General features: G+C 56.7%; 62 protein-coding genes and 1 pseudogene (1 of these 63 running past the window's edge). 44 read left to right on the forward strand and 19 right to left on the reverse strand.

Going from position 1 to position 55979, the window contains the following annotated elements; genetic code table 11:
* Positions 1 to 81 precede the first annotated feature (81 nt).
* The 13 genes from GJV78_RS13400 to GJV78_RS13460 all read left to right on the forward strand — a co-directional run bounded on the left by GJV78_RS13400 (position 82) and on the right by GJV78_RS13460 (position 8720).
* Positions 82 to 1431 carry an anti-CBASS protein Acb1 family protein gene (locus tag GJV78_RS13400; RefSeq protein ID WP_155108842.1) on the forward strand — a complete coding sequence of 450 codons (1350 nt, stop codon included), beginning with the start codon at positions 82 to 84 and terminating at the stop codon, positions 1429 to 1431.
* A complete protein-coding gene (locus GJV78_RS13405; protein WP_155108843.1) occupies positions 1391 to 2317 on the forward strand; it encodes a phage minor head protein in 927 nt (308 codons plus the stop codon). Before GJV78_RS13400 ends, GJV78_RS13405 begins: the two co-directional genes overlap by 41 nt.
* Positions 2318 to 2319: 2 nt before the next feature.
* Positions 2320 to 3585, forward strand: a complete 1266-nt coding sequence (locus GJV78_RS13410) for a hypothetical protein (protein ID WP_155108844.1) — start codon at positions 2320 to 2322, stop codon at positions 3583 to 3585.
* Between the two features lie 12 nt (positions 3586 to 3597).
* On the forward strand, positions 3598 to 4047 hold the full coding sequence (locus tag GJV78_RS13415; protein ID WP_155108845.1) for a gp53 minor capsid family protein: 450 nt from the start codon (positions 3598 to 3600) through the stop codon (positions 4045 to 4047).
* 17 nt (positions 4048 to 4064) lie between these two features.
* Positions 4065 to 5141 carry a major capsid protein gene (locus tag GJV78_RS13420; RefSeq protein ID WP_155108846.1) on the forward strand — a complete coding sequence of 359 codons (1077 nt, stop codon included), beginning with the start codon at positions 4065 to 4067 and terminating at the stop codon, positions 5139 to 5141.
* A 9-nt stretch (positions 5142 to 5150) separates the two neighbouring features.
* Complete coding sequence (locus GJV78_RS13425) at positions 5151 to 5444, forward strand: hypothetical protein (protein ID WP_155108847.1); 294 nt, start codon at positions 5151 to 5153, stop codon at positions 5442 to 5444.
* A gap of 59 nt (positions 5445 to 5503) precedes the next feature.
* On the forward strand, positions 5504 to 5908 hold the full coding sequence (locus tag GJV78_RS13430) for a DUF7370 family protein (protein ID WP_155108848.1): 405 nt from the start codon (positions 5504 to 5506) through the stop codon (positions 5906 to 5908).
* Between the two features lie 14 nt (positions 5909 to 5922).
* On the forward strand, positions 5923 to 6081 hold the full coding sequence (locus GJV78_RS13435; protein WP_230979142.1) for a hypothetical protein: 159 nt from the start codon (positions 5923 to 5925) through the stop codon (positions 6079 to 6081).
* Positions 6081 to 6431: a hypothetical protein gene (locus GJV78_RS13440; protein ID WP_155108850.1), complete on the forward strand. Its 351-nt coding sequence runs from the start codon at positions 6081 to 6083 to the stop codon at positions 6429 to 6431. The genes GJV78_RS13435 and GJV78_RS13440 overlap by 1 nt, the downstream gene beginning before the upstream one ends.
* 2 nt (positions 6432 to 6433) lie before the next feature.
* Positions 6434 to 6802: an HK97 gp10 family phage protein gene (locus tag GJV78_RS13445; RefSeq protein ID WP_155108851.1), complete on the forward strand. Its 369-nt coding sequence runs from the start codon at positions 6434 to 6436 to the stop codon at positions 6800 to 6802.
* A complete protein-coding gene (locus GJV78_RS13450; RefSeq protein WP_155108852.1) occupies positions 6799 to 7182 on the forward strand; it encodes a phage tail termination protein in 384 nt (127 codons plus the stop codon). Before GJV78_RS13445 ends, GJV78_RS13450 begins: the two co-directional genes overlap by 4 nt.
* 63 nt (positions 7183 to 7245) lie before the next feature.
* Complete coding sequence (locus GJV78_RS13455; protein WP_155108853.1) at positions 7246 to 7992, forward strand: Ig-like domain-containing protein; 747 nt, start codon at positions 7246 to 7248, stop codon at positions 7990 to 7992.
* 47 nt (positions 7993 to 8039) lie between these two features.
* Complete coding sequence (locus GJV78_RS13460) at positions 8040 to 8720, forward strand: DUF6246 family protein (protein WP_155108854.1); 681 nt, start codon at positions 8040 to 8042, stop codon at positions 8718 to 8720.
* Positions 8721 to 8725: 5 nt separating this feature from the next.
* Here GJV78_RS13460 and GJV78_RS24015 read toward each other — a convergent pair whose 3' ends face one another.
* Positions 8726 to 9100 (reverse strand): Arc family DNA-binding protein, encoded by a 375-nt coding sequence (locus tag GJV78_RS24015; RefSeq protein WP_330998809.1) that lies wholly within the window; start codon positions 9098 to 9100, stop codon positions 8726 to 8728.
* Between the two features lie 101 nt (positions 9101 to 9201).
* Here GJV78_RS24015 and GJV78_RS22985 point away from each other — a divergent pair, with 101 nt between their 5' ends.
* The 16 genes and pseudogenes from GJV78_RS22985 to GJV78_RS13540 all read left to right on the forward strand — a co-directional run bounded on the left by GJV78_RS22985 (position 9202) and on the right by GJV78_RS13540 (position 23792).
* Positions 9202 to 9360: a hypothetical protein gene (locus GJV78_RS22985; RefSeq protein ID WP_167519568.1), complete on the forward strand. Its 159-nt coding sequence runs from the start codon at positions 9202 to 9204 to the stop codon at positions 9358 to 9360.
* 73 nt (positions 9361 to 9433) lie between these two features.
* Positions 9434 to 10030, forward strand: coding sequence for a BRO-N domain-containing protein (locus GJV78_RS13470; RefSeq protein WP_230979139.1), 597 nt, complete (start codon positions 9434 to 9436; stop codon positions 10028 to 10030).
* 61 nt (positions 10031 to 10091) lie between these two features.
* The gene (locus GJV78_RS13475; protein WP_155108856.1) at positions 10092 to 10796 is read left to right on the forward strand and encodes a Rha family transcriptional regulator; all 705 of its coding nucleotides are present in this window, start codon (positions 10092 to 10094) and stop codon (positions 10794 to 10796) included.
* Between the two features lie 106 nt (positions 10797 to 10902).
* The gene (locus GJV78_RS13480; RefSeq protein ID WP_017384095.1) at positions 10903 to 11256 is read left to right on the forward strand and encodes a hypothetical protein; all 354 of its coding nucleotides are present in this window, start codon (positions 10903 to 10905) and stop codon (positions 11254 to 11256) included.
* A gap of 139 nt (positions 11257 to 11395) precedes the next feature.
* The gene (locus GJV78_RS13485; protein ID WP_155108857.1) at positions 11396 to 11662 is read left to right on the forward strand and encodes a YebO family protein; all 267 of its coding nucleotides are present in this window, start codon (positions 11396 to 11398) and stop codon (positions 11660 to 11662) included.
* A gap of 87 nt (positions 11663 to 11749) precedes the next feature.
* A complete protein-coding gene (locus tag GJV78_RS13490) occupies positions 11750 to 14200 on the forward strand; it encodes a phage tail length tape measure family protein (protein ID WP_155108858.1) in 2451 nt (816 codons plus the stop codon).
* A gap of 69 nt (positions 14201 to 14269) precedes the next feature.
* Entirely contained in the window at positions 14270 to 14623 is a 354-nt protein-coding gene (locus tag GJV78_RS13495; protein ID WP_155108859.1) for a phage tail protein, read from the forward strand.
* A 35-nt stretch (positions 14624 to 14658) separates the two neighbouring features.
* The gene (locus tag GJV78_RS13500) at positions 14659 to 15363 is read left to right on the forward strand and encodes a phage minor tail protein L (protein ID WP_167519569.1); all 705 of its coding nucleotides are present in this window, start codon (positions 14659 to 14661) and stop codon (positions 15361 to 15363) included.
* Positions 15363 to 16082, forward strand: coding sequence for a C40 family peptidase (locus GJV78_RS13505; protein ID WP_155108860.1), 720 nt, complete (start codon positions 15363 to 15365; stop codon positions 16080 to 16082). The genes GJV78_RS13500 and GJV78_RS13505 overlap by 1 nt, the downstream gene beginning before the upstream one ends.
* Positions 16025 to 16552, forward strand: coding sequence for a tail assembly protein (locus GJV78_RS13510; protein ID WP_167519570.1), 528 nt, complete (start codon positions 16025 to 16027; stop codon positions 16550 to 16552). The genes GJV78_RS13505 and GJV78_RS13510 overlap by 58 nt, the downstream gene beginning before the upstream one ends.
* An 11-nt stretch (positions 16553 to 16563) precedes the next feature.
* Positions 16564 to 19746 carry a host specificity protein J gene (locus GJV78_RS13515; RefSeq protein WP_155108862.1) on the forward strand — a complete coding sequence of 1061 codons (3183 nt, stop codon included), beginning with the start codon at positions 16564 to 16566 and terminating at the stop codon, positions 19744 to 19746.
* 7 nt (positions 19747 to 19753) lie between these two features.
* Positions 19754 to 20713 (forward strand): DUF6453 family protein, encoded by a 960-nt coding sequence (locus tag GJV78_RS13520; RefSeq protein WP_155108863.1) that lies wholly within the window; start codon positions 19754 to 19756, stop codon positions 20711 to 20713.
* Between the two features lie 10 nt (positions 20714 to 20723).
* The gene (locus tag GJV78_RS13525) at positions 20724 to 21992 is read left to right on the forward strand and encodes a phage tail fiber protein (protein ID WP_155108864.1); all 1269 of its coding nucleotides are present in this window, start codon (positions 20724 to 20726) and stop codon (positions 21990 to 21992) included.
* A pseudogene (locus GJV78_RS13530) lies at positions 21980 to 22168 on the forward strand (helix-turn-helix domain-containing protein); the annotation flags it as partial. The gene GJV78_RS13525 and the pseudogene GJV78_RS13530, both read left to right, overlap by 13 nt.
* Positions 22169 to 22410: 242 nt before the next feature.
* Positions 22411 to 23172, forward strand: coding sequence for a 5'/3'-nucleotidase SurE (gene surE / locus GJV78_RS13535; protein WP_155108865.1), 762 nt, complete (start codon positions 22411 to 22413; stop codon positions 23170 to 23172).
* On the forward strand, positions 23166 to 23792 hold the full coding sequence (locus tag GJV78_RS13540) for a protein-L-isoaspartate(D-aspartate) O-methyltransferase (RefSeq protein ID WP_155108866.1): 627 nt from the start codon (positions 23166 to 23168) through the stop codon (positions 23790 to 23792). Before surE ends, GJV78_RS13540 begins: the two co-directional genes overlap by 7 nt.
* Before the next feature lie 205 nt (positions 23793 to 23997).
* On the opposite strand, the gene GJV78_RS24020 is transcribed toward GJV78_RS13540, so the two are convergent.
* Complete coding sequence (locus tag GJV78_RS24020) at positions 23998 to 24126, reverse strand: peptidase (protein WP_330998811.1); 129 nt, start codon at positions 24124 to 24126, stop codon at positions 23998 to 24000.
* On the opposite strand from GJV78_RS24020, the gene nlpD reads away from it, so the two are divergent.
* Positions 24071 to 25129: a murein hydrolase activator NlpD gene (nlpD, locus tag GJV78_RS13545; RefSeq protein ID WP_330998812.1), complete on the forward strand. Its 1059-nt coding sequence runs from the start codon at positions 24071 to 24073 to the stop codon at positions 25127 to 25129. The two genes, GJV78_RS24020 and nlpD, sit on opposite strands and share 56 nt — an antisense overlap.
* Positions 25130 to 25193: 64 nt before the next feature.
* Positions 25194 to 26186, forward strand: coding sequence for an RNA polymerase sigma factor RpoS (gene rpoS / locus GJV78_RS13550; protein ID WP_155108868.1), 993 nt, complete (start codon positions 25194 to 25196; stop codon positions 26184 to 26186).
* 87 nt (positions 26187 to 26273) lie between these two features.
* On the opposite strand, the gene GJV78_RS13555 is transcribed toward rpoS, so the two are convergent.
* The 7 genes from GJV78_RS13555 to GJV78_RS13585 all read right to left on the reverse strand — a co-directional run bounded on the left by GJV78_RS13555 (position 26274) and on the right by GJV78_RS13585 (position 34492).
* The gene (locus GJV78_RS13555) at positions 26274 to 26666 is read right to left on the reverse strand and encodes a DUF1090 domain-containing protein (protein WP_155108869.1); all 393 of its coding nucleotides are present in this window, start codon (positions 26664 to 26666) and stop codon (positions 26274 to 26276) included.
* 138 nt (positions 26667 to 26804) lie between these two features.
* Positions 26805 to 29372: a DNA mismatch repair protein MutS gene (mutS, locus tag GJV78_RS13560; protein WP_155108870.1), complete on the reverse strand. Its 2568-nt coding sequence runs from the start codon at positions 29370 to 29372 to the stop codon at positions 26805 to 26807.
* Between the two features lie 662 nt (positions 29373 to 30034).
* Complete coding sequence (locus GJV78_RS13565) at positions 30035 to 30739, reverse strand: hypothetical protein (protein WP_155108871.1); 705 nt, start codon at positions 30737 to 30739, stop codon at positions 30035 to 30037.
* Between the two features lie 9 nt (positions 30740 to 30748).
* A complete protein-coding gene (locus GJV78_RS13570) occupies positions 30749 to 31453 on the reverse strand; it encodes a DUF5058 family protein (protein WP_167519571.1) in 705 nt (234 codons plus the stop codon).
* Positions 31446 to 31961 carry an L-2-amino-thiazoline-4-carboxylic acid hydrolase gene (locus GJV78_RS13575; RefSeq protein ID WP_155108873.1) on the reverse strand — a complete coding sequence of 172 codons (516 nt, stop codon included), beginning with the start codon at positions 31959 to 31961 and terminating at the stop codon, positions 31446 to 31448. Before GJV78_RS13575 ends, GJV78_RS13570 begins: the two co-directional genes overlap by 8 nt.
* Positions 31962 to 31990: 29 nt before the next feature.
* Positions 31991 to 33223 carry a Zn-dependent hydrolase gene (locus GJV78_RS13580; RefSeq protein WP_155108874.1) on the reverse strand — a complete coding sequence of 411 codons (1233 nt, stop codon included), beginning with the start codon at positions 33221 to 33223 and terminating at the stop codon, positions 31991 to 31993.
* A 9-nt stretch (positions 33224 to 33232) separates the two neighbouring features.
* The gene (locus tag GJV78_RS13585) at positions 33233 to 34492 is read right to left on the reverse strand and encodes an L-cysteine desulfidase family protein (protein WP_155108875.1); all 1260 of its coding nucleotides are present in this window, start codon (positions 34490 to 34492) and stop codon (positions 33233 to 33235) included.
* A 928-nt stretch (positions 34493 to 35420) separates the two neighbouring features.
* Between GJV78_RS13585 and GJV78_RS13590 the strand changes: the two genes are divergently transcribed.
* The gene (locus tag GJV78_RS13590) at positions 35421 to 35771 is read left to right on the forward strand and encodes a nitrous oxide-stimulated promoter family protein (RefSeq protein WP_155108876.1); all 351 of its coding nucleotides are present in this window, start codon (positions 35421 to 35423) and stop codon (positions 35769 to 35771) included.
* A gap of 267 nt (positions 35772 to 36038) precedes the next feature.
* On the opposite strand, the gene flhA is transcribed toward GJV78_RS13590, so the two are convergent.
* The 6 genes from flhA to hypA all read right to left on the reverse strand — a co-directional run bounded on the left by flhA (position 36039) and on the right by hypA (position 42121).
* A complete protein-coding gene (gene flhA / locus GJV78_RS13595) occupies positions 36039 to 38114 on the reverse strand; it encodes a formate hydrogenlyase transcriptional activator FlhA (protein WP_155108877.1) in 2076 nt (691 codons plus the stop codon).
* Between the two features lie 347 nt (positions 38115 to 38461).
* Positions 38462 to 39472 carry a hydrogenase expression/formation protein HypE gene (gene hypE, locus GJV78_RS13600; RefSeq protein WP_155108878.1) on the reverse strand — a complete coding sequence of 337 codons (1011 nt, stop codon included), beginning with the start codon at positions 39470 to 39472 and terminating at the stop codon, positions 38462 to 38464.
* Positions 39469 to 40590: a hydrogenase formation protein HypD gene (gene hypD, locus GJV78_RS13605; protein WP_155108879.1), complete on the reverse strand. Its 1122-nt coding sequence runs from the start codon at positions 40588 to 40590 to the stop codon at positions 39469 to 39471. Before hypD ends, hypE begins: the two co-directional genes overlap by 4 nt.
* Positions 40590 to 40862 (reverse strand): hydrogenase 3 maturation protein HypC, encoded by a 273-nt coding sequence (gene hypC, locus GJV78_RS13610; RefSeq protein WP_155108937.1) that lies wholly within the window; start codon positions 40860 to 40862, stop codon positions 40590 to 40592. Before hypC ends, hypD begins: the two co-directional genes overlap by 1 nt.
* Positions 40853 to 41725: a hydrogenase nickel incorporation protein HypB gene (gene hypB / locus GJV78_RS13615; RefSeq protein ID WP_155108880.1), complete on the reverse strand. Its 873-nt coding sequence runs from the start codon at positions 41723 to 41725 to the stop codon at positions 40853 to 40855. Before hypB ends, hypC begins: the two co-directional genes overlap by 10 nt.
* A gap of 51 nt (positions 41726 to 41776) precedes the next feature.
* Entirely contained in the window at positions 41777 to 42121 is a 345-nt protein-coding gene (gene hypA / locus GJV78_RS13620; protein WP_155108881.1) for a hydrogenase maturation nickel metallochaperone HypA, read from the reverse strand.
* Between hypA and GJV78_RS13625 the strand changes: the two genes are divergently transcribed.
* The 10 genes from GJV78_RS13625 to hycI all read left to right on the forward strand — a co-directional run bounded on the left by GJV78_RS13625 (position 42116) and on the right by hycI (position 50626).
* Entirely contained in the window at positions 42116 to 42325 is a 210-nt protein-coding gene (locus GJV78_RS13625) for a hypothetical protein (RefSeq protein WP_155108882.1), read from the forward strand. The two genes, hypA and GJV78_RS13625, sit on opposite strands and share 6 nt — an antisense overlap.
* A 6-nt stretch (positions 42326 to 42331) precedes the next feature.
* Positions 42332 to 42793 (forward strand): formate hydrogenlyase regulator HycA, encoded by a 462-nt coding sequence (gene hycA / locus GJV78_RS13630; RefSeq protein ID WP_155108883.1) that lies wholly within the window; start codon positions 42332 to 42334, stop codon positions 42791 to 42793.
* Between the two features lie 133 nt (positions 42794 to 42926).
* Complete coding sequence (locus GJV78_RS13635) at positions 42927 to 43541, forward strand: 4Fe-4S dicluster domain-containing protein (RefSeq protein WP_167519572.1); 615 nt, start codon at positions 42927 to 42929, stop codon at positions 43539 to 43541.
* Complete coding sequence (gene hycC / locus GJV78_RS13640) at positions 43538 to 45364, forward strand: formate hydrogenlyase subunit 3 (RefSeq protein ID WP_155108885.1); 1827 nt, start codon at positions 43538 to 43540, stop codon at positions 45362 to 45364. The genes GJV78_RS13635 and hycC overlap by 4 nt, the downstream gene beginning before the upstream one ends.
* A 2-nt stretch (positions 45365 to 45366) precedes the next feature.
* The gene (locus GJV78_RS13645) at positions 45367 to 46290 is read left to right on the forward strand and encodes a respiratory chain complex I subunit 1 family protein (RefSeq protein ID WP_155108886.1); all 924 of its coding nucleotides are present in this window, start codon (positions 45367 to 45369) and stop codon (positions 46288 to 46290) included.
* 17 nt (positions 46291 to 46307) lie between these two features.
* A complete protein-coding gene (hycE, locus tag GJV78_RS13650; RefSeq protein WP_155108887.1) occupies positions 46308 to 48017 on the forward strand; it encodes a formate hydrogenlyase subunit HycE in 1710 nt (569 codons plus the stop codon).
* 100 nt (positions 48018 to 48117) lie between these two features.
* The gene (locus tag GJV78_RS13655; protein WP_155108888.1) at positions 48118 to 48660 is read left to right on the forward strand and encodes a formate hydrogenlyase complex iron-sulfur subunit; all 543 of its coding nucleotides are present in this window, start codon (positions 48118 to 48120) and stop codon (positions 48658 to 48660) included.
* Entirely contained in the window at positions 48660 to 49427 is a 768-nt protein-coding gene (hycG, locus tag GJV78_RS13660; protein WP_155108889.1) for a formate hydrogenlyase subunit HycG, read from the forward strand. Before GJV78_RS13655 ends, hycG begins: the two co-directional genes overlap by 1 nt.
* Positions 49424 to 49834: a formate hydrogenlyase maturation HycH family protein gene (locus tag GJV78_RS13665; RefSeq protein WP_155108890.1), complete on the forward strand. Its 411-nt coding sequence runs from the start codon at positions 49424 to 49426 to the stop codon at positions 49832 to 49834. The genes hycG and GJV78_RS13665 overlap by 4 nt, the downstream gene beginning before the upstream one ends.
* Positions 49835 to 50155: 321 nt before the next feature.
* Positions 50156 to 50626, forward strand: a complete 471-nt coding sequence (gene hycI, locus GJV78_RS13670; RefSeq protein WP_167519573.1) for a hydrogenase maturation peptidase HycI — start codon at positions 50156 to 50158, stop codon at positions 50624 to 50626.
* Positions 50627 to 50725: 99 nt separating this feature from the next.
* Here the strand turns inward: hycI and GJV78_RS13675 are convergent, their stop codons facing one another.
* Together GJV78_RS13675 and GJV78_RS13680 are read right to left on the reverse strand one after the other, a co-directional pair.
* Positions 50726 to 51040, reverse strand: a complete 315-nt coding sequence (locus GJV78_RS13675; RefSeq protein WP_155108891.1) for a SymE family type I addiction module toxin — start codon at positions 51038 to 51040, stop codon at positions 50726 to 50728.
* A 170-nt stretch (positions 51041 to 51210) separates the two neighbouring features.
* Positions 51211 to 51414 (reverse strand): hypothetical protein, encoded by a 204-nt coding sequence (locus tag GJV78_RS13680; RefSeq protein WP_155108892.1) that lies wholly within the window; start codon positions 51412 to 51414, stop codon positions 51211 to 51213.
* Positions 51415 to 51550: 136 nt separating this feature from the next.
* Between GJV78_RS13680 and hydN the strand changes: the two genes are divergently transcribed.
* Both hydN and hypF read left to right on the forward strand, forming a co-directional pair.
* Positions 51551 to 52096 carry an electron transport protein HydN gene (gene hydN, locus GJV78_RS13685; RefSeq protein ID WP_155108893.1) on the forward strand — a complete coding sequence of 182 codons (546 nt, stop codon included), beginning with the start codon at positions 51551 to 51553 and terminating at the stop codon, positions 52094 to 52096.
* Positions 52097 to 52288: 192 nt separating this feature from the next.
* Entirely contained in the window at positions 52289 to 54529 is a 2241-nt protein-coding gene (hypF, locus tag GJV78_RS13690; protein ID WP_155108894.1) for a carbamoyltransferase HypF, read from the forward strand.
* 101 nt (positions 54530 to 54630) lie between these two features.
* Here hypF and norW read toward each other — a convergent pair whose 3' ends face one another.
* Together norW and norV are read right to left on the reverse strand one after the other, a co-directional pair.
* Positions 54631 to 55764, reverse strand: a complete 1134-nt coding sequence (norW, locus tag GJV78_RS13695; RefSeq protein WP_155108895.1) for an NADH:flavorubredoxin reductase NorW — start codon at positions 55762 to 55764, stop codon at positions 54631 to 54633.
* Positions 55761 to 55979: the end of an anaerobic nitric oxide reductase flavorubredoxin gene (gene norV, locus GJV78_RS13700; protein ID WP_155108896.1), read on the reverse strand. It continues 1233 nt past the right edge of the window; only the last 219 of its 1452 coding nucleotides appear in the window; the start codon falls outside the window, past its right edge; it ends in the stop codon at positions 55761 to 55763. Before norV ends, norW begins: the two co-directional genes overlap by 4 nt.

Raw genomic sequence — 55979 nt, forward strand, 5'->3', positions numbered from 1 at the left:
CTGGATTCGGGACCAGACGGTACTCAGACGACGCTTACAAAGGACCAAAAATCCCGCCGATGAAACGCTGACGGACAAATCATGACTGACAAATTAACACTAGCCGTCAATCACGCGCTGAACGACGCCAGGCTTGCTCGCGCCCGTATGGGGCTGATGGCACCGACGATGGGGCTGGACAATAAGCGCCATTCAGCATGGTGCGAGTATGGTTTCCCTGAGCAGGTAACCTACGAAAACCTCTACGCTCTGTACCGGCGCGGCGGTATCGCTCACGGTGCTGTTGAGAAGCTTGTGGGCAAGTGCTGGCAGACGAACCCGGAAATCATCGAGGGTGATGACGCCGACGAGAGCGAAGACGAAACCACTTGGGAGAAAAAGTCCAAACAGGTATTCACCAACCGATTCTGGCGCTTGTTTGCCGATGCTGACCGTCGCCGCCTGGTTGGTCGATATTCTGGCGTTCTGCTGTATATACGCGATAACAAAGACTGGAATCTTCCAGCAACCAAAGGCAGAGGTTTGCAGAAGGTTGCAGTCGCGTGGGCTGGGTCGTTGAAGGTAGGCGAGTGGGACACTGGCATTAACTCAAAGACATACGGCCAGCCGAAGATGTGGAAGTACACCGAGCGTTTGCCGAATGGATCAAGCCGTCGAGTAGATATCCACCCGGACCGCGTTTTTATCCTCGGTGATTACTCTGATGATGCTATCGGTTTTCTTGAGCCAGCATATAACGCATTTGTCAGCCTGGAGAAGGTGGAGGGTGGTTCTGGTGAGTCGTTCCTGAAGAATGCCGCTCGTCAGCTTGCATTAAGCTTCGATAAGGAAATCGACTTTGGCAGCATTGCATCTATGTACAGCGTTAGCGTTGACGAGCTGCAGGATAAATTTAATGACGCCGCGCGTGAGATGAATCGCGGGAACGATGTGCTGCTCTCTTTGCAGGGAGCGAGCGTAACCTCTCTGGTTTCGCCAGTTTCCGATCCGTCGCCAACCTATGACGTGAACCTACAGACTGCCGCAGCAGGGGTAGACATCCCGACGCGCATCCTGGTTGGTAATCAGCAGGCTGAGCGCTCCAGTACTGAAGACCAGAAATACTTCAATGCTCGCTGTCAGTCGCGCCGTGTAGACCTCTCTTTCGAGATAGAAGACTTCTGCGACAAGCTTATCGATTTGCAAATCATCGACTCAGTAAGCCAGAAGGCTGTTATCTGGGATGACCTGAATGAGCAGACCGGTACTGAGAAACTCACCAACGCCAAGACCATGGGCGAGATTAACCAGACAATGATGGGCGGCGGTGAGGAACCTGCATTCAGTCGTGAAGAGATTCGCACGGCTGCTGGGTACGATAACGATAGCGAAGAACCACTAGGAGAAGAGGATGGCAACGAAGAAGACGAAGCCACCGATTCTGCCGCGTAACTATCAGGACCCAACCGGAGCCGATGCGCTGGAACGCCGGGCAATGAAAGGCTTCGCCAGGCGAATGAATAAGATTGGCAAAGCGTACAAATCAGCACTCGACAAAATACCTTCCTCCCTCGCAGTAAACGCCAGATACGAATACCAGCTAAACCCAACGCTACTTTCCATCATCCTGAACGATGCCAGTTACCTGGTGGATCAGGTGCTGCTTGAAGGTGGCGATTATGACCTGTGGTTTTACGAGTACATCGATCTGGCTTCGGAGAAAGGGACCGGGCAGTCGTTCTACAACCTCAGCCAGCAATCCCCGGTGTACGCCGCCGGGCGCGAATCGCTGGCCTCTATCCTCGCGAGTGACCCGTATCAGCAACGTATGGCGTTGGTTCACGCTCGCGTGTTTGAGGAAATGAAGGGGCTGAGTGCTGAGGTTAAGCGCAATATGGCGAGGGTGCTAACGGATGGCGTTGGGCGCGGGCTTAATCCCCGTGAAATTGCCCGCAATCTGACTTCGCAGACTGGCATCGAGAAGCGCCGTGCTAACCGGATCGCACGAACCGAAGTGCCTACCGCGCTTCGCCGGGCCAAGTGGGATGAAGACCAGGAGGCTAACGACCTCTTCGGCCTGAAAACACTACTGGTTCACATCTCTGCGCTGTCACCGACAACCCGACATACCCACGCAGTGCGCCACGCACACCTCTATACCAATGAAGAAGTGCGTGACTGGTACAGCAAGGATGGGAACTCAATCAACTGCAAATGCAGCCAGCAGTCAGTTCTGGTCGATGACGACGGCAAACCTCAGTTCCCGGACACCATTACCAAACTCAAACAGGAATATAAATCGATGCAGGCGCGCGGTTACGCCTGGGCGGAGAAATAACTATGCCTATGCAGGTCAACATCACCACGAAGGTGAACAGCCAATCTATCCGGCGCGAAACACATAACGGGCGTGAGCACCTGGTGCTGCCGAGCTACACACTTCCGGCGAACGTCGTCATGAATGGCGGGTTGTACACGCAAGAGCAAATCGACGCCCACTATAAGGGGCTGGAAGGCACCCTAGCGCCGCTGGGCCACCCTCAGGTTAACGGTCAGTTCGTGTCTGCTTTCTCGCCAGAGGGGATTAACGCAGGCCATATCGGCGCATGGAACCGCAACGTTAAGAAGTCCGGCAATCGCATTTACCTCGAAAAGTGGGTTGATGTGGCCCGCGCCAGTGAGTCGGAAGGTGGTAAAGAACTGCTTGAGCGCGTGGCCGCGATTGAACGAGGTGAAGACGTTCCGCCGATTCATACCAGCGTTGCCGCTTTCCTCGATCAGCTTGAGCCGAACGAGCAGCAGCGCGCAACAGGTGCGGAGTGGGTTGCCGACATCCATGGCATGGACCACGACGCGATCCTGCTGCACGAAGTCGGGGCGGCAACCCCGGAGCAAGGAGTTGGCCTGATGGTTAACGCTGATCTGGCGCAGCCGCTTAAGGCGAACTCAGGCGCGCTGGTTGGCGAATCCTACCGGGAGCGAGAGCAGCGTCTTGACTGTGCAGCCAAAGCAAAGTTCGCACCAGGTGAAAACGAATACGCCTGGGTAGCTGATTTCACTGACTCGCAGGCGGTAATCGTCCGAAACGGCGGCAGCGCTGAGGTGTTTGGCTACAAGTCCGATGGCGAAGTTATCACATTCGATGATACCGGAACGGCAGTCGCACGGCAGGAATCATGGGTGGCTATCGTCGCCAACAAATTCAAATCTCTTTTCACACCGCAGGAACAGCCTGCAACAAACCACAAAACGGAGGGCGACATGCCTTTAACTACTGAAGAGAAACAAGAGCTGGTCAGCGAAATCGGCAAAGGTCTCGCCGCTAATTTTGCAGAGGCTCTTAACCCGATCAAAGAGGCCATCACAGGGCTGCAGGCAAACCACGATAAACTTGCCGAAACCCTGACCGCCAACTCCCGCGCCGAAGAGAAAACCAAGCGTGAAGCAGTTGCAAAAGTTCACGGCGAAATCGTGGCTAACGCTCTGTCAGGTGAAGCGCTGGACGCGATGTTTAAAACAATCGGTGATGCCGCGCCGCTGGGGACTAACTCCGCTCAGCAGCAAACTGAAACCGGCGCACCCGCCGCATCTGAATACTTCAAATAAGGAGCCGGGATAATGTCACGTTATCGTCGCGTTAATATCGACGGGAAATCGCTCTACAAGACCGAAACCCGCCTCACTGCTGCAGCGCTGCTTCCGGGCACTGCCGCCACTATCAACGGTGATGATCAGTTTGCACAGGCCACCGCATTAACTGGTCGCCTCTATATCATCGACTGTGCTTATCACCAGGGGTTGGGCATCCGTGATGCTGTACCTGCTGGTGACTCTGCTGTTGGTAACTACGTCGAAGAGGGGCGCGAGTTGGCGCTGCTGTGCGCTCCTGGGGCGTACAAAAAGGACAGCCCGATAAAACTCGGTACGGCTGGTCAATTCACCCTGGCAACTGACGACACTGACTCAGTGATTGGCTACAGCCAGGACGAGTTCACCATCGCAGACAGCACCACCGATTTCATTCGCGTTCGTATGCGCGTTGGCACTGCCGCCGCCGCTGGCGCGTAATAAAAGGATAATCATATATGTACTTCTCAAAAGAGACGCTGGCGACTAACTCACGCCTAGGTGGTCACTGGAATGAACTATGGGCAAACCGCAATATGTGGAATGCTCATCACGACGCAATGATTGCGGCAAACCGTTCGAATATGACTACTGAATGGTTAGCGGTGAACGCCGTAGGTGGTTTTACACGTGATTTCTGGGCAGAGATTGACCGTCAGGTCCTGCAATTGCGCGATCAGGAAGTTGGCATGGAAATTGTCAACGACCTGATTGGGGTTCAGACGGTGCTGTCTGTAGGCAAAACCGCAAAGCTTTACAACGTTGTTGGCGACATTGCCGACGATGTGTCTGTGAGCATTGACGGTCAGGCTCCATTTTCATTTGACCATACCGAATATGCGAGTGATGGCGACCCGATCCCGGTGTTCACTGCAGGTTACGGCGTGAACTGGCGTCATGCTGCTGGTCTAAATTCTGTGGGTATCGACCTGGTACTTGATTCGCAGATGGCGAAAATGCGCAAGTTCAACCAGAAGCGCGTCAACTACTATCTGAATGGCGACCCGAACATCCGGGTGCAGTCCTATCCTGCGCAGGGCATCAAAAACCACCGCAACACCAAAAAAATTAACCTCGGTTCTGGTGCGGGAGGCGCAAATATCGACCTGACAACTGCCGACATGACCGCGCTGTTCGCTTTCTTCGGGAAAGGCGCATTCGGTACTCTGGCGCGCGCAAACAAGGTGGCTGCATACGATGTGATGTGGGTATCTCCTGAAATCTGGGCTAACCTGGCTCAACCGTATGTAGTGAACGGCGTTGTCAGTGGCAATGTGCTTAATGCCGTTCTGCCGTTTGCGCCGGTTCGTGAAATCCGGTCGACCTTCGCGCTGTCCGGCAACGAGTTCATCGCCTATGTTCGCCGTCAGGACGTGATTTCTCCGCTGGTTGGTATGGCCGTTGGCGTTGTTCCGCTGCCGCGCCCACTGCCTAACGTTAACTATAACTTCCAGATTATGTCTGCTGAAGGTCTGCAAATTACCGCTGACGAGCAGGGGCTATCCGGCGTTGTCTACGGCGCTAACCTGGCATAAGGGAACATCATGGCTAAATACGAAGTTGTACGCGCGTGGTTCGGCGTGAAGGTAGGCGATGTGGTTGAGATCAAAGAGCTGCACCCGGCACTGAAATCTAACGTGCGACTGATGCGTGGTGAGGCAGGCGGCCAGCTAACTCCTGCGACACCAGAAGGCGGCACCGACTCAAAATCTCCTAAAGAGGTTATCCAGGCGCGGCTGACCGAGCTGGGTATCGATTTCAAAGGCAACTTGGGTGCTGAAAAGCTTGGTGAACTGCTACCAGACGGTGAGCTTGAAAAGCTTTTCCCTGCTGAATAACAGCCGCCGCTAAGGCGGTTTTTTTATGCCCTCTGCGGAGGGCTTATTAAGAGGCTCGCATGATTACCACAGAACAGGCCAGGGAATATCTGAAGTCAGTCGGTATCACGCTGCCTGATTTCATCTTAGAGGCGCTAGTAGAGCAAGCTAACAGTATTCAGGAATGCCTTGATGCTCATTACTCTCCGGCTACAGCGCTGCTAATTCAGTCCTACCTGTTGGGCTTAATGGCTCTTGGGCAGGGCGATAAATATGTTTCCAGTCACACCGCGCCAAGTGGTGCTTCTGAATCATTCCGATACCAGTCGTTATCAGACCGCTGGAAAGGCTCGTTAAACCTTCTCCGAGGACTGGATAAGTATGGTTGTGCTAACTCACTCATTCCTGCCGACCCGACAGTAACTCCGGCCTTTGCTGGCATCTGGATTGGACGCGGTGGGTGCATGTGCGATGGGAATCGTTAATGAACTGGATTCTAGTGACTGAACGACTACCGCAACCATTCTTTCGCGTCTGGGTGCAAACTGACATCGGGCGGGAGGCTACCGGCTACGTAAAATCGGACGGCGAGTGGTTCATTAACTGCCCGCGCATCCGGGCGACTGGCGCGAAGGTGCTGCGCTGGAAGGAGGGCTGATGTCATCGGTAGCGAACTGGAGCTATACCGCCACGGCGACTATCTGGCGCAAGCTGGAAGGCAATGACGAATACGGCGACCCGCTGGGCTATGCAGAGCCTGAGCAAATCCTCTGTGATTACGAGGGCGGCCTCAGCAAAAAGTTAGCCAGCCTTGGCGCTGAAATCGTAGTGAAGAATACCGTATGGACGGAGTTCGCGCTGGCGGCCGCTGGTGATTACCTGCTCATTGGCGCATCTACCGAACCTGATCCGGTTGTCGCAGGTGCCGACGAAGTTCGGCAGGTCATCCGCTATGCCGATACGTTCGAGCGCTTGGCGGATGATTTCGCAATTTTGACGGGAGTCTAGCCATGGGCGCTAAAGTTCGCGGTATCCGCGAGGCAAAGGCCAACCTGAACAGAATTATTCAGGATGTGCAAGGTCGCAAGGTGGTTAGAGCCCTGCAATCGGCAATGATTATCGGTAGTTCTCAGGCTGCGTTATACACCCCAATCGATACGTCTACGTTGCTTAATAGTCAATACCGTGAAATCAACGCCAGCGGTACGCGAGTAACCGGGCGGGTTGGATATTCGGCAAACTACGCTATTTATGTTCACGACCCTAACGTGCCACAGACATTCCGACGTTCAACAGCGCAGAAAGAATTTCTGACGAAAGGCTTTGAGGATAGCCGAAGCCAAATTGATGCAGTGATGCGCAAGGAGCTTTCGCTATGACACCCATGATGCACGAGCGGGTGCGCAATATGTTCGGCGACGCCGGGCTAACGACTGGTTTCACCGTGCAACAGCTGATGTACGACGACCCGGGCGACCTGTCGAAGGCGATCATGGTATTCAGGCCTAACGGCGGTTCTAATATCCGTACTGACCTAGGTTCTGAATATCACGTTCTGGTCGACATTTTCGGCGCGAAGGACAAGCGCAAAGACGCGCTCAATGCCGTACAGCGCATCGTCGATTACGTCCAGGCCAACCCCATGGCTGACGAGTGCGTCGGCTACATCCAGAACATGGGCGCAATTCCCGCGCCGGTGCTCACAGAAGAAGGGCGAATAGTCTTCCGACTCCAGTTTGCCTGCACTTACGGCGAATAGCCATATCCAACCAAATAACCCGCTCAGGCGGTTTTTCTTTTATATGTCAAAGAGGAGTTTCACATGGCTAATTGCCAGAACTCGAACGAGCGCCTGTTCGGCGGTGCGGTCGTGCTGGAAGTCGCCGATGGCTGCCCTGACGTCAAGCCACTTGAATCTGAGTGGATGGCGCTGGCCGCTGGTACGTCGAAGGGCTTCGACTTCAACCCGAACTCGGTTACCTCTGATGCGGATGATGGCGGTGGCTATGTAGAGACCATCATCACCAACAGCGACTTCACCCTGAGCTTCGAAGGTGAGGTGCGCAAGAAGGACAAACTGGATCAGTACGGTGTCGGCAGGTTCATCAAGTATTTCGCTGATGAACTGAAGGCCAAGCGCCAGCCTGGCATCTGGGTGCGCATGGACTACGGCCCGGTAGAATTCATCGGCTACATGAATATCACGGCATTGAGTTCTGACGGGGGTACAAATGACATCGTAACATTTAGTACCGAGTTCAAAGTCGGCGACGCCAGTACCATCGAAGTTAATGAAACCATCGACGTAGCAGTTACTGGCGTGACTGTTGACCCCGCTACGAGCACTGGCGCAGTTGGAGGCACAACTACGTTTACGGTTACCGTGCAGCCGACAGGGGCAACCAATAAAGAATTTACCGTGTCTACAACTGACGCAGCCATTGCAACGGCCACAAAATCTGGAAGCGCGGTCACTGTTAACCTGGTGGCTGCAGGAACAGCAGAGATTGTTGTTGCCACGGTAGACGGGAATAAGGTTGCCACACACTCAGTTACTGTTACTGAATGACATAAACGACGGGGCATGATAGTGCCCCTCTTTACTTCAGGAGAGGCATGAAACCGTTAATAGAAATTGGTGAAATGCGGCTTTCCGAGGCAAGGGAAGGCGGGAAAGACTACGTTTTTAAACCATCTTTTGCGGCCATGTCCAGTATTGGCAGCCCAGCGGAGATTGTCGCTATATTTTCGCTGATTCACGGTTCTGAGGTTAATGAACTGTTAGGAAAGGCTTCCTTGTTAAACGGGAAGCTGCCGGCGAATATCATTAACACTGTACTCCAGCGTGCCGCCGATGAAATTCTCACTTCTGCGATGCAAGTCATGCATTGTTGCTATACAGGCAGCGCAGACCTGCAGCCGCTTATCGGCGAATGGAAGGGGTGGAGTCGATACGTTGTCTATCGGCCGGGGCTGCTTCCCAGGGGCGATATCATAGTTCTGGCTCAGCAATTAATGCAGCACGGCATTATTGGGAAAGCCAAAATTCGCAGGCTTCAGCGACATGAAGCAAACGAGTATTCAAACGAATTTAGAGCCATTGATTACATCGTTGCCGCCTGCAACCATTTCGGGATTAGTCGTGAAGAAGCCGCCGGGATGACTATGACCGAATTTACTCTGCGCCTTGCTGCCAAATACCCTAACGAGAAGGGCATGACGCGGGAGGAGTACGATTCTGTTGCCGATGCTTATCTTGCCCGCCAAGCCGCGCGCAGGGCAAGAGCAGCAAGGTAGCCCACTCAGGTGGGCTTTTTAATGTTAGTAATTGTCTGGGTATAAAAGCCATCCGGGGATCGTATCTCAAATAGAGCTTTCAGCCTGGCGGTTTCCTTATCGAGTCTGTTCGTTATTTCAAAAACTAACTGCGTAAGCATCCTGTCCCTGACTCGCCACTCGTCTTCATCGGTCGGCGTCTCCGTGGTCACATATTCGAACATACTTTCAAATTCATCGTCGGTATTATTTAGTCCATAAACAACTTCTCCGAGTATTTGCACAATCTCCGAGTTCATCGACCTACCATTTGCTTTGGCTCGTTCAGATATCGCATCGCGCATTCCATCAGGGAAACGGACGACAAATTTTTCGTAATCTTTAACCTGCTTTTCAGCCATAGCATCACCTCAAAAAAAAGTGATGATGGCATATTGCTATTTATAATCAATGATGGCATTCTGCTTTCAAGGCATAATGCCATCACGAAGAGGAGCATTAAGTGGAAAAGAACGAAGCAAAGACAACCCTTCGCTACCCGCAAAAGGTGAAGGAGGCGTTTAAACGGATTGCGGACGAGGAGGGGCTTTCTGAAAACGCCGCTCTGGTACAGGCGCTGGTATGGGCTTTGAAGTTCAGAGGCCGGATGCATGTGCAGTAAATACAGCGAAGCCCGGAAGTGCGCTAACACAAACCGGGCCTCTATGTCAGTAAACTTTTGCGAGAAAACCAACATGAATATTGTAGCGAAATCAGAGTACAACTTCAAAGGCGTTCAGCTTTCTCCAGTAAATGATATGGACAGCGTTTGGTTTACTTCGGCCGACTTGGCTGCTGCTTTGAAATACAAAAGCACCAAGTCCATTACCAACCTCTTCAACCAAAACAATGATGAGTTCTCCGAGGGAATGACTCAGGTCATTGAATCAGTGACCAATGGTATCAACGGTTCATCCCGCCGCATGAAGGTTCGTGTTTTCTCGCTTCGTGGTGCTCACCTTATCGCAATGTTCGCCCGTACTGATGTGGCTAAAGAGTTTCGCCGCTGGGTGCTGGACATTCTTGATCGCGAAGTGGCAATTCACACGCCAGCATTAACCGAACCGTCTATCCGCGAGCGTCATGCCTACAACGTCGATGCGTTAGCCACTCATTACGCTGTTATGTATGAGGCATGGAAAAATCAGATTCACCCTGCACTGAAAGCAATCGAATCACCGCTCGCTGGTCGTCTTTACGACCGATTTAAGGACGGAGCGATCTTTTTGGCATATGTAAAGCAAGGCGCGGAAAAACAACTTGAGGAAGGAGAGACAGCAAGGATTCGCTAAAAGAAAAACCGCCAGTGTGCTGCTGGCGGCATCTGATGTCTAACAACGTATAGGAACGTATATGACTAAGCAAACTGTAGCAAATGTAAGATCGGTTGTCACTAAAATGTCTAGTCGCGAAATTGCATCGCTGACTGGTAAAAAGCATAAGCATGTCCTCGAAGATTGCAGGAAAATGTTCGAATCGCTCAATCTTCAATCGGCCGAGTTTTCGGCCGATTACCAAGACGATAAAGGGCGCACTTATCAGGAGTACTGGCTTGATCAAGACCTGACCATGACTCTGATGATGGGTTATAGCATTCCCCTTCGCCACAAAGTTGCAAAGCGCTGGCGTCAACTTGAATCAGGAGAAGCGATTCCTTCTAAATCAGCAACCGGCCTTGTTGAGTACCGTCAGGCTCGCACGCTGAAAATGACGGTTGAAGCAGTTACCAACTTGTTCGACCTGATGCCTAACCTTGCACCTGAGGCAAAGCAGACGGCGGCCGCCAGTATCATCAATCCAATCGTCGGCTTCAATGCCATCCCGTTACCGGCTATTGAGGAGCATTACTACTCGGCAGGAGAGGTTGCAGAACAACTTGGCGTAACGGCGAATAAAATAGGTCGCATTGCCAACGCTAACAACCTCAAGACGGAGCAGTATGGCAAATTCTTCCTGGACAAGTCCGCTCACTCCAGCAAACAGGTAGAGGCGTTCCGTTACAACTCAAACGGGATTGAAGCGCTGCGCCATCTGATCCACGGCGCTGATGTAGCTTAATCCCCCTTGCTACAGACATCTCAAACCCGCTTAATCGCGGGTTTTTATTTGATCATACAATTCATGCTGTTAAGATGTTTCCGATTGCAATCAAAGGAAACACGAAATGAAGAAGGTAGTTGCTTTAGCTCTTGGGGCTTTAATGCTGTCTGGCTGCACTGTTCGCGTTGCTGATATGACCGTAGGTAGTACCAAAAACTACAACCTGAACGCAGCTAAGTTTGAAAAAGGTCAGCGCGTAACTGGTGAAGACAAAGCTCCGATTGTCATTTTTCCGCTGGGCATCCCTAGCGTTAAAACAGCAATGGATCGCGCTATCGAAAAAGATAAGTGCTCCGTAGGTTTGAGCGATGTTGTCATCTATCAGTTGAACCATGCATTCCTGTTCGGCACATACGGTTTCCGTGTCGAAGGTACGCAAATCATCGATAAGTCTCAGCTTGGTTGTGAAAACCGCTAATCTGTTACTTTATGCTGACAAGCCACCTCCGGGTGGCTTTTCTTTTTCGAGCGTGAGACCCCCGAAAGTTTCCTTCTCGTTAGTTGATATGTGATCGCTTTTTGATAGGATGTCATTAACTTAAACTTAGGGGGCGCTCATGTTCGGATATTACATCCTGTTAATTGTTTCATGGTTAATTACCATTGCTATCGCATTTTATGTGATAAAAGCTGCAACACGTTCTGATGAACAAGTCAAGTTGTTGAAGAAAATCATCGAAGGACAAGAAATTATTATCAGCGGCTCAACACAAAATAAGCATGTGAAAGATGAAATCGAGGCTACGCCGTCGAAGACGGAGACGGCAGGGAAAAGCGATGAAGATTATCTTCTGGAGGCTCGAAAGAAAGCCGGATTGATATAAGTAAGAATCAACACATACCCCGCAATATCGCTGATGGATACCTATAAATCAGCGCTATTGCGGTTTTTTTATGCGCGGAGATAACTAATGGCAGGCGAAGAAACCGTTGGCTCTATTGTTTTTGAAGTGGACATGGAGACCGCTAGGCTGGTTAAAGGCGTCAGCACTAGCAACAGAGCACTGGATGAAATAAACGCCTCTCTTGACGCCAGTATTAAACAGTTTTCCAAGCTTGACACCCAAGTAACCGAGACAGCAAAGGGTGTAACTGCGGCAACGCGCAGCATGGGTAGCATGCGGTTTGCTGCTGGACAACTTGGTTACCAGATACAAGACGTCGCCGTTCAGTTGCAGATGGGGCAGAATGCAATGATGGTTTTTGCCCAGCAGGGTAGCCAGATTGCCTCAATATTCGGTCCGGGTGGTGCAGTAGTTGGTGCTGTGGTTGCAATTTCGGGGGCTATCGCTGGCGCGCTCCTTCCCTCTCTTTTCAAATCGAAAGATGCTACCGCTGAGTTGGAGACAGCGCAAAAGGCGTTGTCTAACACTGTTATAAAAACTGATGCCGGGGTTACGGCGCTATCTGAAAAAATTCAGCGCTTGGCTGCCGTAAGCTCAGATGCGGCGAAAGCTCAGATTGCGGTATCGATGACCGATGCACAGAAGGCAATCAGTGCTGCTGGTTCTGCCATTAACGAGCAGGTTAGCGATCTTGGGACATGGCGTAACAGCATGGCAGCAGCGCAGAGCCAGCTAACAACACTTGAAGCCAAAGGGGTAGACGTTACAGCCGTCCTGAAAGATTTAGGCGGCACGTACGAGGGCAACATTGTTGGCGTTAACATACTCAATAATGTCACAACTGATATGGCCGAGACATTTGGAATCACCCAGACACAGGCTGTCGGGCTGGTCAAAGTGTTTAGAGACCTGAGCAAGGAACCCACTCCGGAAAAAATGCAGGCTGCTGCCGCGGCACTGTCTTCGTTAAGTGAACAGACTGGTTATGCCAACCCTAAGCTAAATGAACTGACGAACCTGGTAAACAGCAATGCTCTGGCCGCTATGAATGCTGGTGATGCCATGAAAGTGCTGAAGGAGGCTCTTACCAGTCTCACTGGCGCTACTGAGGCATCAAAGAAAGCGCTGTCTGGAAATGTTGAGCAACTCAATAGGCTTGTAGAGGCGGCAAAAAACGAAGCTGCAACAGTCGGAATGAGTTCCAGAGAAAAAGCAAAGTACGTGGCTAATCTGCTGGGGGCAACGGAGGCTGAGCGGCAGTCGATTGATGCGAGCTACGATAAGATTGAGGCTTATCAGGCAGAGCAGAAGGCGCAGAAAGAGAAAGAATCTGAAGACAAAAAGGCGGCCGCAGCTGCTACCTCCGCTGCGAAAAAATCTGAAGCTGAACAGCAGCAGGTTATCAATCAACTCGATCAGTTAGCTAACAAATACCAGATAGCCACTCTGCAACAACAGGGCATGGGGCGAGAAGCAGCTATTCTTGCCGCGCAGCAGCAACTAGGCGCGGCAGCCACTCAACAGCAGGTTCAGCAGGCCGGAGAGCTGGCCGGTAAAATGTATGATCTCGCAGAGGCAACAAAGTCTGCAAAGGAAGAAGAGCAAAAAAGGAAAGAGTCCAGCCAGAATTTTACGCAACTGCAAGGCCAGGCATCACCAGTTGCCGCTGTCGACAACACCTACGCGCAGCAAATGGCGCAGCTCAATCAGTATGTTCAGCTTTACCCGCAGAAAATAGCCGAAGCCGAAGCGGTACGCGCTCAGATTGAAGACCAATATCACCAAAAGCGCATGGCGGCGATGTGGGAAGAGTGGCAACAGCAGAGCGAGATCAATAATATGCTTGGTGCCGCTGTAGATTCTCTACAGGGAGGCGCAACCAGCGCCATTACCGGACTTATTAACGGCACTCAAAGCCTGCAAGAATCCTTCGCCAACATCGGAACGACAATCCTAAATAGTGTTGTTGGCAGTCTGGTGCAGATGGGGATCGAGTGGGTTAAGAGCCAGTTGATGGGCCAGGCAGCGGCCGCCGCCTCTTTGGCCTCAACTATGGCCCAGGCAACCGCCGCAGCTTCCGCATGGGCACCTGCTGCAATGAGTGCTTCAATAGCTACCTACGGCACTGCCGCGGCGGTTGGTCAGGCAGCATATGCTGGTTCGCTTTTGTCTGCGAAGGGGATGGCTATTGCTGGTACCCGTTATAATGGCGGTCCTGTAGACGCAGGCTCCATGTATCGCGTAGGAGAGCATGGAAAGCCGGAAATCTACCAGGCGTCGAATGGCAGCCAGTACATGATCCCCGGCGATAACGGACGGGTGATTAGCAACCGGGATATTGGTTCGGGTGGCTCTGGGGTGGGTTCTGTGTCCGTTGTTAATAATTTCACCATCAATACAACCAATGGAATCGACCAGGCAACGATGAATCAGATAGGTAAAATTGCCTACAACCAGTCTCTGCGGGCGATAAGGGATGAGCAACGGCCAAATGGAATGCTTGAAAAAAGCCGATAAATCCTCGGTATCGGCAATGCAATTAACGCTATGAATCCGCTCCGGCGGGTTTTTTATTGGGAGTAATTCATGCCAGAAATATTCACATGGACGCCTCAGCGGGGCTACTCGGTAGAGCGAACGCCTAACGTTGCTGTAGTGAAGTTTGGCGACGGATACGAACAGAGACAGACCAAGGGCATCAACCCGCTAATGGCTAAATATTCGCTGACTTTCCGGGGCGTCAACGATGAAAAATGTTCACGCCCAAATGCAGCAAAAGCGGCCGATGAATTTCTTACTGCGAGAATGGCGGTGGAATCGTTCTACTGGACGCCATCTGATACAGGAGTGCAGGCGCTGTTTATCTGCCGCTCCTGGAGTTTAACGAAGACCGGGTCGTTATATGAATTAACGGCCACATTTGAACAAGTGCCACGATAAGCCACTTTGAGGCGGCTTTTTAATGAGAGGTTCCCGTGCGCGACATACCAGATAATATGATTATTGATAGCGTCGATTCTGGAGTTGGCGCTTTCATAGACCTTTTCGAGGCGGACCTGCAGCCATACGGAGGTGACCTTATTCGATTCCATTCTGGCACCAACGGCTACTATGGGGACGTTGTCTGGAAAGGAAATCAGTACCAGGCGTACCCAATAGCAGTTGAAGGGTTCGGAATGAAGAATGAGGGAACCTATACGCGCCCGACGATGACAGTCGCGAATGTAACCGGGCTGCTAACGGGGATTAACCACGACTTCGACGATATGCTTGGCGTTGTGATAACCCGGCGGCAGGTTCCGGTTAAATATCTGGATGCGGCTAATTTCCCGAACGGCAATCCTGATGCTGACCCTACGCAGGAGGCGGTATCACGCTACGTCGTGGAAGAGATGACGGAAGAAACGTTCGAGCAGGTAACCTATACGCTGGCGACACCGATTGACTGTGACAACGCCATCATCCCGGCGCGAACAATCCTCGCAGACGTGTGCCAGTGGCAGTATCGCGGTGTCGGGTGCGGGTATGACGGGCCTCCTGTTGCAGACGAGCGTGACAACCCGACAACAGATCAAGCGAAAGACAAATGCTCACACCGGCGTACCGGCTGCCGGTTCCGCTATCCACGTCCTGAACCAATGCCAATAAGTAGTTTCCCCGGCTCTCAAAAGGTCTCCTAATGCAAGAATTACTCGATTATGCGGCATCGTCGCAGGATGAAGTGTGCGCGCTGATCCTGAATGGCGAGCAAGTGTTTCGCTGCCGGAATGTGCATCCGGAGCCCTGGCATCATTTCCGCATAAGTGACGACGACTGGCTTGCAGCGGAGGAGGAGGGGGAGATTACCGCAGTATTCCATTCGCATCCGCAAAGCCAGCCAGCTCTTTCAGGAGCTGACCGGCAGGTGCAGGTTATGACCGGCCTGCCATGGTGGCTGGCATCTGACGGGGAGGTCAGGAAATACAGGCCTGTGCCACTCCTGCTGGGGCGAAAGTTCGAGCACGGCATTATGGACTGCTACACGCTTTTCCGGGACGCATACCACCTCTGCGGCATCGACCTGCCGGACTTCGAGCGAACTAACGGATGGTGGCTGCGGGGAGAGAATCTCTATTTGGTAAACATGCCGGCCAATGGGTTCTATCAGGTATCCATGCAGGATGCCCATCCAGGCGACGTCATTATCAGGCAGCCATTCCCCGGCGCAGACCCATGCCACTCAATGATTCTCCTTCATGACAACCTGGTGCTTCACCATGACCATGCCGGACACCTCAGCAGACGAGAACAAATGCGCCCGGCATACATCAAGCAGACGCATTCAATCTGGAGACACGAACAGTGCTCATCTTTAAATTTGCAGGCAATCTACGCCGATTTTACCGCCAGATATCCCTGAATGTTGATACTCCCGCGCAGGGTTTACGCCTTCTGCTGGCGCAGGATTTCGAATTCAAAAAAGCCTTTCTACATACAAAGCTGCGGGTGCGGGTGGCGGGCGAGGATGTTGAGGCATCTGCGATGCAATGGCATCTGGATCGCCACCTTAAAGACGGCTCTGTAGTCCTGTTCGTGCCGGTAGTGGAGGGGGCGATAAGCGCCGCTGCGGCCGCATGGATTGCGGTTGCTGTCAGCGTGGCTTCGGTGGCTTACTCGGTCTACATGTCACGCAACATGAAGACCAAAACATCCGCAGAAGCAGCAGAGACCAATACACTCACAAACAATTCATTTACCAGTGCTGAAAACCGGGTAGGTCAGGGCCGCGCGGTGCCAATTCTCCTCGGAGAAATGGAGGTTGGTTCGAATGTGATTTCCCTCGGCATCGACACTTCAAATAACGCAGACTGGACAGAATCAATAAGCTAAGGTGGCGCGCTATGTCTTCAGGTGGTGGTAAGGCCTCGACCCCAAAACTCCTCGACGATAACCTCAAATCAAAACAATTTTACAGAGTGCTGGACCTTATTTCGGAAGGGCCGATTTTCGGGCCGATAGACCAGACACACCTTTCTTCATTCAAGCTGAATAAGACACCAGTTACAGATGCCAATGGCAACGTTAGTGTTAATGGCGTAAGTGTAGCATGGCGTCCGGGGTCAGAGACGCAATCGCCTATTAACGGATTCTCTGCTATTGAAGCAACAACTATCGTGAACACCGATGTAACCTATGATACGCCGCTTGTTCGCACTATAACCGACCAGGATGTCACCCGGGTACGTTTTAATGTGGGCGTGACCGGACTGGTCGAGAGCGACACTAAAGGCAATCAGAATAATACGTCCGTTACCCTGGTGCTTGAGAGCAGAACGGGAAATGCAGGCTGGTCAATAGAGAAGACGGTAACTATAACCGGTAAAATATCAGGTGAATATCTTGAAGCGCATCTTATTAATGCGCCAGATACCAAGCCTTTCGATATTCGCGTGCGGCGCATCACTCCCGATAGTAACAGTGATTTATTGTCAAATGGCACCATCTGGAATAGTTATAGCGAAATTACTGACGATAATCTGAATTATCCTTTCTCTGCAATTGCGGGTGCGGTTATTGACCGTGACCAGTACACCGACACCCCTAGTCGCACATACCATCTTCGCGGCCTGATTGTGGACGTTCCTGACAACTACGATCCGATAGCCAGAACCTATTCAGGGTTGTGGACTGGCGGCTTTAAAAAGGCGTGGACGAACAACCCCGCCTGGCTGTTCCGTGAACTGGCGAAGAATACCCGGTTTGGTCTGGCAAAACGAGCCGGTTATATCGATGTAGATGACGGCGCTCTTTACATCCTCTCACAGTATTGCGATCAGCTTGTTAATGACGGCTATGGCGGTCAGGAACCAAGAATGACGCTGAACGCATACATCACGGAGCAGGCCAGCGCACGCAATATTTTAGACAAGATAGCCAGCATGTTTCGCGGAATAGCATTGTGGGACGGAATGCGCCTTTCCGTCATGCTGGACGCACCACAGGACCCGATCGCGACAATCACGAACGCTAATGTGGTTGATGGCGTATTTAAGCGCAGTTCTGTGAAACGCTCAGAAAAATACAACGCGGTAGTTGTGTCCTGGACTGACCCGGATAACGGCTGGGAGCAGGTGAAGGAATACGTCTCCGACGATGAGATGATCGCCCGCGGAAACTACAACGAAACCACCCTAGAGGCGTTTGGGTGCACTTCTCGCGGCCAGGCATGGCGAGCAGGAAAATGGCTCCTGGAAACAGCAAAACGTGAAAGTAGTCGACTTTCTTTCCAGATGGCTCGCGATGCTATTCATTTCACGCCGGGCGATATCGTTGAAATCATGGACAACAACTATGCCGGCGCGCGCCTTGGCGGGCGCGTCATGTCACACAGCGGGAATAAAATTACTGTTGATGCTGTCGATTCTTCGCTGATAACAGAAGATGACACCATGTCGCTCATGGGGAGTGACGGCAAGTTCATTAAATATACGATTGACAGTATTACTGGTAATGTAGTTACGTTGAAAACGACCCCGGCATGGGTGCGTGATGGCACTATTTTCGCCATATCTACCAGCAATGTCACCACTCGTTTATTTCGCATCCTCAGTGTGGCAGAGGCAGAAAATAATTCCGTGTACAGCATTACGGCTTCTCAGCATGATCCCAATAAACAGGCCATTGTGGACGAGGGGGCCATATTTGAAATTCCTAACGACACGCTAAACGGTTACCGCGTACCGAATATTGAAAATCTGCGCATTATTAACACCAACTCCGAGACTGTACAAGTAACATCCACTTGGGAAACAGCAACCACCACTAAAAAACTGGCATTTGAATTGTACGTGTACAGTGCGGATGGGAAATTGGTGGCTCAGTACGAAACCGACCAGTTCCGTTATGAATTTTTTGGACTGAATGCCGGGAGCTATACGCTGGGTGTGCGTGGCCGCAACGAAAACGGAATGAAAGGCGCTGAGTCCCAAATAAACATGGTGATTGGTGCGCCGCCGGCACCTTCCGGTATTGTATGGACCCCCGGTTTATTCTCCGCCGATATCGTTCCGGTTATGCAAATTACAGCAACGACGGACACATTTTTTGAGTTCTGGTACTCCGGTCAAATTCAAATCACCAATCCTGCGAACATAGAGGATCAGGCTCAATTCCTTGGACGCTCTACGCAATGGACGTTGCACGGATTAAAAGCCGATACGACCTATTACGTTTACGTGCGCACTAAAAATGCGTTCGGGGTATCTGAGTTCGTCGAGGCGTCAGGTAAAGCCTCTTCCGATATTCCCGGAATGATTGACCTGATTGATGATGCGATTCGCGATTCAGACGCATTCAAAAATGTTCAGGGCGGCGTTGATACCAGCCTTGAGGGCATCATGGAAAATTCCCTTGCTAACCACGGTACAGTTGAGCACCAGTATCAACAGTATGGGGAGGTCCGCGCAGATATTCTTGTCGTAAAAACCACTGTTGCGACGGCCGAGCAAGGGCTTGCTGATTTGTCTACCTACGTTCAGGCATCAATCGGTGATTTAAACAGTGACGTGAATTCACTGACATCGGCTGTTAATCAAAAAATGACAGCAGAGGTAAATAGCGATGGCACAGCAAAAGCATCGTACACCCTTAATATGGGTATTGTGCGAAACGGTGTAAAATATAATACCGGCTTAGGCATGTCTATCGAGCCATCAGGCAACACTTACAAATCCACTGTTGTTTTTGCGGCGGATCAGTTTGGAATATATTCAGGTAGCGATCCCGGTAACTGGCAGGCTGCATTCTTTGTATATAACGGACAGGTATTTATCAGGAGTGTATTGATTCAGGAAGCATCAATCGACTTTGCAAAAATAACTGATTCTTTGCAGTCGTCTAACTTCATTCCTGGTGTGCAAGGCTGGAATTTACCAAAAAATGCCAGCCCTGAGTTTCATGGAAAGCTTTATGCCGACAGTGGTGAGTTTGCATTTAATGGAACAAATAATGTGGTCAGAATTGACGGCAATGGTATCACGGTTAACCTTCCCGGAGGTGGGCGTGTTGTTGTAGGAAAATGGTAGGTTATATATGCCGGAAGGAATACTGATTGATTATAACGATGGCCGTCCTGTGATGGCTATCACTGCGGGGCTTCGCGCCCCGTCGTTTTGTGCAAACTTTTCAGGGAGTGGCACTGGTGCAAACCAGTTTCGTATTGACACCCCTTTAACCCCTGGATCCACAGTTTTTGTCTTGCCGTCAATCCCGGTTGACATTCAGGAATTTGTTGACATGCAGACGTGGATTGTTTTACCGATATATATGACATCTGTTACCCGCAACGGGGATAGCGGAGTCACAATTAACGGAACAAACAGAGGTAACTATCAAAGAATACCAAAATGGGCTGGGACTGTATTTGAAATACTCCCTGAATCAACACACAATGAAGGGATGCTTATTTCTAACTCTACTGATTTTACAGCGATTTCGAATCAAGCCAGCTTAATGACCTGCGCCTATGTTGGCACGGTTACAGTTAACGGCTCGATGGCGCTTCCAGTCTCCGGTATACCTTTTGGGAAATGGGATAATAATAATGTTTCTGTAGGATTTGACGGAAGTAATATCATTGTCAGGAATATTAGTTATTCAGGAATGGATGATCTTGAAGGCTCTGTAACACTGGAGCTTGTTATATTTAATAACACCGCTCCAGTCGCCGGCGATGGCATTACTATGACCAATTCGGCAGGGCAGGTTACCTTTTCTACAGTGAAACGCCCATTTGTGTACGACCGGCAATTAACGGTAACCAATACTAATCAATATGTAGGTGAAAAATATTGCCAAATAGCATTTACGGGCGCTCAGTCAAGGAGAGTAAGCGGCTATTTTAATGTAAGGAAAAAAGGAATTGTAATGACCGGGGGGAATGTCCGGTCAGCTTATAATCAGGTTGTGGGTAATTATTATGACAACGGGTTTGATATGACATTTAACCAAAATATCAATATGCCAGTTCTTATACTTCCAAACATGTACTAAGGAAACATTTATGTCCGCAGGAACTATCACCCTTACAAATAATTCTACAGCCGTGACCGGCACCGGAACCGCATTTTCAACAGAGCTGGCGGCAGGAGATTTCATTGTCGTAACTGTCGGCGGCGTCCCGTATACGCTCCCTGTTCAGTCTGTAAACAGCAACACGTCACTGACGCTGGTCAGCGTGTACACAGGGCCAACGCAATCAGGCGCGGCATGGTCTGCCGTTCCTCGCGTTGCGCTCAGTATGGTAACAGCTGCGCTGGTAGCTCAAAGCGCTGAAGCGCTGCGTGGTCTGAACTACGACAAGCAGAACTGGCAGCAGGTTTACAGCGCCAGCGGCAGCATTACCGTAAAACTCCCTGACGGCTCGACGTTCACCGGCCCATCGTGGAAATATCTGGCAGACAACATGGCCACAAAAACGGGCGGAGCGGTGCCGATCGGCCAGGGCGGCACCGGCTCAACGACTGCAGAGGGCGCTCGCGCAAACCTCGGTTTGGGAACAGCAGCGCAGCGTGACGTCGGAACTGCGATCGGGAGCGTCATGGAAGTCGGGGCGTTTGGTATTGGCGGTACTGGTTCACTATACGCAACAAATACAATGGGCGAAGCATTTAACTACCTGAGAACCAGCGGCAGTGGCATCTATCGAACTGACGAGGCGCTACAAATTCAGGAGCAATCGTTACAGTATTCACCCGCATTATTTTTCGGAGCATCGGATACATACGCTTTACTTACCGTTGGTTATTCATCGGGTATTGTATCTATTATGGCTAATGCCGACTCTGGAATAAACTCTGGAACAGGTTACGCTGAAAACGTATTATATGGCACTGCTAATACAACTGTTGATAGTAATGGTTTTATTAAAAAATCCTCACCAATAATCAAACTATTCAGTACTGGCGAATATGAAACTAACGCAGAAGCTGAGGGGGTAGTTGTTACTCGCAGAGATGAAGGGATTTATCATATTACTGGTTGTACAGGACTTAATTCAGACGCAGCGTGGGGCGGAATTGATGGCGGGTTCGAAATACCACTTGACAGAAATAAACAGCCGCTAATCTGGCTGGATTATGAGGTTAATGCAGATGGCTCGGTATTGGTAAAAACCTATCACCGCACCCACCCCAGCGCTCCAATATTCGCTCGCAACGAAAAAGATGGATACAGCGACGGCGACCCGATCGATATTCCACGCGACCAATTTGTGTCCGTTCGTGTGGGAATGCCAGCTGAAAGCGCATTCAACTTGAAGCAGCGGGGTTAGCCGCAGCGCGAGCACAGGGGCGGATCGGCGGCCGCCGGCCAAAACTCTCAGCTGAACAATGGGCGCAGGCGGGGCGGTTGATTGCGAGCGGAGTAGACAGAAAGCAGGTGGCGATCATCTACGACGTTGGGGTGTCGACGCTGTATAAAAAGTTCCCTGCTGGTAAGGTTTGGTAGCGCGACCCTAACCCAGCAACCCATCGAGCCAGTCAGCCCAGAACTGCATCATCGCGCGGCGCTTGCGCTCCTTCCTTTATTGCCTACTATCCCGGAGCGGCATCACGCGCTAAAATGCGACTAAGCACCACTGCAGGCATTGCTCGGAAAATACCCAGCAAATTAAGAACAGGACAAAATACAGGACAAGATTTTAGCTGTTCTTATTAACAAACCAAATAAAACAGTGAATTAGGGAATACATGCGCATATTGCTGAGTAACGATGACGGGGTTCACGCACCCGGTATACAAACGCTGGCGAAAGCCCTGCGTGAGTTTGCTGACGTACAGATTGTTGCCCCGGATCGTAACCGCAGCGGCGCGTCTAATTCGCTGACGCTGGAGTCTTCGCTTCGCACTTTTACCTTTGACAACGGCGATATCGCCGTACAGATGGGCACGCCTACCGACTGCGTCTACCTTGGCGTGAATGCCCTGATGCGTCCGCGACCGGATATCGTGGTCTCCGGCATCAACGCTGGCCCGAACCTGGGGGATGATGTTATCTATTCCGGCACCGTCGCGGCGGCGATGGAAGGCCGCCATCTGGGCTTTCCGGCGCTGGCGGTCTCCCTTGACGGACACCGGCACTACGATACGGCTGCGGCGGTGACCTGCCGGCTCCTGCGGGCGTTAAGCCGCGAGCCGCTGCGTACCGGGCGGATACTGAACGTTAACGTGCCGGATCGGCCGCTGGAGCAGATTAAAGGCTTCCGCGTTACCCGCTGCGGCAGCCGTCATCCGGCGGATAAAGTGATCCCGCAGCAGGATCCGCGCGGCAATACGCTTTACTGGATCGGGCCGCCGGGCGATAAACGCGACGCCGGGCCGGATACCGACTTCGCGGCGGTGGACGAAGGTTACGTTTCCATCACGCCGCTGCATGTGGATTTAACGGCCTATAGTGCACAGGACGTGGTTTCAGACTGGTTAGACAGCGTGGGAGTCGACGCGCAATGGTAAGCGGACGTGTACACACTCTTCTTGAACAGTTACGCGCGCAGGGGATCCGCGACGAGCATGTGCTTGAAGCGCTGGCCTCCGTACCGCGCGAAAAATTTATTGATGAGGCATTTGAACATAAAGCCTGGGACAACATTGCCCTGCCGATTGGCCAGGGGCAGACGATTTCGCAGCCGTATATGGTGGCGCGAATGACCGAGCTGCTTGAGCTGACGCCGGATTCCAGGGTGCTCGAGATCGGCACCGGTTCCGGCTATCAGACGGCGATTCTGGCGCATCTGGTGCATCACGTGTGCTCGGTGGAGCGCATAAAAGGGCTGCAGTGGCAGGCGCGCCGCCGCCTGAAGCAGCTCGATTTACACAACGTTTCGACCCGCCACGGCGACGGCTGGCAGGGCTGGAAGGCCCGCGCTCCCTTTGACGCCATCATCGTCACGGCCGCCCCGCCGGAAATACCGGCGGCGTTAATGGCGCAGCTGGACGAGGGCGGCATTCTGGTACTGCCCGTCGGCGATGAGCAGCAATTTTTGAAGCGGGTGCGCCGTCGGGGCAGCGAATTTACTATAGACACCGTAGAGGCCGTTCGCTTTGTGCCTTTAGTCAAGGGGGAACTGGCCTGAGGTGGCTGAATATCAGGACTTTTCCTGGATATTTATCGTCAGACTATACACAAAATCTTGCACCAGGCGTCGAAGCGGCTAAACATTGACGCTGCGGGCTGGATGCCGTACCCGCAGGGGCGGTGCAGATTTGCAGGATGACGTGCCGGCCTGCCGTGGCTGCACGTTTTAATACCCGACACGGTATGAAGACGCAGGTCGTTAACTAATTTTTTCCTGGGGGATAAATGAGCGCGGGAAGCCCAAAATTTACCGTCAGCCGCATCGCGGCACTGTCACTGGTTTCGCTCTGGCTGGCAGGTTGTACCAGTTCGTCTAATCCACCTGCGCCGATCGGCTCCGTTAACGGCGGCGCTGCTTCAAACACCAGCTCCGGTATGTTGATTACGCCACCGCCTGAAGTGAAGACGCCGACGCCGGTTCAGCAGGCTCCGCGCCCGGTCGCACAGCCTGCGTCGGGGCAGCCGGTTATCGAGCAGCCCGTTCAGACGGTAAACGGCCGTATCGTGTACAACCGGCAGTATGGGAACATTCCGAAAGGCAGCTATACCGGCGGCAGCACCTACACCGTTAAAAAGGGCGACACGTTATTTTATATCGCATGGATCACCGGCAACGATTTCCGCGATCTTGCGCAACGCAACAATGTTCCGGCCCCATATAATCTGAACGTCGGGCAAACGCTGCAGGTAGGCAGCGCTTCGGGCGCGCCCATTACCGGCGGTAATGCCATCACTCAGGCAGACGCGGCGGCGCAGGGCGTTGTGACAAAACCAGCACAAAATTCCGTCGCTCCTGTTGCTTCGCAATCAACAATTACGTATTCTGAGAGCTCAGGTGAACAGAGTGCTAACAAAATGTTGCCGAACAACAGGCCTGCGGCGACAGTTGTCACCGCTCCCGTTACGGCTCCGGCGGTTAGCACAGCCGAAACCACAGCAAGCAGTACGTCGACAAGTGCGCCCATCTCCACCTGGCGCTGGCCGACGGACGGTAAAATAATCGAGAGCTTTGCGGCCACCGAAGGCGGCAACAAAGGGATCGATATTGCTGGTAGCAAGGGACAGGCTATCGTCGCGACCGCTGATGGCCGCGTCGTTTACGCCGGTAACGCGCTGCGCGGTTACGGGAATCTGATTATCATCAAGCATAATGATGATTACCTGAGTGCCTACGCCCATAACGATACGATGCTGGTCCGGGAACAACAAGAAGTTAAGGCGGGGCAAAAGATAGCAACCATGGGTAGCACCGGAACCAGCTCTACACGCTTGCATTTTGAAATTCGTTACAAGGGGAAATCCGTAAACCCGCTGCGTTATTTGCCGCAGCGATAATTCGGCGAAACTGGTCATTTGCTTGTCGGTTTCGTCAAGGGATCACGGGTAGGAGCCACCTTTTATGAGTCAGAATACGCTGAAGGTTCATGATTTTAATGAAGATGCGGAATTTGATGAGAACGGAGTAGAGACTTTTGACGAGAAAGTCTTGAGTGAAGAGGAACCCAGTGATAACGATTTGGCTGAAGAGGAGCTGTTATCGCAGGGGGCGACGCAGCGCGTGCTGGATGCGACTCAGCTTTACCTTGGCGAAATTGGTTATTCGCCTCTGTTAACGGCTGAAGAAGAAGTTTATTTTGCGCGTCGTGCGCTGCGTGGGGACGTCGCGTCTCGCCGTCGGATGATCGAGAGCAACCTGCGTCTGGTGGTTAAAATCGCCCGTCGCTACGGTAACCGCGGCCTGGCGCTGCTGGATCTGATTGAAGAGGGTAACCTTGGGTTGATCCGCGCAGTTGAGAAGTTTGACCCGGAACGCGGGTTCCGCTTCTCAACTTACGCAACCTGGTGGATCCGTCAGACGATTGAGCGGGCGATTATGAATCAAACCCGCACCATTCGCCTGCCGATTCATATTGTCAAAGAGCTGAACGTTTATCTGCGTACCGCCCGCGAGCTGTCGCACAAGCTGGATCACGAGCCGAGTGCGGAAGAGATTGCAGAGCAGCTGGATAAGCCGGTCGATGACGTCAGCCGTATGCTGCGCCTCAACGAGCGCATCACCTCGGTAGACACGCCGCTGGGCGGGGATTCCGAAAAAGCGCTGCTGGATATTCTGGCCGATGAGAAAGAGAACGGACCGGAAGACACCACGCAGGACGATGATATGAAGCAAAGCATCGTCAAATGGTTGTTCGAACTGAACGCGAAGCAGCGTGAAGTGCTGGCACGTCGTTTCGGTTTGCTGGGGTATGAGGCGGCAACGCTGGAGGATGTGGGGCGTGAAATCGGCCTTACGCGGGAGCGTGTTCGTCAGATTCAGGTTGAAGGCCTGCGTCGACTGCGGGAAATTCTGCAGGCTCAGGGGCTGAACATCGAAGCGCTGTTCCGCGAGTAAGCCTTTGCAGCGTTAAAAAAGGCCGGATTTTGATAATCCGGCCTTTTATTTTTGCGATCCGGCGGATAGTACCCGCCGAAGATAACGTTACTTGTCCAGCATACTTTTCGCTTCGGCAAGTTCCGCCTGGGCATCGGCCAGCTTTTGCTGCTTTTTCCGTATTTTGTCTTCGCGTCCGTCGGCCTGCGCTTCCGCCAGCTCCTGACGTCGCTCCGCCACCTTTTGCTCTTTCTTGCGCACGTCGTCTTCGCGTGCGGCGCGTAACCCTTCATCGGTGCAGTTCGCGTTAAGTTCCGACAGGGCCTTTTCCAGCCCGGCGGCGCGGTGGGCGTTACTGTGTTCGCGGGCGTGCCTGAGCTGCTGCTCAATATCCTGCCGTTTTGCTTCGCAGCCCGTTGCCGTCTGTGACGCGGCAAAGGCGGTAAAAACAGGTGCCATAATAAGCAGGCCAGTAAGCAAGGCCTTATTTTTATTCATCATATCTCCTGATAATTTTGTTATTTCCGTTCTCAAGCAGAAACAATCTACAGTCTGGTTATTAACAATTGCTTAAATTGAGATAACCGGGGAGGCGCTTCCTCGGGCGGTATCGCTTTTGCACCGCCGGAGGGAGCGCCTTTAAAGCAGACTTTTCAGCCGATAGAGCCACTCCAGCGCCTGGCGCGGGGTCAGGGTATCCGGATCGAGATTTTCCAGCGTCTCAACGGCGGGCGAGGTCTCTTCAGGCTGTGACAGCAGGGACATCTGGGTGCCGTCTATCTGGGATGCGGCGGCGCTGGGGGAAAGGCTCTCCAGCTCCCGCAGCTTCTGGCGCGCGCGCTTTATCACCTCTTTCGGTACGCCGGCCAGCGCGGCGACCGCCAGACCGTAGCTTTTGCTGGCCGCGCCGTCCTGTACGCTGTGCATAAACGCGATGGTATCGCCATGCTCCAGCGCGTCCAGATGAACGTTGGCCACGCCCTCCATTTTTTCCGGCAGCTGGGTCAGCTCGAAGTAGTGGGTGGCAAACAGCGTCAGGGTCTTGATTTTATTCGCCAGGTTTTCCGCGCAGGCCCACGCCAGCGACAGGCCGTCATAGGTGGAGGTGCCGCGGCCGATTTCGTCCATCAGCACCAGGCTGTTGGCGGTTGCGTTATGCAGGATATTGGCGGTTTCGGTCATCTCCACCATAAAGGTGGAACGCCCGGAGGCCAGATCGTCCGCTGCCCCCACGCGGGTGAAGATGCGGTCAATCGGGCCAATTTCCACCTTCTGCGCCGGAACATAGCTGCCGATCCAGGCCATCAGGGCGATCAGCGCGGTCTGGCGCATATAGGTGCTTTTACCGCCCATGTTCGGGCCGGTGATAATCAGCATCCGCCGCCGGGCGGAAAGCTCCAGCGGGTTGGCAATAAACGGCTCGTTCAGCACCTGTTCCACCACCGGATGGCGACCTTCGGTAATATGGATGCCGGGGCGATCGATAAAGGTGGGGCAGGTGTAGTTCAGCGCGTAGGCGCGCTCGGCGAGGTTAACCAGCACGTCCAGCTCTGCCAGCGCGCTTGCGCTCTGCTGCAGCTCCGCCAGCTGCGGCAACAGCAGATCGAACAGCTGGTCATAAAGCTGTTTTTCCAGCGCCAGCGCTTTACCTTTGGAGGTGAGTACCTTGTCCTCATACTCCTTCAGCTCCGGGATGATATAGCGCTCGGCGTTTTTCAGGGTCTGGCGGCGGGTATAGTTGATCGGTGCCAGGTGGCTCTGCCCGCGGCTGATCTGGATATAGTAGCCGTGCACGGCGTTGTAGCCGACCTTCAGCGTATCCAGCCCGGTACGTTCACGTTCGCGAACTTCCAGACGCTCCAGATAGTCGGTAGCGCCATCCGCCAGCGCGCGCCATTCGTCCAGCTCTTCGCTATAGCCGGGAGCAATTACCCCGCCGTCGCGCACCAGGACCGGCGGCGCTTCGATAATCGCCCGCTCCAGCAGATCGCGCAGATCGGCGAATTCGCCTATTCTTTCGCGCAGCGCCTGCACCGGGGCACAGTCAACGCTCTCCAGCCCGGCGCGCAGCGTCGGCAGCTGTTGAAAGGCGTGGCGCATACGGGCGAGATCGCGCGGGCGGGCGGTGCGCAGCGCCAGGCGAGCCAGAATACGCTCCAGATCGCCCACCTGGCGCAGCACCGGCTGCAGCTCCTCGGTGGCGTCCTGCAGCGCGCCGATAGTTTGCTGGCGTGCGGTCAGGAGCTGGATGTCGCGTACCGGCATGTGCAGCCAGCGCTTAAGCATGCGGCTGCCCATCGGGGTGACGGTGCGGTCGAGCACCGCGGCCAGGGTGTTCTCTACGCCGCCGGCCAGGTTTTGGGTCAGCTCCAGGTTGCGGCGGGTGGCGGCATCCATAATGATGCTGTCCTGCTGGCGTTCCATGGTGATGGAGCGGATGTGAGGCAGCGAGGTGCGCTGGGTATCCTTGACGTACTGCAGCAGACAGCCCGCCGCGCACAGGCCGCGCGGTGCGTTTTCCACGCCGAAGCCGGTCAGATCCCGCGTACCGAACTGCATATTCAGCTGCTGGCGGGCGGTATCAATTTCAAACTCCCACAGCGGGCGGCGGCGCAGGCCGCGACGGCCTTCAATCAGCGCCATTTCGGCAAAGTTTTCGGCGTACAGCAGCTCGGCGGGGTTGGTGCGCTGCAGTTCGGCGGCCATGGTTTCGCGATCCGCAGGTTCGCTCAGGCGAAAGCGCCCGGAGCTGATATCCAGCGTGGCGTAGCCATAGCCTTTGTCATCCTGCCAGATCGCCGCCAGCAGGTTGTCCTGGCGCTCCTGCAGCAGCGCCTCATCGCTGATGGTGCCGGGGGTAACGATGCGTACAACCTTGCGCTCGACGGGGCCTTTGCTGGTGGCCGGATCGCCGATCTGCTCGCAGATGGCGACGGATTCGCCCTGATTGACCAGCCTGGCGAGGTAGTTTTCCACCGCGTGGTGGGGAATGCCCGCCATTGGGATCGGCTCGCCCGCCGAAGCGCCGCGTTTGGTCAGTGAGATATCCAGCAACTGCGACGCGCGTTTCGCGTCGTCATAAAACAGCTCGTAAAAGTCACCCATGCGGTAGAACAGCAGGATATCCGGATGCTGGGCCTTCAGCTTGAGATACTGCTGCATCATGGGCGTATGGCTAGAGAAGTCCTTATCAAATGACTCATTCATATTGATTTTACTCGTTTTTTAAGTCTTTCAGGTGCTCATGTGGCCCAGGCGAAACCGCCATAAACCCATACGCATTATTAAATTTGTCCACCCGATTATGCCGGATGCTATCAGGTATACATACTGACCTGTTGGTAAGCATTAACGGAGATGATGCCAGATTAGTCTTTTATAATGACCTGGTTAAGCGCGGATGTTTAACCGGGTTATGCCCGTTCGTCTGCTCACCTGACGGAGAACGAAAGCCGTATCTTACCACCGACCCTCTCCAGGATTCACCCGCAGGTTGCGGAGCCTTCCGCGCCGCTGTTTATCGCGATCCGCAGTTTGTGGCTCAGCGACCCGTTGCGCAGGTAAAGCCACCACCGGAGATTATCAGATTTGCGACAGGAGATATTTCACAATCTGCCGGGCGCGCGAGGCCGCTCGTAATTCCGGGTAGATTGTGAAGCTGGTCAGACGACGGCGGTTAAGCTATGGGGCATTAGGTTGAGCAGCTCTTTTCCTCGTCGCGCTCAGATGGGCCTGACGTCATCGTAACTGCGATGAGAGCGCTTAGCTGGTATAAGCGGAAGAACAACCCCGGCACGCAAAATAACGTTACGCCAAAAAACGCCCGGCAGAGGATGCTTCCGGGCGTACGCCAGTATCCTGCTGAATGGTTAACTTTCCTGCGCCGGTGGGGCGCTGGTGATTTTAGCCAACAGCATACAGGTCACGACGCAGATCAGTATCGGCGCGTATCCGCCGCCAAAGGGCAGGAGGGTAAATGCGCCCATGACGGCCACCGCTTTGACGATAAAAATGACCGGGATTGCGCTAAGGGACAGCCCGATCGGGCTGTTAAGCAAACGCTCCATAAACAGCGCGCCAAATAGTGACGGCAGCAGGAACTTCAGCGCGTTGAGGATGGTTTCGGGGAGGATGTTAATCAGCATCTGTCCCGCCACTGCCAGGAAGGTCATCAGGCCCAGGCTGATAAATGTGGAAACCGAAATGCCGATCGCGGAAATAATCGTCCCTTCCTGCGTGCCGAGCTGGTAACCGGATGCGCTCAGCGCCTGGGTGGATGCCGGGACGCGCACCTCTTTGGTATTGCCCGCCATATAGGAGAGATACATGCCGGGTGTACCAAAAATAGACTGCAGCGACATCGGATCGACAATATACCAGGGGAGCAATATTGAAAGCATCGACACCATTCCGGTAAAAATACTGTCGGAGGTGGGATGGGCGTCAAAGTGAAAGAGCAAAACCAGCACGGGTAAATAAGCGACCAGCAATACCAGGCGGGTGCACCATTTTCCCCGGTTGATGATATAAGGCAAGTAATCCTGTTTGTAGATAACGTCTTTTGTCTGCTCCATAAATCATCCTTAATTATATAATACGGCTGCGCCCATTCCGGCCACCATACAAAGGGTCAATCCCCACTCTTTCAGCCACTGCAAATTATGTCGGCGGTTGTAGAGTAAAATCGCGGCCATCGAAAGGGCAGAGACAATAATGGCGACGGTATTGGCCCCCAACGGATAGCCGGCGTTCATGGTGAGCGCGCCGAAGCTGCCAATCAGCGCCCCGCTGCCGATAATGGGAATAAGGTGCGTTTTCCCTCCCGACATCACATGGTTAACCTTATCCATGCGGTCCGCGAAAAAGGAGACGAACAGCAGGAAAGGCAGCCCGCAGGTGGTCATTACGATGGCGGCGGCGCACAGATAGTCCACCGTTAACCGATCTTCGCCCAGCCTGATGCCCATGCCGTCGGCGGTAAAAGCCGCTTCCATCAGGGCATCGGCAACCGAGCCGATAAAATCAACGCGCATCCAGGCCATCGGCGCGCCAACGTAGAGCATCAGGGTCAGGATGCCGGAGAGCATCATAAAGCAGGGGCCAATGGAGGCAATCGATGCCCCCCGGATCGCCCGCTTCACCGCCGTCGCCGGTATGCCTGTCTCCGCTGCGGTTTTTACGCTCTTGCGAAAAAAGAGCCAGGCCTGAATAAAAACGAAACAGAGCGCGGGGGCCGCCGCCAGCCACATGATCGGGCTGTTGGCTATTTCGTTATAGTCATTATTCATGCTTTGTCTCCTTACATCCCTCCATCCTGAAGCAGAACGTGCACATATTATCCGTAAAGAAGTGCTTCTCATGGACGCACTTCAGGTTAGGGTTGTAGCCGTGGGCGATCGCCGGATCGATCGTTTCACAATAGAGCATGCCATATTTTTCCATGCCCATTTTCTGGAATTCGCTGGCGAAAACGCAGCGTGAAAATACCTGCTCAACGTAACCTTCATGATAGGTATCGGTGCTTTCAAACTCATCGCTGCGATCCATATCATAGCTAATCAGATAGTTGTCGCTGTCATTTTTCTGACCGCGCGCAAAGGCGCGTTTGGCAATGCCTTCGCCGCGCTCTACGCCAAATTTCCACACGCCGCGCTTCACCGCTTCGGCACCTTTTTCGCCAAATTCGTCAACGACCTCTTTTGCCAGATGGGCAAACATTCTGGCGAACATCTGATACATAGAGACCGGCTGCAGGTCATCGGCGATTTTATTGCTTTCGATTTTCTTATCTTTCATGAGTAGCTTCCCGTAATGAGTTAATAAAATTAAAGACGATCTATTTTTTGTATGGCATTAAAGAGTACATCGGTTCCTTTTCCCATATTTTCCCGGTGAACAAACTCCGCCGGATTATGGGTAATTCCTTTAACGCAAGGAACAAACAGCATGGCTGCTTTACTGATATCCGCCATAATCATGGCGTCGTGGCCCGCGCCGCTGCTCATGGAGCGATAGCTCAGGCCGCACTGCTCGCAGGAGGACTTAATAATCTCCTTCAGGGCACTGTTCATTTCCACCGGCGGTTTAAACGAGGTTTGTTGCGCATCGATCGTTACGCCGCACCGCTCCGCCACCGTGAGGCTTTCACTTTTCACAAAGGCGATAATTTCATGCACCCGCTCCGGCCTGCCGGAGCGAATATCCAGCGTAAACCGGCATCCGGACGGAATGCAGTTGGCCGATCCCGGCTCTAAATGAAATTTGCCGATGGTTAACGTGGCCGTATCGGGATGGCGATCGATAACGTACTGCGTCAGGCGCGCCGCCAGCATATTCCCCGCCACCCCCGCGTCCTGGCGCATTTTCATGGGGACGGTGCCGGCGTGTCCGGCGACGCCTTCGATAGTGACCACCATCTGGCCGATGGCGACGATATTATCGACGATGCCAATATCGGTGCCGCTGTTTTCGAGCAGCGGCCCCTGTTCATCGTGAAGCTCAATAAAGGCTTTGATGGTATCGGGCGCTCTGGGGGCCGGAATAAGCGTCTGGCCGGCGGAGTAAGTGCGCAGGATGTCACGCAGCGTTTCGCCGTCGTCGGTGCAAATTTTATCGCGGTCGCTATCGGTGAGTTCGCCGCTGATAAAGCGGCTGCCCAACAGAACGATGCCGAACCGGGTGCCCTCTTCTTCGATAAAGGCGACCACCTCATAGGGGTGCTCCAGCCGGATATTTTGCTCCCTGAGCATTCTGGCCACCTCCAGCGCGGCCACCACCCCGGCGATCCCGTCATAGGCACCGGCGTTGCGCACCGTATCCAGATGCGATCCGCTGACGATCGCCGGCAGCAGGGGGTTTTTACCCGCCAGGCGGCCATAGACATTGCCGATATCGTCTTCAGAAACCTCCAGCCCCGCCTCGCGCATCTCTTTTTTAATGTATTCCACCCCTTCACGGTACGTTGGTGTAAAGCCGATGCGCGTCACGCCGCCGTTGCAGGGGTCGGTAATGGCCTTCAGATCGGCAATATTTTTTTCCAGACGCTCCAGATTAGCCATAAAAGCTCCTTACTGATCCAGCATGATTTTCAAAATAACCTCATCGGTAGTACGCATACCGCTGCTGGCCAGCCGTCCCACCGACATGACCGTATCGTCGAGGCCGTCTTTGATGATGCCGTCGCCGGCGGACATGCACTGATTACGCAGCGCCATATCGACGCAGGTAAAGGCGGTATCAACGCCGGTGGCGATTTTTGCGGCGCAGGAGGCTTTGGCTCCGTCACAAATCATTCCGGAGAGGGTTCCCAGGGTGTTGATCACGGCGTATTCGATCTGCTCGTCGCTGCCCTGACTGAGCCAGGTAATACCGGCCGCCGCGCCGCTGGAGGCGCAGACGACGCCGCAGTAGGCGGACAGTTTGCCGATCCAGAACTTCTCATAGAGGGCGATCAGGTTGCTGAGGATCAGCGCGCGGTACAGGCTCTCTTCGGAGGCGTTAACGTGGCGGGCATACATGATGACCGGTATGGATACGGTAATGCCCTGGTTGCCGCTGCCGGAGTTGATCATCACGGGCAGGCTGCAGCCGCTCATGCGCGCGTCGGAGGCGGCAGCGGCGTAGCTTTTTGCCTCGCTGCGCACGCCGCCGTCGTTCATGGACAGAATCGTTTTGCCTACGTTGATGCCGTAGTCTTTTTGCAGGCCCTCCCGGGCGATGGCCAGATTGCACTCGATGGAGCGTCTGAGCAGCGTCTGCAGCGGGGAATAGTCGACGGTACGGGCAAAATTGATAATCTCTTTTACGCTGTAGCCGACCTCAACGCCGTCGCCGCCATGTTTCTGTCGGCGCTCTTGCGCTTTTTGCAGGACGTTGCCATTTCGGGTAATTTGCACGATTCTTGTATGCTCATCCTTTATTTCAACGCCGACGACTTCATCCTGATAATAACCTTCAATAATGAAATGTAGCGTTGCATTAGTTTCCAGAATCTCTATTTGACAGGGAATTTGCGCCACTTTTTCCGCGCACCGGGCGATTTTATCTTCATTCATGGTCGCCAGCGTTTCCAGCCCGCTCTCCGCGTCGCCGAAACAGGCACCGACGACGCAGGCGACATCAATACCCTTCATGCCGTTGGTATTAGGGACAATAACGCTCTTAACGTTTTTAATAATATTGGGACTGCATCTTGCCACCATTCTTTTCGGTTCAGCGCCGAGATGTTTTTTTACCACAGCGCCTGCCCAGGCTAATGCTACCGGCTCAGTACAGCCCAGCGCAAGAACCATTTCGCGCTTTAAAATTTCAAAGAAATGCGAGTTCATAAATCTTTCCTTGTAGTTGTTTGGTTTCACGGAAAGTGGTGAAACAAACCGACAATCGATATAAAAGGAACGCCGTGGTTATCCGGTCAGACTATTTATACCCGCCATACTTCAGGTTGCATGTGCGTTGGCTTTATTCGGCCAGGGGCTTCATCCCTTCGGGGGCAGCTCTGGGGCTGTTCAAAACGTGCTGCATTTTGTCCTGCAACTCGAACTATTTAGGATATATACGTTCGTAAGCCTCTCAGGGGAATGACTAAAATACTGCCTGTACGCCGTCTGTGTTCAAACTTCCTGTACTCATTATGTCTGATGAAATAGCCACTTAGCGGTGAGGAAAATATATCGATTAATAAAGAGAAATACTTTTTATTTTTGTGGTTATTATTTAGTGTCGATAGAATTATTTTCTAATATAGAAATATTCTCATTTGCTATTTTTTATTTAATTATTTGAATGTTAAATATTTTTATTTTCTGATGGTGACTTGCATCACACGTAAAGGGGGAGATTTTACCCTTATACCCGCAAAAAGGAGATGATAGTCGCTGAATGAGGATTTCAGCGGCTGATGGTTACTTCTTTGCTAAGAACCTCGGCTGCGGCGGGAATTTTTACTGCAGCAGCAGAAGAAGCCGTGACCAGGACGCGGAGAAGCGGTGCTGAAATTATCCGACCCGCCCCTGGAGGATCTCCCGTGCCGCGTCCGTTACGATTGATGAGCCGCCGTGCTGAACAACGTAACCCGCCCGCAGGCCTGAGCGGAAGCCTGATAAGGCGCAATAAGGGCAGGGGAATAAGCCGGCTGCAGGCCCTCGTCACGCCAGCGTGGGCGCTGTTTGTGCCGGATCTGTCACCTTCGGGTGATGGTCGGCAAAGAGAATAAGTTGTATTATAAATGCAACTTTATGCCGTGGAGGAGGCAGTATGTCCGGCAAACGAATTGCTCGCGAAAAACAAACGATTGAAAAAATGATCGCGCTGTATGAACGCCAGTGCCCGCAGGCTTCAGACGAACCGGGGCATTACGAAACGCTGTTTGCCTACGCGCAGAAGCGCCTGGACCGCTGCGTCTTCGGCGAAGAAAAACCGGCCTGTAAGCAGTGTCCGGTACACTGCTACCAGCCGGCAAAGCGGGAAGAGATGAAGCAGATCATGCGCTGGGCAGGGCCGCGTATGCTCCTGTGGCATCCGATCTTAACCGTTCGCCATCTTATCGACGACAAGCGCCCCGTTCCTGAACTGCCGGAAAAATACCAGCGTAAGAAGTCGCGCTAACCGCCGGCGACGCGGGCGAAAGTCCGGCCCGTATCGTTGGGTCTTGTCCGGCGCAGTCGCTTTATTTTGCATCCCGGGGCCGTCCGCTGGCACAACGTCCGCCGTCGGGCGATCGAGGTGCGCGTTGCCCGGTTTACCGGTTTGCGTCCCGCCTGGCCGGGGCCATTGAGGCCCGTGCCGCGTAGACATACCCGCGCGTCTTGTCCCGAATCTGAACGACCGCCAGCGACGCTCATGAACGGCTAAGGGACGCAGCCTGAAGCGGCGTTACGCCAGGGCGTCTTTATCAATTCCCAGCCGCTTCATCCGTGACAGCAGGGTGGTGCGCTTCAGCCCCAGGCGCTGCGCTGCGCCCTTCGGCCCGGCCACCACGCCGTTGGTCTCCTTGAGTACCCGGACGATCAGCTGATATTCATCCTCCCCCTCTTTGGCAATCGCGGTAGCCACCGGCGGCGTCTCCGGCTTCGTATCGATATCCGGCAGCGACAGCTGCAGCACGTTGCCACGGGTCAGCAGCACGGCGCGCTCCACCGCATTCTCCAGCTCGCGCACGTTGCCCGGCCACTCCATATTGCTGAGAATGCGCAGGGTTTCGGCGGGAATGCTGTCGATATTGCGCCCCAGACGGCGGGCGATTTTAAAGGTAAAGGCCTTGACCAGCAGTGGAATATCTTCCGGACGCTCGCGCAGCGGCGGCAGCTGGATCGGAAAGACGTTCAGCCGATAATAGAGGTCGCTGCGAAATTCGCGATCGGCCACCATCTTTTTCAGATCCCGGTTGGTGGCGGCGATCAGTCGCACGTCGGTCTGGATCAGCTTATTGCTGCCGAGGCGCTCAAACTCCTGCTCCTGCAGTACCCGCAGCAGCTTGGGCTGAAGCTCCAGCGGCATATCGCCCACTTCATCCAGGAACAGCGAGCTTTTATCCGCCAGCTCAAAACGGCCGATACGCTGGGCGCTGGCTCCGGTGAAGGCACCGCGCTCGTGGCCGAACAGATCGCTCTCCAGCAGCCCGGCGGGCATCGCCGCGCAGTTCATTTTGACCATCCGCCGGGCGTTACGGCCGCTCAGGTTGTGGATAGCCCTGGCGATCAGCTCCTTGCCGGTGCCCGTTTCGCCGAGGATCAGCACGGTACTGTCGCTTTGCGCCACCATCTCCACCTGCTTGAGGACGTTGTACATCGCCTCGCTGCGGCCGATGATTTCGCCGAACTCGCTGTCGACGTTGTTAAGCTGCTCGGTCAGCGCCAGGTTTTCATCCACCAGCCGCTCTTTTAGCCGGTGGATCTCCTGGTAGGCGAGGGCGTTATCCACCGCGATGGCCACGCGCTCGGCAATCTGGCGCAGCAGCTTAAGGTTGGCGGTGGTGAATACTTTCTCTTCACACTGCGCCAGCTTGAGCACGCCGAGCATGGTATTGCCGGACATCAGCGGCATCAGGCACAGCGTCTGGATCTGGTTGCCCCAGATATCGAACAGCATCCGCTCGTAGGGGGCCAGCGAGTCCCGCTCGTGCAGGTTGATCAGCAGCATCTCTTTGCTTCTGAACACCTGCTCGGTGAGGGTTCCCGCCTCGTCCACCTCGCTCTGTTCGTGGGCGGGGTGATCTTTTTCGAGATAGTGGGTGGAGTAGATCCTCAGTTTATTCTTATGCGGACTGCGCAGCACGATGCTGATGTCGTCGATATTAAAGTAGTGATGGATCTCTTTCGCCACTTCGCTCACCAGCTCGTCGATATCCAGTCGCGACAGCACGGCGTTGGTGATGGCGACCAGAATGCGGAAGTTATCGCGTTCGCGGCACAGCAGCTCGTAATCAATATTGTTGGTGACCCGGCTGCAGATCTGCTCGGCCACCACGCTGACGATCTGGGTGAAGGTCTGCAGGCGATGGTACTCTTTTTCGCTCCACGGGCGCTCTTCGCTGCGGATAAACTCACAGCCGCCGAAGATGCGGCCATCCGCCGCCAGCGGCAGCAGAAGATAGTGGCCAAAGGGCGCATACAGCCCGCCGGAGGCCAGCTGCGGCCAGGCCCCGGCGAACTCCTGGTAGCTGCAGCGCAGCGCGTCGGGACGCGAAAGCAGGCGGCGCACCGGACCGTGGGCCAGCACGGTTTCATCTTCGTACTCAACCGTTTCGCCATTTTCTCGGGGCGCGTAATAGCTTGCCCGCTGGGTCTGGGGCTGCCACAGCACGATGGCGACGCGGTCGGCCAGCGCCGCGCTTTTTACCATCTCTGAAAGCGCTTCGCTCAGCGACGGCAGATCCGGCTGCTGCAATAAAGTGCGAGTGATATCGAACAGCCCCTGCTGGCCGAGATCGCTCATCGGTGTATACGACATGTTGCTATTCCAGGAAAACACCGCGGAACGGTGCAAAAAAGATTAATAAATTATAGGCCGCGCCCCTTAACCGTTCGTCAGGGCAGTCAGGCCCGGAACCCGGCGCGAGCCGTAAGGTCCGGCGGCTCCCGATGCGCGGCGGGCGGCGCGGCGACGGGCCTTAACGGCCCCAACCCTGCGGGACAGGTGCCTGAAATACATCCTCTGCGCTGTCTGGCCTGAACGCCGCCCGCCGCGCCCGCTAAGGGGGCGCAGCCTGAACAGAGATAATAAGCTGCTGTCGGACGGCGGCTCCGGCAGGGGGCCTGACGGGCTATGTCGTCAGGCGGGTATAAAATAACACGTTTTTAGCATATCCGGGGCAGCGGTTCGGCGTGCGGCAGGTCCAGCGTGCGCTTGACGCCGTAAAGACCCGCCAGGCGCACCCCTTTGCGTTCGACCACTTCGCCAATCATGGCGGCATCGCGCCCCAGCGGATGCGCCCGCAGGGCGGCCAGCACCGGCTCTACCACCCGGCGTTCGACGGCGATGACCAGCTTGCCCTCGTTGGCGAAGTTGAGCGCGTCCAGCCCCAGCAGCTCGCAGACGCCGCGCACTGCGGGCTTCACCGGCAGTGCGGATTCGGACAGCTCGATCCCGCAGCCGCTGGCGGCGGCAAATTCGTGCACCACGGCGTTAACGCCGCCGCGGGTGGCGTCGCGCAGGGCCTTCACGCCGGGGATATCGCGCAGCGTCTGGATCAGCGGAGTTAAGACCGCGCAGTCGCTGACCAGTTCACCGTCCAGCCCCAGCTGCTCGCGCAGGTTGAGGATAGTGGCACCGTGGTCGCCGAGGGTGCCGCTGACCAGCAGCACGTCGCCCGCGCTCAGGGTTTGCGCCCCCCAGCGCAGGCCCGCCGGGATCGCCCCCATGCCGGCGGTGTTGATAAACAGCTTATCCGCCGCGCCGCGCTGCACCACCTTGGTATCGCCGGTGACGATGGCGATGCCCGCCTCGCGCGCGGTGGCCGCCATGCTGTCGACCACCGCCTTCAGGGTTGCCATCGGCAACCCCTCTTCAAGAATGAAGCCGCAGGAGAGGTAGCGCGGGATAGCGCCGCTGACCGCGACATCGTTGGCGGTGCCGCAGATCGCCAGCTTGCCGATGTTGCCGCCGGGGAAGAACAGCGGGTCGATAACGTAGCTGTCGGTGGAAAAGGCCAGCCGATCGCCCTCTGCCGCCAGCTGCGCCAGCTCCAGGCGCGCCTGATCCTCCTGCTCCGCCAGCCACGGGTTGGCAAAGGCCTCCATAAACAGGCTGTCGATCAGCTGCTGCATGGCCTGGCCGCCGCTGCCGTGGGCGAGTTGTACGCTGTTCATGCTTCACACTCCTGCTGACGATATTGATACCACGCGGCGCACGCCCCCTCGGAGGAGACCATCAGCGCGCCGAACGCGGTCTGTGGGTTACAGGTTTTACCAAACAGCGGGCACTGGTGCGGCTTACACTTGCCGGTCAGCACCTCGCCGCAGCGGGCGCGGGGATCGTCGCAGACCTCCTGCGGTGCCGGGCGGAAGTGCGCCTCGGCGTCAAAACGCTGATAGTCCGGCGTCAGGTGCACGCCGGAGGCACCAATCACACCCAGACCGCGCCACTCGCTGTCGCCGGAGACGGTGAAGACCTCGGCGATGGCCTGCTGCGCCAGCGCATTACCGGCATCCGGCACCACGCGGCGGTACTGATTTTCAATGCGGCTGTGGTCGGCGATTTTCTGCTCAATAAGCATCGCCACTCCCTGCAGCAGATCGAGCGGCTCAAAGCCGGCCACCACCAGCGGACGGTTAAACTCGCTGGCGATAAAGCCGTAGGCGTCGGTGCCGATCACCATGCTGACGTGGCCCGGCGCGAGGAAGGCGTCGATGCCGTTGTCCGGCTGCTCCAGCAGGCTGCGCAGGGTCGGGATCAGGGTGATGTGCTGGCAGAAGAACCAGAAGTTCTGCACGTCGCGCTGCTTCGCCTGCTGCAGGGTAATGGCGGTGGTCGGCATGGTGGTTTCAAAGCCGAGGCCGAAGAAGACCACCTTGCGCGTCGGGTTCGCCTGGGCCAGCTTCAGGGCGTCCATCGGCGAGTAGACGATGCGGATATCCGCGCCGCGCGCTTTCGCCTGCAGCAGCGACCCCTGTTTCCCCGGCACGCGCATGGCGTCGCCGAAGGTGCAGAAAATCACCTCCGGATGGCTGGCTATCTCCACGCAGCTGTCGATGCGGCCCATCGGCAGCACGCAGACCGGGCAGCCGGGGCCGTGGATAAATTCCACGTTGTCCGGCAGCAGTCGGTCGAGGCCGAACTTAAAGATGGCGTGGGTGTGGCCGCCGCACACCTCCATAATACGCAGCGGACGTTCGCTGGTATGGGAAAGGTGGGCGGCGCGCTCGCGCAGGTGCTCAATCAGCTGCATCACCTGCTCCGGTGCGCGGTATTCATCAACAAAACGCATTATTTCTCCTCGCCGTAGAGCAACGCCCCAACGTCCGGCTCCATCTCAAACATATTCTGCAGCGCGTCGAGGGTATCGCGCGCTTCGGCCTCGTTAATCACGCTCATCGCAAAGCCGACGTGGACCAGCACCCACTGGCCGATGCGCGGCTGGCCGCTCTCGTCGCAACTGCCGACCAGCGTCAGGTCAACATCGCGCTGAATGCCGCAGACGTCGACCTTCGCCTGGATGCCGTCAATGGTGCGGATCTGGCCCGGTACGCCTATGCACATTGCTGCGCCTCCAGCCAGTTCAGCCATTGGTCCATCCCTTCGCCGCTGGTGGCGGAAATCAGGATAATTTCAATGTCCGGATTCACCTCCCGGGCGCTGGCGATACATTTTTCCACGTCGAAGTTCAGGTACGGCAGCAGATCGACCTTGTTGAGCAGCATCAGCGAGGCGGCGGCAAACATGTGCGGATATTTCAGCGGCTTGTCTTCGCCTTCGGTCACCGACAGCACCGCCACCTTATGCCGTTCGCCGAGGTCAAAGCTGGCCGGGCAGACGAGGTTGCCGACGTTTTCGATAAACAGGATCCCGCCATCGGCTAGGGGCAGGCGCGGGGCGGCGTCGGCGATCATCTGGGCGTCGAGGTGGCAGCCCTTGCCGGTATTGACCTGAATGGCCGGGGTGCCGGTGGCGCGAATGCGCGCGGCGTCGTTAACCGTTTGCTGGTCGCCTTCAATGACCGCGCAGGGAACGCGCTCCTTCAGCCGGGTCAGCGTTTCGGTCAGCAGGGTGGTTTTACCGGAGCCGGGGCTGGAGACGAGGTTGAGCACCAGCTGCCGGCGGGCGGCGAAGCGGGCGCGGTTATGCCCGGCCAGGCGGTTATTTTTGTCCAGTACGTCGATCTCCACCTCCAGCATCCGGCGCTGGCTCATGCCCGGCGCATGGGTTCCGGCTTCGCCGTGGCCGTAGTGCAGATCGCCTTCTGCGGTCTGGCTCGGGGTAAAGGCGGACGTCTTCACGCCGGTGATGTTCAGCGCCGGACGGGCCGCCGGGGCGAAGGGCGCGCTACGAAACGCCGAATGAGGGTTATGCTCATCGCCTTCAATATAAAGGTTGCCTTCAGCGCAACCGCAAGTTGTACACATCGCTCACTCCTGATCTCTTACTTACTGCTCTGGCCGTTGCCGGACGGCAGATTAATCTATTTCTATGCGTCGAATCTGTAGGCCGTCGTCGGCGACAATTCGTAGCATATCGCTGTTGCACTGTGGGCAGCGGCGAACCCTCTGGGTCAGCAGCGTGACGTACTGCTGACAGGTTTCGCACCAGCATTCTGCTTCCTGTTCTTCGAGGTGCAGTTTACAGCCTTCGGCCACCGTGCCGCGGCATACCAGATCAAAACAAAAGGCGAGAGCGCTGCTTTCCACGCAGGAAAAAGCGCCAATTTTTAGCCATACCGCCGTGACCCGGCTTGCGCCATGCTGCGCCGCCTGTTGTTCGATCAATTCCAGTGCCCGTTGGCAGAGGGTGATTTCGTGCATATCGCCTCCCGTGGTCGTTACCGTCACAAAGCAATAATCATGCCATTATTGAAATCTTCACCCGCCGACAATGACGACGATGACGAAATGACATGTCGTCACCGCGTCGAAACCGGCGGTGTAAGTATTAATGCTTTTAAAATCAGTTTGTTGAAAACTGGCATGAAAAATGCTTACGGCTGGCTATCTCAGTTAAACGGGTAACCTGACATGTCTATTTGGGAAATAAGCGAAAAGGCGGACTACATCGCGCAGCGGCATCGCCGACTGCAGGATCAGTGGCATACCTACTGCAATTCGCTGGTCCAGGGGATCACCCTGTCGAAGGCGCGTTTGCATCATGCTATGAGCTGCGCCCCGGAAAAAGAGCTCTGCTTCCTGTTATTTGAACATTTTCGGATTTACGTCACCCTGGCGGACGGCTTTAACAGCCACACTATCGAGTACTACGTTGAGACGAAAGAGGGTGAAGAGAAACAGCGGGTTGCGCAGGCGCAGCTGGGCATCGACGGGCTGGTCGACGGCCACGTCAACGCCCGGGATCGCGAGCAGGTGCTGGAGCATTACCTCGAAAAAATCGCCAGCGTCTACAACAACCTGTATGACGCCATGGAAACCAGCGCCCCGATTAATCTCAACCAGCTGGTAACCGGACACTGTCCGGCCGTCTGAGCCGGAAATATAGCCCGTTTTGACCTCGCGACCTGTCGCGAGGGCGTTAGGGACGAGCCTGTCGATGAGTGTCGAAAATGACATTTTATCGACAGGTTTTCGTCAAAAATGACCATCACCTGAGGAATGCCTGGTGAATCGTTTTGTAATTGCTGACTCCACGCTCTGCATCGGCTGCCACACCTGTGAGGCCGCCTGTTCAGAGACGCATCGTCAGCGCGGCCTGCAGTCTATGCCGCGCCTGAAAGTGATGCTGAATGAAAAAGAATCTGCGCCGCAGCTCTGCCACCAATGTGAAGATGCGCCCTGCGCCGTGGTTTGCCCGGTCAACGCCATCAACCGCGTGGACGGTGCCGTACAGCTTAATGAGAGCCTGTGCGTGAGCTGTAAGCTGTGCGGAATCGCCTGCCCGTTTGGCGCTATTGAGTTTTCCGGCAGCCGTCCGCTGCACATTCCGGCAAACGCCAATACGCCGAAAGCGCCCCCCGCACCGCCCGCGCCGGCCCGCGTCAGCACGCTGCTGGACTGGGTGCCCGGCGTGCGCGCCATCGCGGTGAAATGCGATCTGTGCCACTTCGACGAACAGGGACCGGCCTGCGTGCGCATGTGCCCTACCAAAGCCCTGCGGCTGGTGAACAATATGGATATCGCCCGCGCCAGTAAGCGTAAACGCGAACTGACGTTCAACACCGACTTCGGCGATCTCACCTTGTTCCAGCAGTCTCAGCAGAGTGGAGAGGCAAAATGAACGCAATTTCACTGATTAACAGCGGCGTGGCGTGGTTTGCCGCCGCCGCCGTACTGGCATTTTTATTTTCGGGCCACCGGGCGCTGAGCGGCTGGGTAGCCGGCGTCGGCGGGGCGCTGGGCAGCCTGTGCACGGCGGCGGCGGGTCTTGGCACCCTGATCGGCGCGACGGCGGCGAGGGGCGTGATGCCGTTTATCGGCCACGGAATACAGGTCGCCCCGCTGAACGCGATCTGGCTGATTACCCTGGGCCTGTGCGGGCTGTTCGTCAGCCTGTACAACATTGACTGGCACCGTCACCCGCAGGTGAAAGCGAACGGCCTGCTGATTAACCTGCTGATGGCGGCGGCGGTCTGCGCGGTGGTTGCCAGCAGCCTTGGGGCGCTGGTGGTGATGGCGGAAATCATGGCTCTGTGCGCGGCGTTCCTGACCGGCTGCAGTAAAGAAGGCAAGCTCTGGTTCGCGCTGGGCCGTCTCGGCACGCTGCTGCTGACCATCGCCTGCTGGCTGGTATGGCATCGCTACGGCACCCTCGATCTGCGCCAGCTGGATCTGCGCGCCCAGGGGCTGCCGCTCGGTGCCGACGTCTGGCTGCTGGGCGTGATCGGCTTCGGCCTGCTGGCCGGAATTATCCCGCTGCACGGCTGGGTGCCACAGGCGCACGCCAACGCCAGCGCGCCGGCGGCGACGCTGTTCTCCACCGTGGTGATGAAAGTGGGGCTGTTCGGCATCCTCTCCCTCTCCCTGACCGGCGGCAATGCGCCGCTGTGGTGGGGCATACTGCTGCTGGTGCTCGGTATGCTTACCGCCTTTGTCGGCGGCCTGTATGCGCTGATGGAGCACAATATTCAGCGCCTGCTGGCCTACCACACCCTGGAAAATATCGGCATTATCCTGCTCGGTCTGGGCGCGGGCGTCACCGGCATCGCGCTTAACCAGCCGGTGCTGGTGGCCCTTGGACTGACCGGCGGCCTGTACCACCTGATTAACCACAGCCTGTTTAAGAGCGTGCTGTTCCTGGGAGCGGGCAGCGTCTGGTTCCGTACCGGCCATCGGGATATTGAAAAGCTGGGCGGCATCGGCAAGCGTATGCCGGTGATCTCCGTGGCGATGCTGGTGGGCCTGATGGCGATGGCCGCGCTGCCGCCGCTGAACGGCTTTGCCGGCGAGTGGGTTATCTATCAGTCCTTCTTCAGCCTGGGCAACAGCGGGGCCTTTATCGGCCGCCTGTTCGGGCCGCTGCTGGCGGTAGGGCTGGCCATTACCGGCGCGCTGGCGGTGATGTGTATGGCGAAAGTCTACGGCGTCGCCTTCCTTGGCGCACCGCGCACGAAAGAGGCGGAAAACGCCTGCTGCGCGCCGCTCCTGATGGCGGTGAGCGTGGTGGCGCTGGCGATCTGCTGCGTGCTGGGCGGGGTGGCCGCGCCGTGGCTGCTGCCGCTGCTCTCCGCCGCGGTGCCGCTGCCGCTGGAAACCGCCCATACCGAGGTCTCTCAGCCGATGATGACGCTGTTGCTGATCGCCTGCCCGCTGCTGCCGTTTATCATTATGACCATTCTGAAAGGCAACCGGCTGCCGTCCCGCTCCCGCGGCGCGGCCTGGGTCTGCGGCTACGACCATGAAAAGTCAATGGTAATCACCGCTCACGGCTTCGCCATGCCGGTAAAAGCAGCCTTCGCCCCGGTGCTGAAGCTGCGTAAATGGCTTAACCCGGTATCGCTGATCCCGGGGTGGCAGAACGCGGCCGCGCCGGTTCTGTTCCGTCGCCTGGCGCTGATTGAGCTGGCGGTGCTGGTGGTGATTGTGGTTTCCCGAGGAGCCTGAGAATGAACGTTTTATATCCGATAATTCAGGCGCTGGTGCTGTTCGCCGCCGCGCCGCTGCTGTCCGGCATTACCCGCGTGGCACGCGCCCGTCTGCATAACCGTCGCGGGCCGGGCGTTCTGCAGGAGTACCGCGATCTGATCAAACTGCTGGGCCGCCAGAGCGTGGCTCCCGCCGCCGCCGGCTGGGTGTTCCGCCTGACGCCGTTTGTGATGGTCGGCGTGATGTTGACCATCGCCACCGCGCTGCCGGTGGTGACCGTCGGCTCGCCGCTGCCGCAGCTGGGCGATCTGATCACCCTGATCTACCTCTTCGCCATCGCTCGCTTCTTCTTCTCCATCGCGGGTCTGGACACCGGCAGCCCGTTCACCGCCCTTGGTGCCAGCCGTGAGGCGATGCTCGGCGTGCTGGTGGAGCCGATTCTGCTGCTCGGCCTGTGGGTTGCGGCGCAGGTGGCCGGTTCCACCCACATCAGCAATATCACCGACGCCATCTATCACTGGCCCGTCGCCCGCAGCATTCCGCTGATCCTCGCGCTGTGCGCCTGCGCCTTCGCCACCTTTATCGAAATGGGCAAGCTGCCGTTCGACCTGGCGGAAGCGGAGCAGGAGCTGCAGGAAGGGCCGCTCAGCGAATACAGCGGCAGCGGCTTTGCGGTGATGAAGTGGGGCATCAGCCTGAAACAGCTGGTAGTCCTGCAGATGTTTGTCGGCGTTTTCCTGCCGTGGGGGCAGATGGAAGTCTTCAGCGCCGGTGGGCTGCTGCTGGCGCTGATTGTCGCCATCGTTAAGCTGGTGCTGGGCGTGCTGATTATCGCCCTGTTCGAAAACAGCATGGCGCGCCTGCGTTTCTGCGCCACCTCACGTGTAACCTGGGCCGGATTCGGGTTTGCATTTTTAGCCTTCGTCTCCTTGCTGGTGGCGTGATTTAAGAGAGTTTAGATATGAACGAAGAAAAACCAGGTCAACACTACCTCGCGGCGCTGCACCAGGCCTTTCCTGGCGTGGTGCTGGACGAAGCCTGGCAGACCAGAGATCAGCTGACCATCACCGTGAAGGTGAACTACCTGCCGGAAGTGGTTGAGTTTCTCTATTACAAACAGGGCGGCTGGCTGTCGGTGCTGTTTGGCAACGATGAGCGCCAGCTGTGCGGCCACTACGCGGTCTACTATGTGCTGTCGATGGAGCAGGGTACGAAGTGCTGGATCACGGTGCGCGTCGAGGTTGACGCCAACAAGCCGGAATTTCCGTCGGTGACGCCGCGCGTACCCGCCGCCGTGTGGGGCGAGCGCGAGGTGCGCGACATGTACGGCCTGGTGCCGGTGGGCCTGCCGGACGAACGTCGCCTGGTGCTGCCGGACGACTGGCCGGACGAGCTGTATCCGCTGCGTAAAGACAGCATGGACTACCGCCAGCGTCCGGCACCGACCACCGACGCCGAAACCTACGAGTTCATTAACGAGCTGGGCGACAAGAAAAACAACGTGGTGCCGATCGGCCCGCTGCACGTAACCTCCGACGAGCCGGGCCACTTCCGCCTGTTCGTCGACGGCGAAAACATTATCGACGCCGACTACCGCCTGTTCTACGTCCATCGCGGCATGGAGAAGCTGGCGGAGACCCGCATGGGCTATAACGAAGTCACCTTCCTGTCGGACCGGGTGTGCGGCATCTGCGGTTTTGCCCACAGCACCGCCTACACCACCTCCGTTGAGAACGCGATGGGCATCGTGGTGCCGGAGCGCGCGCAGATGATCCGCGCCATTCTGCTGGAGGTGGAGCGCCTGCACTCGCACCTGCTGAACCTCGGCCTGGCCTGCCACTTCACCGGCTTCGACAGCGGCTTTATGCAGTTCTTCCGCATCCGCGAAGCCTCCATGAAGATGGCGGAGATCCTCACCGGGGCGCGTAAAACCTACGGTCTGAACCTGATCGGCGGGATCCGTCGCGATATGCTGAAGGACGACATGATCCAGACCCGGCAGCTGGCGCAGCAGATGCGCCGCGACGTGCAGGAACTGGTGGACGTGCTGCTCAGCACGCCGAACATGGAGCAGCGTACCGTCGGCATCGGCCGTCTGGACCCGGAAATTGCCCGCGACTTCAGCAACGTCGGCCCGATGGTGCGCGCCAGCGGCCATGCCCGCGATACCCGCGCCGATCATCCGTTTGTGGGCTACGGCCTGCTGCCGATGGAAGTGCACAGCGAGCAGGGCTGCGACGTGATCTCCCGCCTGAAGGTGCGCATCAACGAGGTTTATACCGCGCTGAACATGATCGACTTCGGGCTGGACAACCTGCCGGGCGGCCCGCTGATGGTGGAAGGTTTTACCTATATTCCGCACCGCTTTGCGCTGGGCTTTGCCGAAGCGCCGCGCGGCGACGATATCCACTGGAGCATGACCGGCGACAACCAGAAGCTCTACCGCTGGCGCTGCCGGGCGGCGACCTACGCCAACTGGCCGACCCTGCGCTACATGCTGCGCGGCAACACCGTTTCCGATGCGCCGCTGATTATCGGTAGCCTCGATCCCTGCTACTCCTGCACCGACCGCATGACCGTAGTCGACGTGCGCAAGAAGAAGAGCAAGGTCGTACCGTACAAAGAGCTTGAGCGCTACAGCATTGAGCGTAAAAACTCGCCGCTGAAATAATCAGGGCGCTGCGTGGGGGAGATTCGCTTCCCCCTAACCCTCTCCCTCCGGGAGGGGGCCGGGGTGAGGGTAAAAGCCCGCACGCAAACCAGGAGCAACTATGTTTACCTTTATCAAAAAAGTCATCAAAACCGGCGCGCCGACCTCCTCTTATCCGCTGGAGCCGATTGCGGTTGATAAAAACCTGCGCGGCAAGCCGGAGCATAATCCGCAGCAGTGCATCGGCTGCGCGGCCTGCGTCAACGCCTGCCCGTCGAACGCGCTGTCGGTGGAAACCGATCTGACCACCAACGCGCTGGCGTGGCAGTTCAACCTCGGCCGCTGCATTTTCTGCGGCCGCTGCGAAGAGGTCTGCCCGACCGCGGCCATTAAGCTGTCGCAGGAGTATGAGCTGGCGGTGTGGAAAAAAGAGGATTTTCTTCAGCAGTCCCGTTTTGCCCTGTGCAACTGTCGCGTCTGCAGCCGCCCCTTCGCCGTGCAGAAAGAGATCGACTACGCCATTGCGCTGCTCAGGCACAACGGCGATAGCCGCGCGGAGCATCACCGCGAAAGCTTTGAGACCTGCCCGGACTGTAAGCGCCAGAAGTGCCTGGTGTCGTCCGACCGTATTAAACTGACTCGCCATATGAAAGAGGCCAGCTGATGAGCAATTTATTAGGCCCGCGCGACGCCAACGGCATTCCGGTGCCGATGACTGTCGATGAATCCATCGCCAGCATGAAGGCGTCGCTGCTGAAGAAAATTAAGCGTTCGGCCTACGTCTACCGCGTGGACTGCGGCGGCTGCAACGGCTGCGAAATTGAAATTTTCGCCACCCTGTCCCCGCTGTTTGACGCCGAGCGTTTCGGCATCAAGGTGGTGCCTTCGCCGCGCCATGCCGATATTTTGCTGTTTACCGGCGCGGTAACCCGCGCCATGCGCTCGCCGGCGCTGCGGGCCTGGCAGTCGGCTCCGGACCCGAAAATCTGTATCTCCTACGGTGCCTGCGGCAACAGCGGCGGCATCTTCCATGACCTTTATTGCGTCTGGGGCGGCACCGATAAGATCGTGCCGGTGGATGTCTATATTCCCGGCTGCCCGCCCTCTCCGGCGGCAACGCTGTACGGTTTCGCAATGGCGCTGGGCCTGCTGGAGCAGAAAATCCACGCTCGCGCTCCCGGCGAGCAGGATGAACAGGCGGCGGCGCTGCTCCATCCGGACATGGTGCAGCCGCTGCGCGTGAAGGTGGATCGCGAAGCGCGTCGCCTGGCGGGCTACCGCTATGGCCGACAGATCGCCGACGACTATATGAACAAGCTGGGCAAGGGCGAAGAGCAGGTGGCGCGCTGGCTGGAGGCGGAAAACGATCCGCGTCTGAGCGAAATCGTCACCCATCTTAACCACGTTGTTGAAGGAGCGCGTATCCGATGAGTGAAACGGTGGTGTTCAGTCAACTGAGCCGTAAATTTATTGATGAGAACGATGCGACGCCCGCCGAGGCGCAGCAGGTTGTCTATTACAGCCTGGCGATTGGTCACCACCTCGGGGTCATCGACTGTCTGGAAGCGGCGTTAACCTGCCCGTGGGAGGCCTATCTGGCGTGGATCGCCACCCTTGAAGCGGGCAGCGAGGCGCGGCGTAAAATGGAGGGCGTGCCGAAGTACGGTGAGATCGTCATCGACAGCAACCACGTGGCGATGCTTGCCAACGCCTTCGACAAAGCGCAGGCCCGGCAGACCGCGCAGCAGCAGGCGTGGAGCAAAACCCTGCTCAGTATGCTGCATGATATTCACCAGGAAAACGCTATCTACCTGATGGTCAGACGCCATCGCGACTGACGGGCGTCCCGCCTCTGAAGACGCCGGGGAGCCGGGCAGGCAGGGGCGGAGCGCCGATGAGCCTGGAAAAAGGTGTCGCTATAGCGGCAGGGCGGAAAAAGGGGCACTATGCGCTTCGGATTCCGGCGACCACCGGCGATAGCGAGCGCCGTCGGAGGGGCGGCAGCCCGGCGAGCCTGTGGGCGAGCCGACGCCGCAGCCCAACATCGGGGAGGCCGCCGGGTGGCGCAGGCCAGCGGCCGCTTCCGCCTTTCTTTTTCGCTCTGCGTAAGGCTGGGCGATAATCCATTAACCAACCGAATTAAGCCGTGGAGAAACAGCGTGACTGACGTTTTATTGTGTGTGGGCAACAGCATGATGGGAGATGACGGCGCAGGCCCGCTGCTGGCAGAGAAGTGCGCCGCGCAGCCGAAGGGCGACTGGGTGGTCATCGACGGCGGCAGCGCGCCGGAAAACGACATCGTGGCGATCCGCGAGCTGCGCCCGTCGCGGCTGCTGATCGTCGACGCCACCGACATGGGGCTGAACCCCGGCGAGATCCGTATTATCGATCCCGACGACATCGCCGAAATGTTTATGATGACCACGCATAATATGCCGCTGAACTACCTGATCGATCAGCTGAAGGATGACGTCAGCGAGGTGATTTTCCTCGGCATCCAGCCGGATATCGTCGGCTTTTATTACCCGATGACCCAGGCGGTTAAGGACGCGGTGGACGTCGTCTGGCAGCGCCTTGAGGGCTGGCAGGGGCACGGCGGATTTGCCGAACTGGAGGCCCCGGAAGCGTAACGACCCGCTCCCGGGAGCCGCCGCCCGCTCTCCGGGCCAGACGCCGGAGCTGCCGTTGCCTCCCGCCCTTCTGGCCAGACGCCGGAGCGGGCGGCGCGCCTACGTCGGGCCGCTCCCTTCGTCATGCCCCGGCTGCTCCCCGGCATACGCGCCCCCCTGCGGCGCAAAAGGCGGCTGCGCGTTCGCCTGCTCAATGATTAACCTCCCTCGCGTTACCCACACCCTGACGACCGTTCCGGTCGGAAAGCCCGCCTGCTCCAGCCAGTCGCCGTTCATGGTTAACGAGGCGTGGCGGCTGTAGCGCAGGGTGCGCCCGGTCTTGCGATCCTCATGGCGCTTTCTGACGTAGCTGACCGTCAGATGGCGAAAAGGCTTCGCGATGGTGGGTTGTGTTTTAGCGGATTCATGAGACATAGGCCCATCCTTGTTGCGGCAGAAGAGAGAAGTTACTGTATAAAATGCCAGTAATGGCGGCGCGTCGCAAACCTGAAAATGGAATCAGGATCGAGAAAAAAGGATGTAATAAATGAAACGTGCGCGCTCCATCGGCGGAGGGCAAAAGCCGTCCGCACCGTCCGGCCGCGCTACGCCAGCGCCCTGCCGTTGCTGGCCCGGCTGGCGGCTTTGCTGATGCAAGAGAGCGCCAGACACAATGTCCGCTCTCCGGCGTGAATACCTGGCTGCGCGGTAATTTGCCAGACCGCCGATCCGACGGCGACAGGTTCCCCCTGCTGAAGGCCTTTTATCGGGAACTGAGCCGCTGCCCGCCCCCGTCCGGACGCTGACATCCGTCATCGTCACTCGTGACGATGACACCCGTCAGAGGGTATCTGTGTTAGTAAAAATCATTTAATTACAATAGCTTAATAATTGGCACGATTCGTGAATGATACGGGGCATTATCTGTTACTGCTGGAGAAATTGATGAACCGTTTCATCATTGCGGACGCAAGCAAATGCATCGGCTGCCGTACCTGTGAAGTTGCCTGCGTGGTATCCCATGAAGAGAACCAAGACTGCGCGTCGCTGACGCCGGATACTTTTTTACCCCGGATTCACGTTATCAAAGGCGTGGATATCTCCACCGCGACGCTGTGCCGTCAGTGCGAAGACGCGCCGTGCGCCAACGTCTGCCCGAACGGTGCCATTAGCCGGGATAAAGGATTTATCCACGTCATGCAGGAGCGCTGCATCGGCTGTAAAACCTGCGTCGTGGCGTGCCCTTACGGCGCGATGGAGGTAGTGGTACGCCCGGTTATCCGCAACAGCGGCGCGGGCCTGAACGTACGGGCGGAGAAAGCCGAAGCCAACAAGTGCGACCTGTGCCACCACCGGGAAGCCGGCCCGGCCTGTATGCAGGCCTGCCCGACCCACGCGCTGATCTGCGTCGACCGCAACAAGCTGGAACAGCTGAGCGCGGAAAAACGCCGTCGTGCGGCGATGGATTCTACCGCCGCGCTGCTTTTCTGAAATCCGGAAAATCTTTCCGGAACCGTTCTGGCATCAAAGGAATCCCCTGAGACGGGCGTAAAATACGCTTAATCAGGAGAAGAGTGCGCCGGATGACGGCGTTGCCTTAACCCGGCCCGCGACGCGCGCGTCGGGCCGTTTCGTGCAGCGTCGTCGGCTCCTGAGAGTCCGGCCCTAAGCGAGAACAATTTCATGGCAACAAGCAACCACTCCGGCGTGCAGCTGCGCATTCGCGGCAAGGTGCAGGGCGTCGGCTTTCGTCCTTTTGTCTGGCAGCAGGCGCAGCGGCTTGCGCTGCATGGCGACGTCTGTAACGACGGCGACGGGGTGGTCGTCCGGCTGCTGGAGGAGCCGTCGGCGTTTATTGCCAGCCTGCACGCCCACTGCCCGCCGCTGGCGCGCATCGACAGCGTGGAGCGCGAAGACTTTATCTGGGATCGGCCGCCCGCTGATTTCACCATTCGCCAGAGCGGGGGCGGGGCGATGAACACGCAAATCGTCCCCGACGCCGCCACCTGTCCCGCCTGCCTGGCGGAGATGAACGCGCCCGGCGAGCGGCGCTATCGCTACCCCTTTATTAACTGCACCCACTGCGGCCCGCGTTTTACTATTATCCGCGCCATGCCCTACGATCGCCCGTTCACCGTGATGGCGTCGTTCCCCCTCTGCGCCCGGTGCAACGCGGAATACCGCGATCCGTACGATCGGCGCTTTCACGCCCAGCCGGTGGCCTGCCCGGCCTGCGGGCCGCACCTTGAGTGGCGGAGCGCCGACGCGCGGGCGGAGAAGGAGGCGGCGCTGCAGGCGGCGGTTACGCTGCTGAAGGCGGGGGGGATCGTGGCGATTAAGGGCATCGGCGGATTTCATCTGGCCTGCGACGCGCAAAGCGACGAGGCGGTGGCGCGGCTGCGGGCGCGGAAGTACCGCCCGGCGAAACCGCTGGCGGTGATGCTGCCGACGGCGGCGGGCCTGCCGGAGGCCGCGCGCCGTCTGCTGACCACTCCCGCCGCGCCGATCGTGCTGGTGGATAAAGCGCGCGTTGCGTCGCTGTGCGCCGGGATCGCGCCGGGGCTGGCGGAAGTCGGCGTGATGCTGCCCGCCAATCCGCTCCAGCATCTGCTGATGCAGGAGATGGGCAGACCGCTGGTGATGACCTCCGGCAACCTTAGCGGCAGGCCGCCCGCCCTGACCAACCGGCGGGCGCTGGCGGATCTGCAGGAGATCGCCGACGGCTTTCTGCTGCATAACCGCGATATTGTCCAGCGGATGGACGACTCGGTGGTGCGCGACAGCGGCGAGATGCTGCGCCGCTCAAGGGGCTACGTGCCGGACGCCCTGGCGCTGCCGCCGGGGTTCCATGATCTGCCGCCGATCCTCTGCCTGGGGGCCGATCTGAAAAACACCTTTGCCCTTGTGCGCGGCGGGCAGGCGGTGGTGGGGCAGCATCTGGGGGATCTCAGCGACGACGGGGTGCAGGCCCAGTGGCAGGAGGCGCTGCGCCTGATCCAGAACGTCTATGACTTTACGCCGCAGCGCGTCGCCTGCGACGCCCATCCGGGCTACGTCTCCAGCCGCTGGGCCGGGGGCATGGCGCTGCCAACTGAAACCGTCCTGCATCACCACGCTCACGCCGCCGCGTGTCTGGCCGAGCACGGCTGGCCCCTTGAAGGCGGGGATGTTATCGCCCTGACCCTTGACGGCATCGGCATGGGGGCGGACGGGGCGCTGTGGGGCGGCGAGTGCCTGCGGGTGAACTACCGGGAGTGTGAGCATCTGGGCGGTCTGCCGCCGGTGGCGCTGCCGGGCGGGGATCTGGCGGCGAAGCAGCCCTGGCGCAATCTGCTGGCCCAGTGCCTGCGCTTTGTTCCCGACTGGCAGACGCGCCCGGAAACGGCGGCCCTGCGGCGGCAAAACTGGCCGGTTCTCGACCGCGCCATCGCGCGGGGGATCAACGCCCCGCTGGCCTCCTCGTGCGGGCGTCTGTTTGACGCCGTCGCGGCGGCGCTGGGCTGCGCCCCGGAAGCGCTCAGCTATGAAGGCGAGGCCGCCTGCGCGCTGGAGGCGCTGGCGTCAGGCTGCGAGGGGGTCGACCATCCGGTGACGCTGCCGCCAGCCGGGCGACAGCTGGATCTGGCGACCTTCTGGCGGCAGTGGCTGGCGTGGCCGGGGAGCGACGCCCAGCGTGCGTGGGCCTTTCATGACGCGCTGGCCTGCGGATTCGCCGCGCTGATGCGCGCGCAGGCTGCCCCGCGCGGGATTACCACCCTGGCGTTTGGCGGTGGCGTGATGCATAACCGTCTGCTGCGGGCGCGTCTGGCTTTTTATCTGGCGGATTTTACCCTGCTGTTTCCACAGCAGCTTCCGGCGGGAGACGGCGGGGTGTCGTTGGGGCAGGGGGCGATTGCGGGGGCGCGCTGGCTGGCCCGGAGATAAAAAAAAGCCCCGGGACTGGCGGGGCAAAAAAAGTCGGGATAAACCGACAAGCAGCAACGCACTTCCGTGTGCGTGAGGTTAATGAAATTAGGCTGTAGGCCTCAGGCCGGCAGTGATTTCAGCAGGGCGAACGCTTCTTTCATGCGGTCTTCGCTGACGACGAAGGCGCGCAGTTGACCTTCCGCGTCCATCCCTTTGGCTACCATCCCTTCTTTTTCGGCAGCGATCTGCCAGTTCAGGTCGCGGCGCTGGGTCTCCCCGGCCAGGTGCAGCGGCAGCTCCGGCGTTTTGATTTTGACCAGCATGGCCGGCAGCTTCAGCGGGGCGTTACCGCCGAGCAGGTTCTTCGCCAGGTACATGGCGCTGAGCTGAATCGGCTGCAGGAACGGCAGAACCTGGCCGTTAATCTCCGCGCAGTCGCCGATGGCGTAGATGTCCGGATTGCTGCTTTGCAGGTAGCTGTCCACGCACACGCCGCGGTTAATGGTCAGGCCGGCGCGGCGCGCCAGGGCGGTTTCCGACCGCAGGCCGGTGGCGGCGATAACCGCATCCACCTCGACGCTGCGCTGGCGATCCAGGGTGGCGCGAATCCCGGATTCGGTCTTCTCCAGCCCCTGAAGCTGCGATTTCATCAGCAGATCGACGCCCATATCCAGCAGGCGATGCTGCAGACGGCTGCTCACCTCCGGCGGCATCAGCGAGGAGAGAATGCTGGCGGCGTTGTCGATAAGCGTGACCGCTTTGCCCGCCCGGCAGAAGTCCATCGCCAGCTCGCTGCCGATCAGACCGCCGCCGACAATCAGCACCCGCCGGGCGTTGTGCAGCTGCGTTTCACAGGCGCGGTACTCCTGCTGGCTGTTGAGGGTGAGCATTAACTCACGTCCCGGAACCGGCGGCACAAAGGCCGCTGCCCCGGTGGCCAGCACCAGCTTGTCGTACTGCCACTGCTTATCCTGGCTTTTTACCACGTGGGCCTCTGCATCGATGGCGGTGATCCAGGTCTGCGGGAACAGGCGCAGGTTGAACTGTTCGGCGAACTCCCCCGCCGACTGGCGGGTGAGGTCGTCGGCGCGCTGGGCCTGGCTGATAACGTGGCTGAGATCGGGCTTGTTGTACTCGTCCATACTGTCAGCGGCAATCAGGGTCAGCGGAAGGTTCGCATCCTGTTTACGAATATTTTTCACCAGCTGGCGGGCGGCGAAGCCCGAGCCAATAATGACGATACCCCGGCTCATTTTGCCTCCGATGCCAGTACGTCGAATACATCTTTACCCAGCGAGCATTCAGGGCACAGGAAGTTATCCGGCACTTCGCTCCACGGCGTACCCGGAGCCACTTCCTGCAGCGGTTCGCCTTTGGCCGGATCGTAGATCCACTGGCAAACGCTGCACTGCATGCAGGGGCCGAGGTCGGCGGTCTCTTCTGCGGCGCTGGCGGCGGCGTCAGCCTG

Source organism: Intestinirhabdus alba, assembly GCF_009711095.1.
GTDB classification, from domain to species: Bacteria; Pseudomonadota; Gammaproteobacteria; order Enterobacterales; family Enterobacteriaceae; genus Intestinirhabdus; species Intestinirhabdus alba.

Bases quoted from the DNA above. Each gene is read 5' to 3' on its own strand.
- GJV78_RS13400 (WP_155108842.1), top strand. From the start codon at position 82: ATGACTGACAAATTAACACTAGCCGTCAATCACGCGCTGAACGACGCC.
- GJV78_RS13405 (WP_155108843.1), top strand. From the start codon at position 1,391: ATGGCAACGAAGAAGACGAAGCCACCGATTCTGCCGCGTAACTATCAG.
- GJV78_RS13410 (WP_155108844.1), top strand. From the start codon at position 2,320: ATGCCTATGCAGGTCAACATCACCACGAAGGTGAACAGCCAATCTATC.
- GJV78_RS13415 (WP_155108845.1), top strand. From the start codon at position 3,598: ATGTCACGTTATCGTCGCGTTAATATCGACGGGAAATCGCTCTACAAG.
- GJV78_RS13420 (WP_155108846.1), top strand. From the start codon at position 4,065: ATGTACTTCTCAAAAGAGACGCTGGCGACTAACTCACGCCTAGGTGGT.
- GJV78_RS13425 (WP_155108847.1), top strand. From the start codon at position 5,151: ATGGCTAAATACGAAGTTGTACGCGCGTGGTTCGGCGTGAAGGTAGGC.
- GJV78_RS13430 (WP_155108848.1), top strand. From the start codon at position 5,504: ATGATTACCACAGAACAGGCCAGGGAATATCTGAAGTCAGTCGGTATC.
- GJV78_RS13440 (WP_155108850.1), top strand. From the start codon at position 6,081: ATGTCATCGGTAGCGAACTGGAGCTATACCGCCACGGCGACTATCTGG.
- GJV78_RS13445 (WP_155108851.1), top strand. From the start codon at position 6,434: ATGGGCGCTAAAGTTCGCGGTATCCGCGAGGCAAAGGCCAACCTGAAC.
- GJV78_RS13450 (WP_155108852.1), top strand. From the start codon at position 6,799: ATGACACCCATGATGCACGAGCGGGTGCGCAATATGTTCGGCGACGCC.
- GJV78_RS13455 (WP_155108853.1), top strand. From the start codon at position 7,246: ATGGCTAATTGCCAGAACTCGAACGAGCGCCTGTTCGGCGGTGCGGTC.
- GJV78_RS13460 (WP_155108854.1), top strand. From the start codon at position 8,040: ATGAAACCGTTAATAGAAATTGGTGAAATGCGGCTTTCCGAGGCAAGG.
- GJV78_RS24015 (WP_330998809.1), bottom strand. From the start codon at position 9,100: ATGGCTGAAAAGCAGGTTAAAGATTACGAAAAATTTGTCGTCCGTTTC.
- GJV78_RS13470 (WP_230979139.1), top strand. From the start codon at position 9,434: ATGAATATTGTAGCGAAATCAGAGTACAACTTCAAAGGCGTTCAGCTT.
- GJV78_RS13475 (WP_155108856.1), top strand. From the start codon at position 10,092: ATGACTAAGCAAACTGTAGCAAATGTAAGATCGGTTGTCACTAAAATG.
- GJV78_RS13480 (WP_017384095.1), top strand. From the start codon at position 10,903: ATGAAGAAGGTAGTTGCTTTAGCTCTTGGGGCTTTAATGCTGTCTGGC.
- GJV78_RS13485 (WP_155108857.1), top strand. From the start codon at position 11,396: ATGTTCGGATATTACATCCTGTTAATTGTTTCATGGTTAATTACCATT.
- GJV78_RS13490 (WP_155108858.1), top strand. From the start codon at position 11,750: ATGGCAGGCGAAGAAACCGTTGGCTCTATTGTTTTTGAAGTGGACATG.
- GJV78_RS13495 (WP_155108859.1), top strand. From the start codon at position 14,270: ATGCCAGAAATATTCACATGGACGCCTCAGCGGGGCTACTCGGTAGAG.
- GJV78_RS13505 (WP_155108860.1), top strand. From the start codon at position 15,363: ATGCAAGAATTACTCGATTATGCGGCATCGTCGCAGGATGAAGTGTGC.
- GJV78_RS13515 (WP_155108862.1), top strand. From the start codon at position 16,564: ATGTCTTCAGGTGGTGGTAAGGCCTCGACCCCAAAACTCCTCGACGAT.
- GJV78_RS13520 (WP_155108863.1), top strand. From the start codon at position 19,754: ATGCCGGAAGGAATACTGATTGATTATAACGATGGCCGTCCTGTGATG.
- GJV78_RS13525 (WP_155108864.1), top strand. From the start codon at position 20,724: ATGTCCGCAGGAACTATCACCCTTACAAATAATTCTACAGCCGTGACC.
- surE (WP_155108865.1), top strand. From the start codon at position 22,411: ATGCGCATATTGCTGAGTAACGATGACGGGGTTCACGCACCCGGTATA.
- GJV78_RS13540 (WP_155108866.1), top strand. From the start codon at position 23,166: ATGGTAAGCGGACGTGTACACACTCTTCTTGAACAGTTACGCGCGCAG.
- rpoS (WP_155108868.1), top strand. From the start codon at position 25,194: ATGAGTCAGAATACGCTGAAGGTTCATGATTTTAATGAAGATGCGGAA.
- GJV78_RS13555 (WP_155108869.1), bottom strand. From the start codon at position 26,666: ATGATGAATAAAAATAAGGCCTTGCTTACTGGCCTGCTTATTATGGCA.
- mutS (WP_155108870.1), bottom strand. From the start codon at position 29,372: ATGAATGAGTCATTTGATAAGGACTTCTCTAGCCATACGCCCATGATG.
- GJV78_RS13565 (WP_155108871.1), bottom strand. From the start codon at position 30,739: ATGGAGCAGACAAAAGACGTTATCTACAAACAGGATTACTTGCCTTAT.
- GJV78_RS13570 (WP_167519571.1), bottom strand. From the start codon at position 31,453: ATGAATAATGACTATAACGAAATAGCCAACAGCCCGATCATGTGGCTG.
- GJV78_RS13575 (WP_155108873.1), bottom strand. From the start codon at position 31,961: ATGAAAGATAAGAAAATCGAAAGCAATAAAATCGCCGATGACCTGCAG.
- GJV78_RS13580 (WP_155108874.1), bottom strand. From the start codon at position 33,223: ATGGCTAATCTGGAGCGTCTGGAAAAAAATATTGCCGATCTGAAGGCC.
- GJV78_RS13585 (WP_155108875.1), bottom strand. From the start codon at position 34,492: ATGAACTCGCATTTCTTTGAAATTTTAAAGCGCGAAATGGTTCTTGCG.
- GJV78_RS13590 (WP_155108876.1), top strand. From the start codon at position 35,421: ATGTCCGGCAAACGAATTGCTCGCGAAAAACAAACGATTGAAAAAATG.
- flhA (WP_155108877.1), bottom strand. From the start codon at position 38,114: ATGTCGTATACACCGATGAGCGATCTCGGCCAGCAGGGGCTGTTCGAT.
- hypE (WP_155108878.1), bottom strand. From the start codon at position 39,472: ATGAACAGCGTACAACTCGCCCACGGCAGCGGCGGCCAGGCCATGCAG.
- hypD (WP_155108879.1), bottom strand. From the start codon at position 40,590: ATGCGTTTTGTTGATGAATACCGCGCACCGGAGCAGGTGATGCAGCTG.
- hypC (WP_155108937.1), bottom strand. From the start codon at position 40,862: ATGTGCATAGGCGTACCGGGCCAGATCCGCACCATTGACGGCATCCAG.
- hypB (WP_155108880.1), bottom strand. From the start codon at position 41,725: ATGTGTACAACTTGCGGTTGCGCTGAAGGCAACCTTTATATTGAAGGC.
- hypA (WP_155108881.1), bottom strand. From the start codon at position 42,121: ATGCACGAAATCACCCTCTGCCAACGGGCACTGGAATTGATCGAACAA.
- hycA (WP_155108883.1), top strand. From the start codon at position 42,332: ATGTCTATTTGGGAAATAAGCGAAAAGGCGGACTACATCGCGCAGCGG.
- hycC (WP_155108885.1), top strand. From the start codon at position 43,538: ATGAACGCAATTTCACTGATTAACAGCGGCGTGGCGTGGTTTGCCGCC.
- GJV78_RS13645 (WP_155108886.1), top strand. From the start codon at position 45,367: ATGAACGTTTTATATCCGATAATTCAGGCGCTGGTGCTGTTCGCCGCC.
- hycE (WP_155108887.1), top strand. From the start codon at position 46,308: ATGAACGAAGAAAAACCAGGTCAACACTACCTCGCGGCGCTGCACCAG.
- GJV78_RS13655 (WP_155108888.1), top strand. From the start codon at position 48,118: ATGTTTACCTTTATCAAAAAAGTCATCAAAACCGGCGCGCCGACCTCC.
- hycG (WP_155108889.1), top strand. From the start codon at position 48,660: ATGAGCAATTTATTAGGCCCGCGCGACGCCAACGGCATTCCGGTGCCG.
- GJV78_RS13665 (WP_155108890.1), top strand. From the start codon at position 49,424: ATGAGTGAAACGGTGGTGTTCAGTCAACTGAGCCGTAAATTTATTGAT.
- GJV78_RS13675 (WP_155108891.1), bottom strand. From the start codon at position 51,040: ATGTCTCATGAATCCGCTAAAACACAACCCACCATCGCGAAGCCTTTT.
- GJV78_RS13680 (WP_155108892.1), bottom strand. From the start codon at position 51,414: ATGTCAGCGTCCGGACGGGGGCGGGCAGCGGCTCAGTTCCCGATAAAA.
- hydN (WP_155108893.1), top strand. From the start codon at position 51,551: ATGAACCGTTTCATCATTGCGGACGCAAGCAAATGCATCGGCTGCCGT.
- hypF (WP_155108894.1), top strand. From the start codon at position 52,289: ATGGCAACAAGCAACCACTCCGGCGTGCAGCTGCGCATTCGCGGCAAG.
- norW (WP_155108895.1), bottom strand. From the start codon at position 55,764: ATGAGCCGGGGTATCGTCATTATTGGCTCGGGCTTCGCCGCCCGCCAG.